This is a genomic window from Pseudomonas sp. NPDC089752 (assembly GCF_044748725.1).
Taxonomy (GTDB): Bacteria; Pseudomonadota; Gammaproteobacteria; order Pseudomonadales; family Pseudomonadaceae; genus Aquipseudomonas.
In genome coordinates this window covers 1-56339 of sequence record NZ_JBIVGP010000013.1, presented here as the reverse complement: position 1 = coordinate 56339, position 56339 = coordinate 1, and the positions used below count along the sequence as shown (strand labels likewise).

Here is a 56339-nt window from a genome sequence, read left to right as displayed (position 1 = left end):
GTGCTGGGTATGGCCCTGCTGCTGGTGTTCACCAACGCGCTCACTGCCTGGCTGACGCTGGCGTCCTTGCTCGGCTATGCAGTGCTCTACACCGGCTATCTCAAGCGTGCGACACCACAGAACATCGTCATCGGCGGCCTGGCTGGCGCGGCCCCGCCGCTGCTTGGCTGGGTGGCGGTGAGCGGCCACATCAGCGCCGAACCCCTGCTGCTGGTGCTGATCATCTTCGCCTGGACCCCGCCGCACTTCTGGGCTTTGGCCATCCACCGCAAAGAGGAATACGCCAAGGCCGATATTCCGATGCTGCCGGTGACCCACGGCGAGCGCTACACCAAGCTGCACATCCTGCTCTACACCCTGATTTTGCTGGCGGTCACCTTGCTGCCCTATGCCATCCACATGAGCGGCCCGCTGTACCTGGCCTGCGGCCTCGCCCTGGGCCTGCGCTTCCTGCAATGGGCCTGGGTGTTGTACCGTGGCAGCCGGCCGCACGCGGCGATCGGCACGTTCAAGTACTCTATCGGCTACTTGTTCGCGCTGTTCATCGCGTTGCTCGTTGACCACTACTTGTTGCTGAACCTATGACCCGAACCCAGAAAACCGTCTTCATCCTCGTCGCCCTGGTCGCGTTGATCATGGGCCTGACCGTCAACAAAGTGCTTAACGGCCGTGACCAGCTCAACCCGACCGAGCTGATCGACGCCGGCATCATCCTGCTGCCGCAGAGCCGTACGGTGGCGGACGTGACCATGACCAACCAGGATGGCCAGCCGGTGCAGCTGGATGACCTGAAAGGCAAATGGTCGCTGCTGTTCTTCGGCTACACCTACTGCCCGGACATCTGCCCGACCACCCTGGCCCAGTTGCGCCAGGTCAAGAGCGAGCTGCCCAAGGACGCCGTGGACCGGCTGCAGGTGGTGCTGGTGAGTGTGGACCCGAACCGCGACACGCCGAACCAGCTCAAGCAGTACCTGGGCTATTTCGACAAGGATTTCGTGGGCGTGGCGGGGTCGATCGAGGATACCCAGAAACTGGCGAATGCCTTGAGCATCCCGTTCATTCCGGCGGATACCAGCAAGCCTGGGTATACCGTGGATCACAGCGGCAACCTGGCCATCGTCGGGCCGGATGGGCGTCAGCGCGGGTTCATTCGGGCGCCGTTCAACAACCAGAAGCTGGTGGCTCAGTTGCCGGGGCTGGTCAAGCGGGATTGATTGGGCTTTAAAAGCTTCGCGGGGCAAGCCCGCTCCCACAATGGTCCTGCAATCACCGGCCACTGTGGGAGCGGGCTTGCCCCGCGAAGAATTCAGCTCGATCTAAAAGCTTAGAACGCCGGTACTACAGCACCTTTGTACTTCTCGGTAATGAACTGCTTCACCTCAGGCGAATGCAACGCCGCGGCCAGCTTCTTCATATCTTCCGAGTCCTTGTTGTCCGGGCGGGCAACCAGGATGTTCACATACGGCGAGTCGCTGCCTTCAATGGCCAGCGCATCCTTCTCAGGATTCAGCTTGGCTTCCAGCGCGTAGTTAGTGTTGATCAGGGCCGCATCGACCTGAGTCAGCACGCGCGGGATGGTGGCTGCTTCCAGCTCACGGAACTTCACGTTCTTCGGGTTCTCGACAACATCCTTCACGGTCGACAGGATGTTCTTGTTGTCCTTGAGCTTGATCACGCCTGCCTTGTCCAGCAGCAACAGGGCACGGCCGCCGTTGGTGGCGTCGTTGGGGATGACCACGGTGGCGCCGGATGGCAGCTCGTCGAGCTTCTTGTGCTTGGTGGAGTACACGCCCAGCGGCTCGATGTGCACGCCGGCAACGCTGACCAGGTTGGTGCCCTTGGCCTTGTTGAACTCATCCAGGTACGGCTGGTGCTGGAAGAAGTTGGCGTCCAGACGCTTCTCGGCGACCTGCACGTTAGGCTGGATGTAGTCGGTGAACTCTTTCACCTTGAGCGTCACGCCCTCTTTCTCCAACTGCGGTTTGACGAAGTTGAGAATCTCGGCGTGCGGCACCGGGGTGGCGGCGACGGTCAGGTCACCGGCGTGGGCCGAAAAGGCCGCGACGGCGGCAGCAACAGCAAGCAGCTTCTTCATTGATCACTCCTTGTGAGGGCCGCGACGGCCCCCGAACGGGTCGGCTGAGCCGACCCCATTGGGGTTACTTACGGGAAAAATGCACGACCAGTTTGTCGCCCACGCTTTGCAGGACTTGAACCAGCACCAGCAACAGCACCACGGTGACTACCATCACATCGGTCTGGAATCGCTGGTAACCGAAGCGAATCGCCAAGTCGCCCAGGCCGCCCGCGCCGACCACACCGGCCATGGCGGTGTACGACACCAGGGTGATCGCGGTGACGGTGATGGCGGCGAAGATGCCCGGACGGGCCTCCGGCAGCAGCGCGTTGGTGATGATCTGGCGGGTGGTGGCGCCCATCGACTGGGTGGCCTCGATGATGCCGCGGTCCACTTCCCGCAGGGCGGTTTCCACCAGGCGCGCGAAGAACGGGGTGGCACCCACCACCAGCGGCGGGATGGCGCCAGCGACGCCCAGCGAGGTGCCGGTGATCAGCACGGTGATCGGGATCATCACGATCAGCAGGATGATGAACGGCAACGAGCGCAGGATGTTGACGATCAGCGACAGCAGCGCATACACGCCCTTCTGCTCGAACATCTGCCGCGGGCCGCAGAGGAACAGCAGCACGCCCAGCGGCAGACCCAGGAGCACGGTGAAGAACAGCGAGCCGAACAGCATGATCATGGTGTCGATGGTGGCCAGCCAGATTTCGGCCCAGTCGACGTTGGCGAAGAAATTCAGGGCGTCCATCAACGCAGTACCTCCATATGTACGTCAGCTGCCTTGAAGCGGGCGAACGCCGCTTCCATGTCACCGCCGATCAGGGCGAGGGTGAGCTGGCCATAGGGGACATCCTTGATGCGGTCGATGCGCCCGGCGAGGATGCTGTAGTCCACTCCGGTTTCGCGGGCCACGGTGCCCAGCAGCGGCGCGTAGGTGGCGTCGCCCTGGAAGGTCAGGCGCACGATGCGGCCCGGTACGTGGGCGAAGTCGTCGCGTTGCTCGCCTTCGTCGACCTGCTCGTCTTCCTGGACGAAGCGCTTGGTGGTCGGGTGCTGCGGGTGCAGGAACACCTCGGCCACCGAGCCTTGCTCGACGATCAGCCCGGCATCCATCACTGCCACGCGGTCGCAGACCCGGCGGATCACGTCCATCTCGTGGGTGATCAGCACGATGGTCAGCTTCAGCTCACGGTTGATCTCGGCCAGCAGTTGCAGCACCGACGCCGTGGTCTGCGGGTCGAGGGCGCTGGTGGCCTCGTCGCACAGCAGAATCTTCGGGTTGGTGGACAGGGCGCGGGCGATGCCGACGCGCTGCTTCTGGCCGCCCGACAACTGCGCCGGGTACTTTTTCGCGTGGTCTTGCAGGCCGACGCGGGCCAAAAGCTCGGTGACGCGTTTGTCGATCTGGCTGCGCGACAGCTCGCCGGCCAGGGTCAGCGGCAGGGCGACGTTGTCGGCGACGGTCTTGGAGGCCAGCAGGTTGAAGTGCTGGAAGATCATCCCGACCTGCTGGCGGAAACCGCGCAGCTGGGTGGCGTTGAACGCGGTGACGTCTTCGCCGTCGACGATGATCGTGCCGCCGGACGGCTCTTCCAGGCGGTTGATCAGGCGCAGCATGGTGCTTTTGCCGGCGCCGGAATGGCCGATCAGGCCGAACACCTGGCCGGCTTCGATGGTCAGGCTGGTCGGGTTCAGGGCGGGGATTTCCCTACCGGCGACGCGGTAGGTCTTGTGGACATGTTGGAACTCGATCACGTAGCGAACCTTGTGGGGCGCATGGAAATTGGGGTCAGCGGTAGGCTGGGGTGGCGCATTTTAGCCTTTTCCCATAGTTGTTCTTAGCATTTATTTCGTAATGGACCAATCCATCCGGCATAACGCGACAACTGGTAATCCTGATTGAACGCTCATCGAAGCCCTCCAGTCACTACAAGAACAAGCCCGAATGGGCACGCCTGAAGACTGATGAGGAGAGCCGAGATGCCCAGCAAAAAAACGGATGCGCCGAAGCAGAGCGAACTCGCCGGTACCGCAACCCCTGATCGTGCCAACACCAACACCAAGTTGCAGAGCCTCGAGAATGTGCGTAGCGATGCCACCGGCCAGGCGCTTCGGACCAATCAGGGCGTGCGCATAGCTGATAACCAGAACACCCTCAAGGCAGGTGATCGCGGGCCTTCGTTGCTCGAAGATTTCATCATGCGCGAGAAGATCACCCACTTCGACCATGAACGCATCCCTGAACGTATCGTCCATGCCCGCGGCACCGGGGCCCACGGCTTCTTTCAGAGTTACGGCAACCATGCCGAGTTGACCAAGGCCGGATTCCTGCAGGATCCGCAGAAGATCACCCCAGTGTTCGTGCGGTTTTCCACGGTTCAGGGGCCTCGGGGCTCGGGCGACACCGTTCGTGATGTGCGCGGGTTTGCCGTCAAGTTCTATACCGATGAAGGCAATTTCGACCTGGTTGGCAACAACATGCCCGTGTTTTTCATTCAGGACGCGATCAAGTTTCCCGACTTCGTCCACGCGGTGAAGCCAGAGCCTCACAACGAGATACCTACGGGTGGCTCAGCCCATGACACTTTCTGGGACTTCGTTTCGCTGGTGCCGGAATCGGCGCACATGGTCATGTGGGCCATGTCCGACCGCGCCATCCCCCGCAGCCTGCGCATGATGGAAGGTTTCGGCGTGCATACCTTCCGCCTGATCAATGCTGAAGGTGTGGCGAGCTTCGTCAAGTTCCACTGGAAGCCGAAGCAGGGCGTTCACTCGTTGCTGTGGGACGAGGCGCAAAAGCTGGCAGGCAAGGACACCGACTTCCAGCGCCGGGACCTGTGGGAAGCCATCGAGACCGGTGATTATCCTGAATGGGAACTGGGCGTGCAGATCGTCGCCGAGGCCGATGAGCACAAATTCGACTTCGACCTGCTTGACCCTACCAAGATCATCCCCGAAGAACTGGTGCCGGTCACCCCGCTGGGCAAGATGGTGCTCAATCGCAACCCCGACAACTTCTTTGCCGAGGTCGAGCAGGTCGCCTTCTGCCCCGGGCATATCGTGCCGGGCATCGACTTCACCAATGATCCATTGCTGCAGGGCCGACTGTTCTCCTACACCGACACCCAGCTCAGCCGCCTGGGCGGGCCCAACTTCCACCAGATTCCAATCAACCGCCCAGTCGCGCCCAACCACAACAACCAGCGCGATGCCTTGCATCAGCATGTGGTGCACAAGGGGCGTGCTTCCTACGAGCCGAACTCCATCGATGGCGGCTGGCCGAAAGAAACCCCGCCTGCCGCGCAGGATGGCGGCTTCGAGAGTTATCAGGAGCGTATCGATGCCCACAAGATCCGCCAGCGCAGCGAATCGTTCGGTGACCACTTCTCGCAAGCGCGGTTGTTTTTCCAGAGCATGAGCCCGAACGAGCAGCAGCACATCATCAAGGCTTACAGCTTTGAACTGGGCAAAGTGGAGCGTGAAGCGATTCGCGCGCGCGAGGTCAACGAAATCCTCGCCAATATCGACCTCAAGCTGGCCGCCGCAGTGGCCGCCAATCTCGGCCTGCCTGCGCCGAAGGCCGGTACGGTCAAGGTCAAGGGTAGCCAGCTGGCGCAGTCGCCGGCCCTGAGCCAGATGAACCATCCGGGCGTGGTCGGTATCAAGGGGCGCAAGATAGCCGTGCTGCTGGCTGACGGGGTGGATGGGGGCAGCGTGGACCGGCTGGTCAAGGCCCTGGAAGCACACAGCGCCCGCATTCTGCTGCTTGGGCCCACTTCAGCTCCGGTGAAAACGGCAGATGGAAAGCAGCTGCCAGTGGATGCGTCGATGGAGGGCATGCCTTCTATCATGTTCGACGGGGTGTTGGTGCCGGCGGGCAAGGCTGCACTGGATGCCCTGGGCGCCAGTGGGCTGGCCAAGCACTTCCTGCTGGAAGCCTACAAACACCTCAAGGCCATAGGGTTTGCGAAGGAAGGCAAGGCATTGGTTGATGGGTTGGGGCTGAAGGAAGATAAAGGCTTGCTGCTGGGGGATGACCAGAAAACCATGGATGCCTTTGTCAAAGCAGTCGAAGGGCATCGGGTTTGGGAGCGGGAGGCGGCTGCGGAAGCGGTGCCTGCCTGATAGGGCCTCTTCGCGGGGCAAGCCCGCTCCCACAGGTTTTATGCAACGCCACCAAACCTGTGGGAGCGGGCTTGCCCCGCGAAAGGCTCACCGCTGATGTGGGACCAATACCACCTGCGCCGGCAACTTGCGCTGAATCTCATGCTTCTGTTTCAGCTCAAAGCCGCTGTCGAGCTTGTGAACGCGCTTCTGCAGCAAATTCTTCAACCAAGGCGCATCCTCGGTGCGCGGCACCTGGAACACCACCTCGCACTGATAATTCACCACATCCTTGGCAATCTCATCGAGTTGACGGCGCATGGCCGCGATATCCGTGGTCTTCAGCGCGATCACCGTGCTTGGCGCCGTCGGATCGATCACCCGTGCCTGCGGCTTGGCCGCAGCAGCCTTCAATGCAGCCTCGGCTTTCTCCAGCTCAGCTTTGCGCGCCTGGCTAACCGCATCCCCGCCGGTCACCGCCGGTGCCTGGGGCATCAGTGCACGGGCGCGTGCCAAGGCGGTTGCGGCAGCATTCACATCGCCCTTCTGCAGGACGATCTGGCTGCGCTTGAGATAGGCCTCGGCCAACTGCCGCTGGTATTGCTCCACGCGCGCATCACCAGGCGCTTGCGCCTGCAAGGCAGCGAGCTGGTCCTCGGCGGTGGCCAATTCATTGGTAGTGATACTTTGCTGCAGCTGCTGCCAGGCATCGGCTTGCGCAGGTGCACTGGCCTGCTCGACCGGCGCGCTGGAACACGCGGCCAGGAACAGGGAAAACGCGGCAACAAGCAGATAACGGGATGCGAACGGCTTCATTCCTGCGACTCTCTATTTGCGCAAAAAGCGAGCAAGTCTACACCCAGGTGCGCACGCTCGAAAACAAGTCTTACAGACCATTTACCCATGAAAAGGTTGCAGGGTGTGCCGTGGCACACCCCGGTTTTCAGCGTTTAGGCAGGGCCAGGCTCAGCAAGAATAGCACCGCCGCGCAGACCACGATCGATGGGCCGGCCGGGGTGTCCTTGAACCATGACATGGCCAGGCCGCCACAGACGGCGGTGACCCCAAGCAGGCTGGCGCCCAACGCCATCTGCTCGGGCGAGCGTGCGTGACGCTGCGCCGCAGCGGCCGGAATGATCAGCAAGGAGGTGATCAGCAGTACCCCGACGATCTTCATGGCCACGGCGATCACCACGGCAATCAGCAGCATCAGCGCCAGGCGCAGGCCGGCCACTGGCAAGCCTTCAACCATGGCCAGCTCCTCGTGCACGGTCACCGCCAGCAATGGGCGCCACAAAGCCGCAAGCAGCAGCAGGACCAGCGCGCTGCCGCCGAGGATCCAGGCCAGATCGGTGGTGCTGATGGCCAGCAGGTCGCCGAACAGGTAGGCCATCAGGTCGATGCGCACGTCGTGCATGAAGCTCAGCACCACCAGGCCCAGCGACAGGGTACTCGGGGCGAGGATGCCGAGCAGCGTGTCCGAGGCCAGCGGCTGGCGCTGTTGCAGGGTCACCAGCAGGATTGCCAGCAGCAGGCAGCCCACGGTAACTGCCAGCGCCGGGCTGACGTCCAGCACGAAGCCCATGGCCACGCCCAGCAGCGCGGCGTGCGACAGCGTGTCGCCAAAGTAGGCCATGCGCCGCCACACCACGAAGGAGCCGAGCGGGCCCGCCACCAGCGCCAGGGAAAGACCCGCGAGCAGGGCGTAGAGAAGAAAATCAGCCATGCTTGCAGTGGTCTCCGTGAACATGGGTGCCAGGGGCGACCACCGAGCCATGCAGGTCGTGGCTGTGGTCGTGATGGTGGTGGTAGACGGCCAGGCTCGGTGCGTTCTGGCCGAACAGCTCGACGAACGCCGGGTCGTTGCTGACTTGCTCGGGGTGGCCGGAGCAGCAGACGTGGCGGTTCAGGCAGACCACCTGGTCGGTGGCGCTCATCACCAGGTGCAGGTCGTGCGAGACCATCAGCACGCCGCAGCCATGGCGGTCGCGCAGGCGGGTGATGAGGTTGTACAGCTCGGTCTGGCCGACCACGTCGACGCCTTGCACCGGCTCGTCCAACACCAGCAGCTGCGGCTCGCGCAGCAGCGCCCGGGCCAGCAGCACGCGCTGCATCTCGCCGCCGGAAATGGTCTGGATCGGGCTGTCGATGACCTGTTCGGCGCCGACCTCCTGCAGTGCCGACAAGGCTGCCGCGCGGTCTACGCCGGGCACCAGACGCAGAAAACGCAGCACCGACAGCGGCAGCGTGGCATCCACCTGGATCTTTTGCGGCATGTAGCCGATGCGCAGCTTCGGCTTGCGCCAGACCGTGCCACGGTGCGGCTTGAGCAGCCCGAGCACGGCGCGCACCAGGGTGGTTTTACCGGCGCCGTTGGGGCCGATGAGGGTGACGATCTGGCCTGGGGCCACCGACAGGTCGATGCTGTCGAGCACCGCCTCGCCGCCAAAGGTGACGCCGACCTGTTCCAGGCGGATCAATGCATCGCTCATGCCGCGCCTCGGCAGTTGGCGCACAGGCCGACGATTTCCACTGTTTGCGTTTCGACGCTGAAGCCCACGGTCTTGGCGCTGGCGACGATCGCGTCGCTGATGCTGTCCTGCTCCAGCTCGATGGCCACGTGGCATTCGCGGCAGATCAGGAACTGGCCCTGATGCACATGCTCCGGGTGGCTGCAGCCGATGAAGGCGTTGAGCGAGGCGATGCGGTGCACCAGGCCGTTTTCCAGGAGGAAATCCAGCGCCCGATAAACGGTCGGCGGTGCAGCGCGGCGGCCATCCTGTTCGCTGAGCACGGCCAGGATGTCGTAGGCGCCCAGCGGCTTGTGGCTTTGCCACACCAGCTCCAGCACGCGCTTGCGCAGCGCGGTCAGGCGCAGGCCCTGGCGGGTGCACAGCACCTCGGCCTCGGCCAGGGCGCTGTGCACGCAATGGGAATGATCGTGGGGACGGTGAGCCAGCGGCGTGATGGACATGGGCAGCGACGGTTCTGGATGGAGACGTTATTATGTTACCTGTTTCTGACGACCCGAGTATTCACCGTGTCCCGATTCCTTGTGCTTTTTGTCGCTTTCATCGCCTGTTCGGCGCAGGCCGACGTGCGTGTGCTGACCAGTATCAAACCGCTGCAGCAGATTGCCGCCGCCGTGCAGGACGGGGTCGGCAGCCCTGAAGTGCTGCTGCCGCCCGGCGCTTCGCCGCACCATTACGCCCTGCGCCCGTCCGATGTGCGCCGCGTCGGCGATGCCGACCTGCTGTACTGGATTGGCCCGGACATGGAGAACTTCCTGCCCCGGGTGCTGGGTAGTCGCAGCAAGCCAACGGTGGCCGTGCAGTCGCTGGAGGGCATGCAATTGCGCCACTTCGGCGAGGACAGCCACTCCCACGAAGGTGACGACCACGACGATCACGACCATGATCATCGACCCGGCAGCCTGGACGCGCACTTGTGGTTGTCGTCGGTTAACGCGCGGGTCATCGCGGCGAAAATGGCGGCGGACCTGGCGGCGGCGGACCCTGCCAATGCATCGCGCTACCAGCGCAATCTGAAGGCCTTCACCGAACGCCTCGATGGCCTGGATGCACGTATCAAGGCGCGAGTCGCGGCTATTGCCGACAAGCCGTATTTCGTGTTCCACGAAGCGTTCGATTACTTCGAGTCGGCTTATGGGCTGAAGCATACCGGCGTGTTCAGTGTGGCGGCCGAAGTGCAGCCGGGGGCGCAGCATGTCGCGGCGATGCGCAAGCGGCTGCAGGAAGTGGGCAAGACCTGTGTGTTCAGTGAGCCGCCGATCAGGCCGCGTTTGGCTGAAACGCTGACGGCGGGGTTGCCGGTGCGGTTGGCGGAGCTGGATGCCTTGGGTGGCACCGATCCTGTGGATGCCAAGGGGTATGAGCGGTTGCTGGATAAGCTGGGCAATGATCTGGTGGGGTGTCTGGAGCAGCTCTAGTGTCTGCATCGGCCTCTTCGCGGGGCAAGCCCGCTCCCACAGAGTGCGCTGAACCCTGTGGGAGCGGGCTTGCCCCGCGAAGAGGTCGCCGCAATCTACAAGGCGAACGGCAGGTGCAAAGCCACCTGCTGGCGCTGCGCCAAGCGCACCTCGAACTCGCTCGGGTCATGGATCATCACGTCCATCCCGGCAAACGATTCGGCCGCGATCAACCGCGACAGCCAGAACCGCACGCACCCTACCCGCAACATTTCCGGCCACAGCTCGGCCTCGGCGGCGGTGAACGGCCGCAGCGCCGCGTAGGCCGCCAGCAGTGCCTGGGCGCGGGGCACATCGATCGCGCCGTGTTCGTCCAGGCACCAGTCGTTCACGGTGATGGCGATGTCATACAGCATCGGCCCCGAGCAGGCGTTGTAGAAATCGATCACGCCAGTCAGGTGTGTACCTTCGAACATCACGTTGTCACGGAACAGGTCGGCATGCAGGTTGGCCCGTGGCAAAGCCAGGATCTGCGCCTTGTGCGCGGTGATCTCGGCCAGCGCCGGCTGCAGCAGCGCGGCCTGTTCGACGCTCAGGCGCGGCATCAGCTCGGCGCCGGACGCCAGCATCCAGTCCAGGCCGCGGTCGGTCTTGCGCTCGATGACTTTGTCGCGAGTGGCCAGGTGGATGTGCGCCAGCAGTTCGCCAACCTGGGCGCAGTGCTGGTTGTTCGGCGCCTTGATGTGCTTGCCCGACAGCCGCGGCTGCAGCAGCGCCGGCTTGCCGCACAGCTCGCGCAGGCCATTGCCGTCGCGGTCGCGGATGGCGTACGGCACCGGCATGTCGGCATCGTGCAAGGTGTCGAGCAGCTCGATGAAGAACGGCATGTCCTCGCTGGGCCCGCGCTCGATCAGCGTCAGCACGAACTCCCCCTGTTCGAGGCTGACGAAGAAGTTGCTGTTCTCGGTGCCGGCGGCGATGCCCTGGAAGTCGAGCAGACGGCCCAGCTGATAGGGCGCCAGAAAGGTTTCCAGCTCAGGCCGGGTCACGGGGGTGAAGACTGACATGATGAAAAAATGCCCATACGGGCACTTCCGCCGGGAAGTGCCGGGTTGATGTGAACGGTGCGCGTCAGATTACCACTCGAAGATCTTCCAGGACGGGATCAACATGTCCGGTTGGTCGGAACGAATGAAATTGCCATCGGAGCCATCGGCGCGTACCAGAAAATAAGGCTTGCCGTTTTTCGGCGTGATCTTGATCGCATACAGGAAGCCGTTCTGCCGGTATTCCTGGATGGTTTTATCGCCTTCCGTGCGAATGGTCACCTCGGGATCTGCCGAGGGGGCGTCTTCCGCCGCCAGGGTGACGACAGGCATGGTTGCCAACAGGCCGAGCAGTAACAGGCGATTGAGTGTACGCATGATAACCTTGTCCCTTTGTCGTCATTGATCCGGCTATTCTAGCTCCGGACCCGCCGAAAAGGTTGATTCTGCTCATGAGCCAAGCGCCCCTCGTCCTGGTGGACGGTTCCTCCTACCTCTACCGCGCCTTCCACGCGCTGCCGCCGCTGACCACCTCCAAGGGCATGCCCACCGGCGCGGTCAAGGGTGTGCTGAACATGCTCAAGAGCCTGCGCAAGCAATACCCCGACAGCCTGTTCGCGGTGGTTTTCGACGCCAAGGGCGGCACCTTCCGCGATGCGATGTTCGCCGAATACAAGGCCAACCGCCCGAGCATGCCCGATGACCTGCGGGTGCAGGTCGAGCCGCTGCATGCCAGCGTCAAGGCGCTGGGCTACCCGCTGCTGTGCGTCGAGGGCGTCGAGGCCGATGACGTGATCGGCACCCTGGCCCGCAGTAGCGCGGCCCAAGGCCGGTCGGTGATCATCTCGACCGGTGACAAGGACATGGCGCAGCTGGTGGACGGTCACGTCACCCTGGTCAACACCATGACCGGCAGTGTGCTGGACGTGGCCGGCGTACACGAGAAGTTCGGCGTCGGCCCGGAACACATCATCGACTTCCTCGCCCTGATGGGCGACAAGGTCGACAACATCCCTGGCGTGCCGGGGGTAGGTGAAAAAACCGCAGTCGGCCTGTTGACCGGCATCGGCGGTGGGCTAAGCGACCTGTACGCCAACCTCGACAAGGTGCCGACGCTGGCCATCCGTGGCGCCAAGACGTTGCCTGCCAAACTCGAAGAGCACCGCGATGCGGCGTTCATGTCCTACGAGCTGGCAACCATCAAGTGCGACGTGCCGCTGGACGTCGAAGTCGAGGCACTGGTGTGCGGCGAGCCGGACCGCGAGGCGCTGCTGGCGCTGTACACCGAGATGGAATTCAAGAGCTGGATCGCCGATGTGCAGCGTGACGCAGCCAGATCCGGCGCAGAAGTTGCGCCGGTTGACGAGCCTGTGGATAAGGTCGAGCCAAAATACGAGACCATTCTCGACCAGGCGCGCTTCGACGCCTGGCTGGAGAAGCTGCGCCAGGCACCGCTGTTCGCCTTCGACACCGAGACCACCAGCCTGGATGCGCAGAAGGCGCAGCTGGTTGGCCTGTCGTTCGCAGTCGAACCGCATGAAGCGGCCTATGTGCCGCTGGCCCACGATTATGAAGGTGCGCCCGCTCAGCTGGACCGTGAAGCCGTGCTCCTGGCCTTGAAACCGCTGCTGGAAGACCCGGCCAAGGCCAAGGTCGGGCAGAATGCCAAGTACGACATCAATATCCTCGCCAATGGCACGCCGGCCATCCACATGCAGGGCGTGGCCTTCGACACCATGCTCGAGTCGTACGTGCTCAACTCCACCGCCACCCGTCACGACATGGACAGCCTGGCGCAGAAGTACCTCGACCATGCCACCATCTCGTTCGAAGACATCGCCGGCAAAGGCGCCAAGCAGCTGACCTTCAACCAGATCCACCTGGACAAGGCCGGCCCTTACGCCGCCGAAGATGCCGACATCACCTTGCGCCTGCACCAGGCGTTGCAGGCGCGCCTGGCCAAGACCCCGAGCGTGCAGCCGGTGCTGATGGACATCGAGATGCCGCTGGTGCCGGTGCTGGCCAGGATCGAGCGCCAGGGTGCGCTGGTCGATGCCGCCTTGCTGCAGGTGCAGAGTGGTGAGCTGGGCGTGAAGATGGCCGAACTGGAAAAGCGCGCCTACGAGCTGGCCGGCGAAGAATTCAACCTCGGCTCGCCCAAGCAGCTGGGCGCTATTCTTTACGACAAGCTGGGCATGCCAGTGCTGAGCAAGACCGCCAAAGGCCAGCCGTCCACTGCCGAAGCCGTGCTCGACGATTTGGCCCTGCAGGGCTATCCGCTGCCCGAAGTACTGATGCAGTACCGCAGCCTGAGCAAGCTCAAGAGCACCTATACCGACAAACTGCCTGGCCAGATCAACCCCCGCACCGGGCGCATCCACACCTCTTACCAGCAGGCCGTGGCGGCCACCGGGCGTTTGTCGTCGAGCGATCCGAACCTGCAGAACATCCCGATTCGCACTGCCGAGGGCCGGCGCATTCGCCAGGCCTTCGTCGCCAGCCCAGGCTACAAGTTGCTGGCGGCGGACTATTCGCAGATCGAACTGCGCATCATGGCTCATCTGGCCAAGGACGAAGGGCTGCTGCATGCCTTCCGCAACGACCTGGACGTGCACCGCGCCACGGCGGCGGAAGTGTTCGGCGTGGCCCTGGAAGCGGTCACCACCGACCAGCGTCGCAGCGCCAAGGCCATCAACTTCGGCTTGATCTACGGCATGAGCGCGTTCGGCCTGGCCAAGCAGATCGGCGTCGACCGCAAGCAGTCCCAGGACTACATCGACCGCTATTTCGCCCGCTACCCTGGCGTGCTGGCCTACATGGAACGCACTCGCGCCCAGGCCGCCGAGCAAGGTTTCGTCGAAACGCTGTTCGGCCGCCGTCTGTACCTGCCGGACATCAATGCCAAGAACCCGGCCCTGCGCAAAGGCGCCGAACGCACGGCGATCAACGCGCCGATGCAGGGCACCGCCGCCGACATCATCAAGCGGGCGATGGTCAGCGTCGACAACTGGCTGAGCGCGAGCGGGCTGGATGCTCGGGTGATCCTGCAGGTGCACGATGAACTGGTGCTGGAAGTGCGCGAAGACTTGCTGGAGCAGGTGAAAGATGAAATTCGTGGGCACATGAGCAGCGCCGCGCAACTGGATGTGCCGCTGCTGGTCGAAGTAGGTGTTGGTTCGAATTGGGATGAAGCTCACTGATTGAGCTGAGAAACCTGTTTAGGATCCGGGTTGTAGTGATGCGGACCCTGGCATGGCTCGATGCCATTAGTTCCGAGGTTTCATGAAACTATCGCAAATAGTTTTGAGGGCGTCGGAACTAAACCGGTGAAACGGAACTCAGAGTAACTGAATGGCTGGTGAAGCCTTTCGATGCTCCTATGTTGTGTTAAGTGTTGGCAGATACCTGGACCCCGCCCTAGCGGTCCAGACTTGAACCCCGAACTTCCCCCTCCCCATACGAAGTCCGGGGTTTTTTTTGCCCGGAATTTGACCCTGGGCCTGCAGGCAAGCCCAGGGGTATGGGTCAGCCTTTACTCAGCAGGCTTGTCTTCCAGTTCCATCCAGCCCGCCAGCACGCGGTAGGCCTCTTCCAGCCCTTGGCGTTTAGGCGCCGAGAACAGCTGAATGGTCGCAGCGTCGCCCCAGCCTTTGCGAATTTCCGACTGCACCTTGAGCAAGGTGTTCTTGCCCGCGCCGTGGGTCAGCTTGTCGGCCTTGGTCAGCAGGATGTGCATGGGCATGCGACTGGCTTTGGCCCAGTCGAGCATCATCTTGTCGAAGTCGGTCATCGGGTGGCGCACATCCATCATCAGGATCACGCCGCGCAGGCACTCACGGCCGCCCAGGTAGGCCTCCAGGTGCTTTTGCCAGTGTTGCTTGAGCGGGATCGGGACTTTTGCATAACCGTAGCCCGGCAGGTCGACCAAACGCCGTTCATCGTCCAGACTGAAGAAATTCAACAGCTGGGTGCGCCCTGGAGTTTTCGAGGTACGCGCCAGGCTGGCATGAGTCAGGGTGTTGAGGGCGCTGGATTTGCCGGCGTTGGAACGGCCGGCGAAGGCCACCTCGTAACCCTGGTCGTCCGGGCATTGTTCGACCTTGGCAGCGCTGAGGGCGAATGTGGCTTTCTGGCAGAGGCCGAGGATGGGGTTCTTGACTTGCATGGGATATCCGATGTGGGTGTTGCCAAAGCCTAGGCCAGGCGGTGTCGTTTCCGTTTGGTTGGCGGAAGTATATAATGCCCCAGTTTTTGTGTGCCCATTCTCCCAGCGAAGGAGAGCGGGCATGGGGTGCCGAACTATAGCTTGCGCATCAGAACGCAGCGCGTCCCCCAACCCTGTCAGGTCGTTTCGCATGGCGAAATGGCTGCTAGCTGTCGGTATGTTCCTGCCGTTTTTCAGCGCACAGGCTACACAGGATCCCGAGGCGTTGTACAACCGCACGTGTGCGGCCTGTCACGCCGGGCAGTTGCCGCAGGCACCCAAGCGGGGTGATCGGGCAGCTTGGGAGCCAAGGCTGGCGCAAGGCATGGAGGTACTCATGGCGCATGTTACACAGGGTTTCAAGGCTATGCCGCCGCGTGGATTGTGCATGGACTGCAGTGCCGAGGACTACCGTTTGGTCATCCTTTGGATGAGCGGCAGTCCCGATACATAACATTTCACCCTTAGCCGTGTTGGATTAGCTGATGAACAAACTAGTCGTGAGTCTGCTGTTGACCCTGGGTGTCGCAGGTGCGGCCACTGCTGCGGAGCCCATCAAAGGCGATGCCGCCGCCGGCCAGGCCAAGACCGCCGTCTGTGGTGCCTGCCACAACCCCGACGGCAATAGCCTGGCGCCGAACTTCCCGAAGCTGGCCGGCCAGGGCCAGCGCTATCTGTTGAAACAACTGCACGAAATCAAGGACGGCAAGCGTGTCGTGCTGGAAATGACCGGCATGCTGACCGCCTTCAATGACCAGGATCTGGCCGATATCGCGGCCTATTTCCATAGCCAGAAAGGCAGCGTGGGCGCCGCCGATCCCAAGCTGGTCGAACGCGGCCGGGCATTGTTCAACGGCGGTGACGTGGAGAAAGGCCTGCCCGCTTGTACCGGCTGCCACTCGCCCAATGGCGCAGGTCTCGCGCTGGCCGGCTTCCCGCACCTGGGGGGGCAGCATTCGCAGTACGTGACCAAGCAGCTCACCGATTTCCGTGAAGGCAACCGCACCAACGATGGTGACGCGATGACCATGCGCACGATCGCCGGCAAGCTCAGCAACCACGACATCGAAGCCTTGGCCAGCTACATCCAGGGCCTGCATTAACATTCGGTTAATGCAGCAACGCTAATGATGAAAGGGCGGCGCGGACCGCCCTTTTTTCTGTCCGCTGCCGTTACACTACAGAACTCGGGCCCTTCTCGACCTGTCTCAATACAGGTCGGTGTCGAGGCGACCAATGATTGCTCAGGAGTAAAGCATGCGTAAACTGATTCTCAGCGCTGCGCTGGTCGCCGCCAGCGTGTTCGGTATGGCCGCCGTTCAGGCCGCAGAGCCTGCCACGGCTGGCAAGGAATACCTCGAGCTGAGTAACCCTGTTCCGGTATCCGTTCCCGGCAAGATCGAAGTGGTCGAGTTGTTCTGGTACGGCTGCCCACACTGCTATCACTTCGAGCCAGTGATCAACCCATGGGTTGAGAAATTGCCGAAGGACGTCAACTTCAAGCGCGTGCCCGCCATGTTCGGCGGCCCATGGGATGCCCACGGCCAGATGTTCCTCACCCTCGAAGCCATGGGTGTCGAACACAAGGTTCATGCGGCAGTGTTCGATGCCATCCAGAACCAGCGCAAGCGCCTGACCGACCCTCAGGACATGGCTGACTTCCTCGCCACCCAGGGTGTCGACAAGGACAAGTTCCTCGCCACCTTCAACTCGTTCGCCATCAAGGGCCAGGTCAACCAGGCCAAGGAGCTGGCCAAGAAGTATGAAATCACCGGCGTGCCGAGCATGGTCGTCAACGGCAAGTACCGCTTCGACCTGGGCACCGCTCAAGGTCCGGAAGGCGTGCTGAATGTCGCCGACCAGCTGATCGAGAAGGAGCGCGCCGCTAAGTAAGCGGCGCATCCCATGCCCCGCTTCAGAACCACGCGTGGCATTGGCCTGCACCAGCCGCAGGTCAACGAGCATCATCTGCAGGCCAACGGCCTGCCGGAAGATGGTCGCCTGCGGTTGCTCAGCTTCAATATCCAGGTCGGCATCAGTACCGAGCGCTACCGGCACTACCTGACCCGCAGCTGGCAGCATCTGCTGCCCCACACCGGGCGTGCCGGTAACCTGCAGAAGATCGGCGACCTGCTCAACGACTTCGACCTTGTGGCTCTGCAGGAAGCCGACGGCGGCAGCCTGCGCTCAGGCTTCGTCAATCAAGTCGAGCACTTGGCCCAGCTGGGGGGCTTCCCCTACTGGTACCAGCAGCTCAACCGCAACCTCGGGCGTTTCGCCCAGCACAGCAATGGCGTGCTCAGCCGCCTCAAGCCGCACCTCCTTGAAGATCACCCGCTCCCCGGCCCTTCCGGTCGTGGTGCGATTCTGGTGCGATTCGGCGAGGGCGACGATGCGCTGATCGTGGTCATGATGCATCTGGCACTGGGCGCCAAGACCCGCGCCCGTCAGCTGGCCTACATCCGCGAGCTGATTGGTGGCTACCGCCATCAGGTGCTGATGGGCGACATGAACACCCATGCCAACGACCTGCTCGACCACTCTCCCCTGCGCGATCTGGGGCTGATCGCCCCCCAGGTCGAAGCCACCTTCCCCAGCTGGCGCCCGCAGCGCTGCCTGGACCATATCCTGCTCAGCCCCAGCCTGACCCTGGAACGGGTCGAGGTGTTGGCACAGCCGATTTCCGACCATCTCCCGGTCGCCGTAGAGATCCGATTGCCTGATGCATTGACTGTGGATACGCTGCCGGTCTTGAGTTAGATCAGTAAGCGCACGCTTGGCCCTCAAGTGTCCGGGCCGTGCGCCGACAGCGTTCATTACAGCCCAATAAACAGATGCATCACCCGTCGCGGATCCAGGCATGACCGAAGAAGCCGAGCGCTGGAAAGAAAAATACCTCAAAAGCATCGAGCAGCAGGAAAAGCTCGAAAGACGCTGGGAAGCGCGCCTCGACTTGCTGCGCCGAGGCCTGGTGCGCAGTAGCCTGGCCGCTGAAGGCAGCGACAAGGCTGTGGATGCGTGCATGAAGGAAATGCGCGACGTCATCCGCAGCGACAGCATGGACGCAGGCCTCGCCGGGCTGATCCCGCGGCTTGAAAAGGCCGTGCTGGACTCCGAGCAGCGCCGCGAAACGCGCATGAATCAGGTCAGTGACGCGCTGACTGCGCTGGTCACTCAGCTGCAAGGCTTGCCGCTGCCCGGCGAAGTTTCGCGACCTTTGAAGAAACTGGCGAAAAAACTCGATGGCGGGGTCAGCCAGTCACGCGAGCTGCCGCCGCTGCTGGGTGAGCTCAGCGGTTTGCAGGGCCGTGCGCTGTCATCGTTGAGCAAGCCGGACGAACACGCCAAACCCGGTATTCTGCAGCGGTTGTTCGGCCATCGTGACAACGAACCTCAGGCTGACACCGACGCCCCTCCTGCACCTTTACTTATTGTTCCCCCGGCTGAGCCGCAGGCTCTGCAGGAAGGTCCCGTGCTGGTGGATTTGCCGCCACGGGATGTCGACGAGCTGCGTCCATTGGCAGAGCCTGTAGCTTCACAGCCTGAGCAAGAGGTGCCGGAGCCCCTTACAGTCGATCCAGCGCTAGAAGTCGAACCCGAGCCGCCAGCACAAGAGGCCGAAGCACTCGAGACGGCATCGACAACTGCCGAGCCGCCATTGGCTGAAACCTTCGGCGAGGATGGCCCCTATGCCCTCCCTGACGCCGTCGAACCCCCTTATAGCCAGGTTGCCGCGCACATCGAGCAAACCCTGATCGGTCTGCTCGACGACCTCAGCCTGCCAGAGCGGCACAAGGCCCAAGCCCTGGAAATGCGCGAGCGGGTGGCGCGCGGGCTGAACTGGTATGAGCTGATCCCGGTCCTCGACGACCTGGCCGTGCTCATGCTGGCCATCACCGACAGCGGCCAGCACGAATTCGAGACCTACCTGCAGCAGCTCAACGAACGCCTGGACAGCTTCCAGAGCCACTTGCACGAAGCCAGCGCCGGCCATGCTGACAACAGCACCGCGGCCCGCGAACTGGACAGCCAGCTGCGTGAACAGGTCGATGGGCTGCAAAGCAGCGTGCAGGGCGCAGCCGACGTCGACAGCCTCAAGCACATCCTGGAAAACCGCCTGGAAGGCTTGCTGGGCACGATGGACGAACACCAGCACGAGCGTGATCGTCGCGAGCAGGAGCTTGCCGGGCGCCTGCAAGGGTTGGCAGAGCGCGTAGCCAGCATGGAACAAGAGGCCCTGGGTTATCGCGAGCATTTGGAAGAGCAACGCCAGAAGGCGTTGATCGACCCGCTCACTGGCCTGCCCAATCGGGCAGCATGGGCCGAGCAGGTCGAACGCGAACTGCTCGACTGGCAGGAACAGGGTGGCCACTTGGCGATGGCCATACTCGACCTGGACCATTTCAAGCGCATCAACGACAGCTACGGGCACCTGGCCGGCGACAAGGTGCTGAAGATCGTTGCCGACCAACTGCGCAAGCGCCTGCGGGCGCGTGACTTCATCGCCCGGTTTGGTGGTGAGGAGTTCGTTCTCTTGTTGCCACAGACGTCATCTGCGGCAGCTTCCCAGGTCGCCGAGGTGCTGCGCGCGGCCATCGAAGCCTGCCCCTTCCACTTCAAGGGTGAGCGCGTGGTGATAACCGCCTCCATCGGCCTGAGCACGTTCCGCTCGGGCGAGCGCGGCGATCAGGTACTCAAGCGAGCCGATGCTGCGCTGTATCGCGCCAAGGACCACGGCCGCAACTGTGTGGAACTGGCCTAACTATGTACCACACCCCTGAATGACAAGAGGCCGAGACTGGCAGCCAGGCTGTTGAGCCCTCAGCAGCCCTGCCATCGAGCCACTGATTCAGGAGTTGAAAATGAAGAAATGGGTATTGCCACTGATGATCGGCCTGACGTTCCAGGCCAGTGCCATGGCCAAGGAAGTCTTGTGGACTGCGCATATCAGCGCTGACGGCGAGATCCTGCGCGCCTCGCCGAACTGGATCGAAAAAGTGAAGCACACGGCACAAGACAACTACTTCAGCCAATACAAGGTGCTGGTCAACAAGGACGTCGTCGATCAGAACCCCGGATTCTGCTCGGCCTCGGCCATTGACGGCAGCACCGAGCAACGCCTGATGCACGGTCAAGCCCGGGTCATTGGCGTGCCAACCGTCGACGGTGGCGTCACGGTCAATACGCAGCTGGTCGATGTCAACGGGCCCAGCGGAAACAATTCGATGGAATTTCTTTTGATGTGTACGCGCTGAGTCGTTGCCAAAACCGGCTCGCCTGAAAGGGGCTCGTTATACTGTCGCCATCCCGGCTATTTCACCTCGACGTGTCCCTTTCGATGAAAACTTTATTCACAGCGCTGTTACTGCTGACCCTCACGGGTTGTTCCACTGGCCTGCGCATTGACCGCAGCCATCCCTCGGCCAACCAGGACGAACGTATCCAGTTCGTCGTCCTGCACTATACCAACGCCTCCCTGGAACGCTCCCTGGCGCTGCTCACCCATGGCGAGGTCAGCAGCCATTACCTGATTGGCGACGGCCCGGCCACGGTCTATCAATTGGTCGATGAAAGCCGCCGTGCCTGGCATGCCGGTGACAGCCAATGGCAAGGGCGTACCTGGCTGAACTCCAGCTCCATTGGTATCGAGATCGTCAACCCAGGCTTCGATACCACGCCCAGTGGTCGTGTCTGGTACCCGTACAGTGAAGCGCAAATTCAGTCCTTGATCGCGTTGCTCAAGGATATCGTCAAACGCAACAACATCGACCCGCGCCACATCATCGGCCATAGCGACATCGCGCCGCTGCGCAAACTCGACCCGGGGCCATTGTTCCCCTGGAAGCGCCTGGCTGACGCTGGGCTGGGGATTTGGCCAGAAGCCAATGCCGTCGCGCGCCAGCAAGCTTACTTCGAGGTCAACCCGCCCACCATCGGCTGGTATCAGCAGGAACTGGCACGTTTCGGCTACGCCATCGAGCAAACCGGCCAACTGGATGTTGCCACCCGTCATGTGATCGCAGCGTTCCAGATGCGTTTCCGGCCACAACGCTTTGACGGTACGCCCGATGCGCAGACGGCGGCCATGCTCCAGGTGCTTAACCGTATGCGCTGATGTTCGCCGAGTTCACTCGCTCCGCCAAACGGGCAGGCCAATCCGCTCTTCAGTTGCTATACCTTGTAGATCAACTGGATGCTGCCCATGTCGGCTTTGATAACCGCACTGCGCCAATTTTTTTACCGCCCCTGGATGCTGGCTTCATTGGCAGCGTTGGCCAGCGCCGCCGTGTTGCTGACCGCCAGCATCGGCATTGCCCTGCACCAGATGAAGCAGGGCGAGAGTGCGCAGATGAACGCCCAGGGCGAGCGCTTCCTGGACCGCCTGGAGCAGGTGTTCGGCCAGTTACGGGAGGGGGTTGATGATTTACAGTCACAGCCGCTGCGCGGTTGCAGCCCGGCCATGCTTTCGTTGTTGCAGCAGGTGGGTCTGGGCTCACGCTTCATTTATGAAGCGGCCTATGTCGACGCCAACGTCGCCTGCTCCAACCGGGGAGGTGCGAGGGCATTCGTGCCGACCCGCGCGCCGGATATCCAGGGGCCGACCTACAGCTATTGGCTGAATACCACCACCGAACCGAATGAGAATCTGGCCGCGCTGATGCTCGCTCGCGGCAACTTTCTGGTTTCTACCTCGCGTGGGCATCTGACCGACGTGGTCGATCTACCGCCGGGTGGCAGCCTGCTGGTGGTGCTGGACAACGGTACCCGGGCGATCCCGGTACTAGGACCGCCGCAGACCTGGCCACCGGCCAATAACTGGTCACCTTCCAGCTCCACTTTCCTGTACGAACTGCGTGATCGGCTGGTTTACCGCATGCCCACCAAGTCGCCGGACTACCAGCTGGTACTGATCGCCCCGCGCGCCAGCCTGCCGTTGCGCATGAACGGTATGCTCTGGCTGTTGTTCCCCGGGAGCGTGCTGGCGGCCTGCTGCATCGGCTGGCTGGTGCTGCAGCTGATTCTGCAGCGCCGCTCGATGAGCTCGGAGCTGCAGAACGCCCTGCGCCGAGGCGAACTGCAGGTGCTCTACCAACCGATCATGGAATTGGACAGCCGACGCTGCGTGGGTGCCGAAGCACTGGTGCGCTGGCGACGGCCGGATGGCACGCTGACCAGCCCGGATCTGTTCATTCCGCTGGCGGAAAACACCGGGCAGATTCGCCAGATTACCGATTTTGTCTTGCAGCGCGTATTGGAGCAGTTGGGTCAGCTGCTGCGTTCGCACCGCAACCTGTATATCTCCGTGAACCTGGCCGCCTGCGATGTGATGGTCCCGCGGATTGGCCGGGTGGCGGCTCGATTACTGGCGTTGCACCGGGTCGCGGCCAGCCAGATCGCCTTTGAGGTGACCGAGCGCGGTCTGATCGATGTCGTGGTGGCCCGCGACAATCTGCAGGCCCTGCGTTCAGTGGGGCATCAGGTGCTGATCGACGACTTTGGCACTGGCTATTGCAGCCTGGCTTATCTGCAGACCCTGCCGGTGGATTGCCTGAAGATCGACAAGGCCTTCATCGACGCGTTGGGCCACGACGCCGCCAGCAGCGGCGTGGCGCCACACATCATCCGCATGGCCCACGACCTGCATCTGCGGGTGATTGCGGAGGGTATCGAATGCGAGGCCCAGGCGGTGCTGCTCAATAGCGAAGGGGTCAATTACGGCCAGGGCTGGCTATTCGCCCATCCCCTCAATGCCCGCCAGTTCGTCGAGCTGGTGACGCGCGGGCGCCAGGTGCGGCGCCAGCGCATCGATGACGAGCCTTGATTGGCAGTGGGAGCGGCTTCAGCCGCGAACACCGGCAAAGCCGGTGCCATCCACCGCGTCGTTTGCTTCGCGGCTAAAGCCGCTCCCACTGTGTATGCGGCGCTCTGCGCGGCGGTCAAGTCGCAGCATGGATGCAGCGGACCCCTGGTAGGAGCGGCTTCAGCCGCGATCACCGGCAAAGCCGGTGCCATCCACCGCGTCGTTTGATTCGCGGCTAAAGCCGCTCCCACTGTGTATGCGGCGCTCTGCGCGGCGGTCAAGTCGCAGCATGGATGCAGCGGACCCTTGGTAGGAGCGGCTTCAGCCGCGAACACCGGCGAGGCCGGTGCCATACACCGCGTCGTTTGTTTCGCGGCTAAAGCCGCTCCTACAGGGACCCATACAGTTCAAGAAATCGATCAGACCGGCAAGGCCATGTAGAACTGCGTTCCCTCCCCCGGCCGGGAGAACACGCCCATCCGGCCACCATGCAGTTGCACGATTTCCTTGCACAACGCCAAGCCGAGTCCGGCGCCGCCTTTCTTGCGCCCAACCTGAACGAAGGGTTCGAAAATTCGCCCCTGCTGGCCATAGGCAATGCCTTCGCCATTGTCCTCGACACTGACGATCACCCGTTCCGCATGGCGCCGCGCGTGCAGGCGGATGCGCCCGCCGCTGGCGGTGTGGCGTATGGCGTTGTGCAGCAGGTTGTCGAGCACGCGGTCGAGCTGGGCGATATCGGCCTGGATCCGCGGCAGCGGCGGCTCCAGCGCCTTGATCAGCTCGATCTGCTTGTTTGCGGCCTGTTCGCCAAATCGCACCTGGGCTCGTTCCAGCAGTTCATCGATGGCGCAGGGTGCGAGGTCGAGCTTCTGCAGGCCACTCTGGTAGCGCGAGAAGTTGAGCAAATCGTTGATCAACTGGGTCAGGCGCTGCATTTCTTCGCCGATGGTTTCCAGCAGGTCGTTCTCTCGCGTCTCGACCGGAAACTTCACGCGTTCGCGCAACAGGCCGAAGGCCATGTGCATCCCGGTGACCGGCGTACGCAGTTCGTGCGAAGCGCGCAACACGAATTCGCTGCGCACGCGTTCGAAGGCGCGCTGCTCGGTCACATCATGCAGCACCATCACCGCACCCAGAATCGGCCCTTGCGGGTGGCTGACCGGGGTCAGGCTATAGGTCAGCAGGCGCGACTCTTCATCGACCTCGATGCTCAAGTCGTCGGGTGGGCGGTCCAGGTTGCCGCCTCGCAGTACCTGGCGCAGCTGTTGTTCCAGCTCGGGGCGCTGCAAGGCTTCGGCAAGGCCGCTGCCGACGCGACTGTTGCTCCAGCCAAGCTGACGCTGGGCAACAGGGTTGAGGTGTTCGAGGTGCCCTTGGCGGTCGATGATCAGCAGGCCATCGTCGATGCTGTCGAGTACTGCTTGCAGGCGTTGCTGGCCTGCGAGCAATTCATCGACGTTGGTGGCCTGATGTTTGCGCAGGGCGTCGGCCATCAGCCCGAAGCGGCGGGTGAGCTGGTTGAGCTCGACGGCCTGGGTCACCGGCAGGGTGACATCGAAGTCGCCTTTGCCGAGTTGATCCGCAGCCTTGGCCAGGGCCTCGATGGGGTGCCCGAAGCGCCGGGCGATGTTGTGTGCGGTGATGAACCCGAGAACCAGCACCACCAGGCCCATCAGGCCCAGCAGGCCGCTGACCAGCAAGGCGCGGTCGCGGGTTCGCTCTTCACTACGGGTGATGTGGTCGAGGGCTTGTTTGTGCGCGTCGATCAAGTCGGTGCGAACTTGATTGAAGGCCGCCCCCAGCGGCTGGTCGACGCCCAGGCTGCGGGCCGGTGCCGAGCTGTCACGGTAGGCCTGCAGAAAGGTCTGGTAGTTGCTGCTGGCCTTGCTGAAACCGCTGCGCTCGCCACCGCGCTCCAGGCCTTGATTAAGCTCGGTCTGGAAATTGTCCTGCAGCGTTTTCAGGTTTCCGGGCGCGGTCTCTTCGTCGAGCATCAGGGTCAGCTGTTCGCCGAGGTTCTGCCGCAGCTTGAGGCCGATTTCCAGGGCGTGGGTGGTCTCACGTACCGACTGTTGCTGCACGGTGGCCATCTGCAGCACGCTGAACAGACCTAGCATCAAGCCCAGCAGGGCGACTGTGACCAGCGCCGAGATGCTGAGAAAAAGCCGCGTGCGCAGCTTCATTTGCCATTTCATAAGTTGTACTGCTTACGCTTGCGATACAGGGTCGAGGCATCGATGCCCAGGGTCTTGGCAGCTTGGTCGAGGGTGTCGCTGGCCGCCAGCACGGCGCCGATATGCGCGCGCTCCAGTTCATCCAGGCTCAGTGCCGCGCCCACTCGAGGTGCGTTGCCGGCAGGTTGCTCGCCCATGCCCAGGTGGCTGACCTCCACGCGTTCCTGCGGGCAGATGATGCTCGCGCGCTCGACCACGTTGCGCAACTCGCGGATGTTGCCCGGCCAGCGGTAGTTGAGCAGCGCCGTGCGGGCTTCTTCGCTGAAGCCTCGGGCCGGACGCGAGTACTCCTTGACGAAGCGGGCCAGAAAACGGTCGGCCAGGGTCAGGATGTCTTCACTGCGCTCGCGCAACGGCGGCAGGTGCAGGGTGATGACGTTGAGGCGGTACAGCAGGTCTTCCCGGAAACGGCTTTCACGGACCATTTCTTCCAGGTTGAGGTTGGTTGCGGCGAGGATGCGCACGTCGGCGCGGCGGGTCACCGGGTCGCCGACCCGCTCGTACTCTTTATCCTGGATGAAGCGCAGCAGCTTGGGCTGCAAGGCCAGGGGGAAGTCGCCGATTTCGTCGAGGAACAGCGTACCGCCATCGGCCTGGCTGACGCGCCCCAAGGTGCTCTCGCTAGCGCCGGTGAAGGCGCCGCGGGTGTGGCCGAACAGCTCGCTTTCCATCAGTTCGGCGTTCAGCGACGGGCAGTTGATGGTCACGCAAGCTTTGCGCGCGCGCTTGCTCCAGCTGTGAATGGCGCGGGCCAGTTCGCCTTTACCCGTGCCCGATTCCCCGAGGATGAGGATGTTGGCGTCAGTGGTGGCCACCTGCCGTGCGGTCTCCAGCACCACCATCATCGCCGGGCTGTGCGAGTCGAGGCCGTCCTTGGGCTTGCGGACTTCACCTTCCAGCGCTTCCAGTCGCGCCGACAACTGGCGCACCTCAAGCTGTTTGGAAGTGGCCAGGCGCAGCTGGTCGGGGCTGCAGGGCTTTACCAGGTAGTCGGCGGCGCCGGCCTGGATGGCATCGACCGCCGTATCGATCGCCGAATGCGCGGTGACGATGACCACGCGCATCCATGGGGCTTGAATACGCATCTGGGCCAATACATCCAGGCCGTTGTCCTCGCCCAGGCGCAAGTCGAGGAAGCACAGGTCGAACACCTGGCGCTGCAACAAGGCTTCCGCCTGCGCGGCACTGTTGGCCGTAGCGACGCTATAGCCTTCATCTTCGAGGCAGTAACGGAAGGTGCGCAGGATCGCGGACTCGTCATCCACCAGCAGAATGCGGCCTTGGTTGTCCTGGGCTGATTCCATTTGCTGCGCTCCTTAGGATAGATCTTCAATTAGTGTGGGAAAAATCGGGCAAGTTGCATGGTCAATTCTGAAGGATTCTGTCCTTTGCATGCTAGCCAATGGCCAATTTTTGCCCGACCCCCTGATTTCTCGATGATTTTGTTAGAGCAGTGGGGTGGCACATTGGTTGCGACTATTTTCAGATTTTGCCTACAAAAGGAGTGCTGTCATGCCCTTTTCCATTCAAACAGCTGTATTGACCTTCAGCCTGCTGTCCGTTTGCGCACCTGCATTGGCCGATCAGGTACAGGACGCACGCCTGGAAGGGTCACTGCAAACGGCGTTGGCGCTCAACCGCATGCTCAATCCGTTTCGTATCGAGGTCGTGGTCAAGGAGCAGCGGGCACGCCTGAGCGGCGAAGTGGAGAACGAGGTCGAGCGGCAGTTGGCCGAGCATGTGGCCCAGGCCACCCGAGGCATCGAACAGGTCGACAATCAGCTGCGGGTCAATCCTGGCCTGGTCGAGCGCCCGCTTGAACTGCGCGCCTACGCCCAACGCCTGGAGGATGCCACGCTGGCTTCGGTCATCCGTGCGCGATTGCTGTGGAGCCGCACCACCGAAAAGGCATCCATCGAGGTGCAGAGCAGTGAAGGCGTGGTGACCCTGCGCGGCAAGGTGGACAGCGCCGAGGCCAAGGAACTTGCAGGTGTCGTGGCGCGCACCACCGAGGGCGTGCACCTGGTCAACAACCTGGTCAGCCTGGACACCGCCGCCATGGCCAAGGCCCGGGAGAACCCAGTGGGTGCCCCGACAGGGCCGCAGCCCAGTGACAGCTGGGTGGTCGACAAGATTCAGAACAGCTACCGCTTCAGCCGTAACCTTGATGGCTTGAACATCAAGGTTGCCAGTACCGAGGGCATGGTGCGGCTGTCAGGAGAAGTGGTCAGCAGCGAGCAGAAAACCATCGCGGTGGAGATCGCGCGGCAAATCATCGGGGTACGGGGTGTGGACGCCGACTTGCTGAAAGTGGCGACGAAGGTCGAAGGATGATTCGTGCATTTCGCACGACGTCCAAGGGGGCATCGTGCAGGATACGTCCTCACCCGACTGTGCGTTATTGCTTAACTCATTGATTTATAAGGATTTTATCTTGCGTTAAAAGCTGGCATGCAGGCTGCAATTACCTGTTCAGGTTTGAATAGAAAAATTACAGCAGGAGAAGCCGGCATGAACCGCCCATCCGTCAACCGCTCGCAAGCTGCCGCACTGCCCCTGCGCTCGTTCCTGTTGCTTGGAATGGCGCTGCTGCTGACTTTGGCCGCCGGCCTCTTTTATCACAGCTTGCAGACCGCGCGACTGGCCGAGCAGGTTGCAGCGCAGACCGCGCTGCTGACGCAGATTCAGGCGACCCGTGCCAATACATTGGTCAGGGCAGCGGAACCTCTGCCCTCGGCCAATACCTCTCCGGCCACCGTTGAAAACGTCGTACCTCAGCAACGCTGGGTGTTCTAGACGCTGCTGTATGACACCGACCGGATCGATTTCGAAAAAGAAAGGAGAAGCATCATGCTGAGTTGGGCTATCACTTTCCTCATCATCGCCATCATTGCCGCCGTACTGGGCTTCGGTGGTATCGCTGGCGCCGCTACGGGTATCGCGAAGATCCTGTTCATTGTCTTCCTGGTCCTGTTCGTCGCTTCCTTCTTCTTTGGACGTGGTCGAGGTTGAAGATGAGCAGGAAGCTTTGCAAAGCCATCGCTGCCGGCCTGCTGTTGGCCGGTAGTGCGGCAGCAATGGCGGCCAATGACGGCCAGGTCCGAGTCGATCAACTGCTCGGCTCGGACCCTGAGTACCGGGAAACATGGCAGGACGCGATCAAAGGCGAGGAACGTCTTCCCGACTGGGTGATCAATCTGACGGGCAGCTCCCAGGAGCAGATGTCGGCGGTAACCGAAGATGGGGATAGATACCTGGTCGGTCCACTGTGCGAGTCCCAGGGCAACTGCACCTACAAGCGTCTGATCGTGGCATTCAGCTGGGACAAGGATGACGCTTACGGGATGCTCGTGGAAGTGCCTGAAGGGTTGCCGAGCGACAAGTCGCCAACCCGTCACGCCCAGTATCGCTGGCTCGGTGAGCCGGATGATGGCATGAAGGCCATGCTGCAGGAGCAACTCAAGCGCGACCCCAAGTGGTATTGAGGGTTACGGACAGATGGTCGCGCACTGTCATTTAATAGAAGCGGAACCTTTCTATATTTCTCGCTTCTATGATGCGCCGCCCCGAGGAGGGGTGGCACATGACCAAGGGGCCGGGCTGTTCTGATTGTTGCAGGATCGGAGTGGCCTAGGGGTACAGGGAGTGCCCCCAGGATTGGGCCGGGTCAGGAAAGGCAGAATCGGAAGTTTCAGGTCAGGGGTGTGATTTCCTACAGCAACCAGGCCTGGCTTCCGAGGTGCCATCTTCTCTTTATCTCCCCACCTTTCAAGAAAAATCGCTCGAGACACATTTTGTCTCGACCGTACATCAACTTTTTTTCGTCCCGCCCGAAGCTGGTACAAGTGGCATTTCAGCCATTCGGATTGTCGAACAAGCCATTCGCAGACACTTCTGAGTACGGCCAAATCTGCCTAAAACTGGCGCTTTGGACTTGTTCGGGTTTCCGAACGTTATAAATCAATGACTTGCGGTTGCCCCAATTTGATGCAGATAAGTATGCAGTTTCGGCATGGGGTATACGCTTCCGGCATTAGATTTCATCCTGTGCCATCGCAATAGTTGCCGCCTTTTCGCTGGCCCGAGCGCCCTGTCGCTCGCTCGCGGTGTCCTTACATGAGGTCTCCGGACGGAAGCCCAAAGCTCCCCGTGACGTTGCCAACGGCTCTGTTACGCGCTTTTCCGGTCGGTGCCCGTGACCACTAGAACAAAGGGTAAAGACATGAAGAAGGCAAAACTGAGCCTCGCCTGGCAGATCGTCATCGGTCTGGTCCTGGGCGTTGCAATCGGCGCGCTACTGAACCATTTCAGTGCGGAGAAGGCCTGGTGGATCAGTAACGTCCTCCAACCCGCCGGTGACATCTTCATTCGCCTGATCAAGATGATCGTCGTCCCGATCGTGATTTCGTCGCTGATCGTGGGCATCGCCGGGGTAGGCGACGCGAAGAAACTGGGCAGCATTGGCCTGAAGACCATCATCTACTTCGAGGTGGTGACCACCATCGCCATCGTCGTCGGCCTGGTGTTGGCCAACCTGTTCCACCCGGGTGCCGGCATCGACATGAGTACCCTGGGTACCGTCGACATCTCCAAGTACCAGGCGACTGCCGCAGAGGTTCAGCATGAGCACGCGTTCATCGAGACCCTGCTCAACCTGATCCCGTCGAACATCTTCGCAGCGCTGATGCGCGGTGAAATGCTGCCGATCATCTTCTTCTCGGTGCTGTTCGGCCTGGGCCTGTCGAGCCTGCAGGCCGACCTGCGCGAGCCGCTGGTGCGTACCTTCCAGGGCGTGTCGGAGACCATGTTCAAGGTCACCCACATGATCATGAACTACGCCCCGATCGGCGTGTTCGCCCTGATCGCGGTGACCGTCGCCAACTTCGGCTTCAGCTCGCTGCTGCCGCTGGCCAAGCTGGTACTGCTGGTGTACTTCGCCATCGCCTTCTTCGCCTTCATGGTGCTGGGCCTGGTGGCGCGCCTGTTCGGCTTCTCGGTGATCAAGATCATGCGCATCATGAAAGATGAGCTGATCCTCGCCTACTCCACCTCCAGCTCCGAAACCGTGCTGCCGCGCGTGATCGAGAAGATGGAAAAGTACGGTGCGCCGAAGTCGATCTGCTCGTTCGTGGTGCCGACCGGCTACTCGTTCAACCTCGACGGCTCGACCCTGTACCAGAGCATCGCGGCGATCTTCATCGCCCAGCTGTACGGCATCGACCTGTCCTGGAGCCAGCAGCTGCTGCTGGTACTGACCCTGATGGTCACCTCCAAGGGTATTGCCGGTGTACCGGGCGTATCGTTCGTGGTGCTGCTGGCAACCCTGGGCAGCGTAGGCATCCCGCTGGAAGGCCTGGCCTTCATCGCCGGTGTCGACCGCATCATGGACATGGCGCGTACCGCCCTGAACGTGATCGGCAACGCCCTGGCAGCGCTGGTGATCGCGCGTTGGGAAGGCATGTACGACGCTGCCAAAGGCGAGAAGTACTACGCCTCGCTGATGGCGGACAAGAAGCAAGCGGCCGTGGTTGGCGAAACCGCCAAGCGCTGAGCCTGACCTGCTGAACAAAAAACCCCGACTCGTCGGGGTTTTTTGTTGTCTGTGACATGGCTCTGGCTTTTCGCTGACCTCTGTGGGAGCGGGCTTGCCCGCGAACACCGGCGAAGCCGGTGCCATCTACCGAGGTGCTTGCTTCGCGGGCAAGCCCGCTCCCACAGAGTCTTGCGTCAGCCCTGGGTCTCCAGCCAACCTTCTCGATACGCTATCATTCGGGCATTTTTCACGGGGGTATACGCGGATGCTCAACGGCCTTTGGCTCGGCTTTTTCCTGGTGGCGGCCGTTTCCGCCCTGGCCCAATGGCTGATCGGTGGCAACGCCGGCATCTTCGCCGCGATGGTCGAGAGCATCTTCGCCATGGCCAAGCTGTCGGTGGAGGTGATGATCCTGCTGTTCGGCACCCTGACGCTGTGGCTGGGCTTTCTCAAGATCGCTGAAAAGGCCGGCATCGTCGAATGGCTGGCCAAGGTCCTCGGCCCGCTGTTCGCCCGGCTGATGCCGGAAGTGCCGCCCGGCCACCCGGCGCTGGGGCTGATCACCATGAACTTCGCCGCCAATGGCCTGGGTCTGGACAATGCCGCCACGCCCATCGGCCTGAAGGCCATGCGCGCGCTGCAGGAACTCAACCCCAGCAGCACCACGGCGAGCAATGCGCAGATCCTGTTTCTGGTGCTCAACGCCTCATCACTGACGCTGCTGCCAGTGACCATCTTCATGTACCGAGCCCAGCAAGGCGCCACCGACCCGACCCTGGTGTTCCTGCCAATCCTTCTTGCCACCAGCGCCTCGACCCTGGTCGGCCTGCTGTCGGTGGCGGTGATGCAGCGCCTGCGGTTGTGGGACCCGGTGGTGCTCGCCTACATGATCCCCGGCGCGCTGCTGCTCGGTGGCTTCATGGCCTTCCTCGGCACCCTGTCGGCCGCTGCGCTGGCCAGCCTGTCATCGATACTCGGCAACCTCACGCTGTTCGGCGTGATCATGTTGTTCCTGGTGATCGGCGCATTGAAGCGGGTGAAGGTGTACGAGGCCTTTGTCGAAGGTGCCAAGGAAGGTTTCGACGTGGCCAAGAGCCTGTTGCCCTACCTGGTGGCGATGCTGGTGGCCGTGGGTGTGCTGCGTGCTTCCGGCGCCCTGGAGCTGGCGTTGGACGGCATTCGCCATGCGGTGAACTGGCTGGGCATGGATACCCGCTTCGTCGAGGGCCTGCCGACCGCGCTGGTCAAACCATTCTCCGGCAGTGCGGCGCGGGCCATGCTGATCGAGACCATGCAGACCCATGGCGTGGACAGCTTCCCGGCGCTGGTCGCTGCCACCGTGCAGGGCAGCACCGAGACTACCTTCTACGTGCTGGCGGTTTACTTTGGCGCTGTCGGCATACAGCGTGTGCGTCACGCCGTTGGCTGCGCCCTGTTGGCCGAGCTGTCCGGCGTGATCGCGGCGATTCTGGTCTGCTACTGGTTCTTCGCCTGAGCCTGAGCGCTCTGCGCCACGGTCCAGTTCACCACCTGCCCGGCCAGTTGATCGCTGGCCGCGCCAAAACCGGCAACCACGGCTGATACCTGTGTATCGGTCAACGGCTGGCGCACCTCGAAGCGCTTGCTGGCGAGAATGCGCTGGCTGCGCCCTTGGACAAGCCGCGCGTCATAGCGGATCAGCACTTCCACGGCGCCGCCAGCGCGATACTCACTCTGGAACGCCTGCAGCTCGCCCGCCAGCTCATAGTCGGCCTGCAGGTTGCTGTCGTCGGCGCTCAGGCGTTGCACGCGGCCGTCACGCTGGAAACCATCGAGCAGGCGGTTGCGCACCAGCAGCGGCACCGGGTCGCTCCAGCGCGCGCCTTGGTAGCTGCTGAGCACATTTCCCTGGGGGATCACGGCGATGCGCGGCCCGGCCAGGGTCTCGCTGGCCAGGGGCTTGTTCAGGCGCAGCGACCAGTCCACCGGCGTGGCGCTGTGGCTGGCCTGGTTGACCGGCAGGCGGTAGATATCCACAGGCTCGCTCTGCGGCAGGATCGAGCAGGCGCCGGTCAGGCTCAGCGCGGCCGCCAGGGCCAGCAGGCGCAGCGAGGGTTTCATGGCTGGAACTCCTTGTTGTTGTCGCGGCCGAGCAGGTAGCCGCTCGGGTCGGCCTCCAGGCGCCGGGAGATACCCTTGAGTGAATTGAGCGTTTCGCGCAGCTCGCGGATGGCCGGGGTCAGCTGATTGAGGCCTTGCGCGCCGTCGTCGATGGACTGGCGATTGTCGTTGAGCAGGCTGTTGATGGTCGCCGCGCTGTCGGCCAGCGACTGCATGGCCTGCTCGGCGCTGCCGATGGCCTGCTTGCCCTGGGTGCCGAGCAGGCCGTTGGCGTTACGCATCAATGCCTGGGTTTCGGCCAAGGTGGCGTTGGCCTGCTTGCCGACCTGGGCCAGCTGCTCGATGGCATCGGAGATACCGCCCTTCTTGCTGGCGAACGCCCCGGTAGTCTGCTCCAGGTTGGCCAGGGTGTTGCTCAGCCGGTCGATATTGCTGGTCGAGAACATCTGGTTGGCGTTGTGCAGCAGCAGGTTGATGTTGGTCACCAGGTCGCTGCTGTCATTGAGCAGCTGCGAGATCGGCGACGGTGAGGCGATGATCACCGGCAGCTTGCCGTCCTTGCCCTTGAGCTCTGGGCTTTGCGGGGTGCCGCCGCTGAGCTGGATGAACGAGTTGCCGGTGACGCCGGCCAGGGTCAGCTTGGCCTGGGTGTCTTCTTTGACCGGCGTGTCGCCGCTCAGACGCACCCGGGCCAACACCCGGCGTGGGTCCTTGGGGTCCAGGCGCAGGGTGGAGACGTCACCCACCTTGATGCCGTTGTATTGCACCGGGCTGCCGCGCGACAGGCCCGAGACGGCTTCGTTGAAGACCACTTCGTAATCCTTGAAGGCATCGTCGACGCTGGACTTGGTCAGCCACAGGCCGAACAGCATGGCGCCGACCACCACCAGCACGGTGACCAGGCCGATGAGAACGTGATGAGCTCGGGTTTCCATTGTTCAGCGCTCCTGCCCGGCACGGGTGGCGGCGTGCTCGGCCGCCCGCCCGCGTGGGCCATGAAAGTATTCGTGGATCCACGGGTCGTCTGTCTGTTCGACTTCGGCCAGGGGGCCGGCCACCAGCACCTTCTTCTGCGACAGCACGGCAATGCGGTCGGTGATGGTGTACAGAGTGTCCAGGTCGTGGGTGATGAGGAACACGCTCAGGCCGAGGGCATCGCGCAGAGTGAGGATCAATTGGTCGAAGGCTGCGGCGCCGATCGGGTCGAGGCCGGCGGTGGGCTCGTCGAGGAACAGGATGTCCGGGTCCAGGGCCAGCGCACGGGCCAGCGCCGCGCGCTTGATCATGCCGCCGGACAGCGACGAGGGGTATTTGTCGGCGGCGGAAATCGGCAGCCCGGCCAGGGCCAGCTTTACCCCGGCCAGGTGCTCGGCATCGGCACGTGAAAGCCCCGCATGCTCGATCAACGGCAGTGCGACGTTCTCGGTAACGGTCAGCGACGAGAACAGGGCGCCCTTCTGGAACAGCACGCCGAAGCGCCGCTCGACCAGCGAGCGCTGTTCTTCGCGCAGGCCTGCCAGGTCCTCGCCGAACACCTTGATCTGCCCTTCGTTCGGCCGCCGCAGGCCGATGATGCTGCGCAGCAGTACCGACTTGCCGCTGCCGGACCCACCGACCACGGCGAGGATTTCGCCGCGGTACAGCTCGAGGTCGAGATTCTCGTGCACGCTCTGGCTGCCGAAGCGGTTGCAGATACCGCGCGCCTCTATCACCGCTTCCCGGCCACTCACCAGCCCATCTCCATGCAGAACAGCGCCGCCACCGCATCCAGCACGATGACCACGAAGATCGACTGGACCACACTGGAAGTGGTGTGGGCGCCGACCGATTCGGCGCTGCCGCTGACCTTGAAGCCTTCCAGGCAACCGATGGCGGCGATCAGGAAGGCGAAGAACGGGGCCTTGGCCAGGCCGACGATGAAGTGCTGCACGCCAATGTCGCTTTGCAGCAGCGAGAGGAACATGGCTGGTGAGATATCCAGGCTCAGCGCGCACACCACCGCGCCGCCGACGATGCCGCAGATCATCGCGACGAACGTCAGCAGCGGCAGCGAAATCAGCAGCGCCAGCACTCTTGGCACCACCAGCAGTTCGATCGGATTCAGCCCCAGGGTGCGGATCGCGTCGATTTCTTCGTTGGCCTTCATCGAGCCGATCTGCGCGGTGAAAGCGCTGGCCGTGCGGCCGGCCATGAGAATTGCGGTCAGCAGCACGGCGAATTCACGCAAGAACGAGAACGCCACCAGGTCGACGGTGAACACCGTCGCGCCGAAGTCGGCCAGCACCGTGGCACCAAGGAAGGCCACCACCGCGCCCACCAGAAACGTCAGCAGCGCCACGATCGGTGCGGCGTCCAGGCCGGTCTGTTCGATGTGCGAGACCACCGGCGTGACCCGCCAGCGGTGCGGTTGCAGGGCACGGCGCAGCAGGGTTTCCAGGATCAGGCCGACGAAGCCGAGCAGCTGCAGGGTATCTCGCCACAGAGTATTGACGGCACGGCCAATGCGTTCGAGCAGCAGGAGCAGCACATGGCGCTCGGGTTCCTTGACCGGGATGCAGTAGTCCTGCACCGAGCAGTAGACGTTCTTGAGCAAGGCGCGGCTGGCATCGGGCAAGTCATTGGTGCAATGCGACAGGCGCTCGGTGCCGAGCAACTCGGCCAGCAACGAAGCGCCGGCGGTGTCGAGGCGGCCCAGTTGGCTGAGGTCGGCCACCGCGTCGGCGCCGTACTGCATGCGCAGGCGCTCACTGTCGCGCTTGAGGCTGGCGTAGTGCAGCAGGGTCCAGTCACCGGCAATGCGCAGGCAGGCCGGTTGGCTGCTGGTGTCCAGGGTGGCGCTGGGCGTGGTCATAGGCTCCATGCATCTGACTGGCGTAGAGGCTGATCATAGCGCAGCAGGCATGCAGCGGTTTGTTGAAAATGTGCTGTCCCTGTGGGAGTGGCGGTGCGGCGATCCGACTTGCCCCGCGAAGCAGGCACCGCGCTGGATGGCACGGGCTTCGCCCGTGTTCGCGGGACAAGCCCGCTCCCACAGGGATCGCATGCCGCCTGAGGCATTTCGCCGGTAGGAGCGGATTCATCCGCGAAGCAGGCACCGCGGTATATGGCACGGGCTACGCCCGTGTTCGCGGCTAAAGCCGCTCCCACAGCTTAATCCGCGCAGCTTTTTAAGTTTTGTGGAAGACAGTTGCTCCCTCAGAGCATGCAGCGCCTCATTTCGCGACCGCGTCATCCACCACCTTGAAGCGCAGCACACCGATCACCTGGCCATCCTCGGTCAACACCCGCACCTGCCATTTGCCCACCGGGTTCGGCGGGAAGTTCTGCTTGTGGGTCCAGGCGCGGTAGCCTTCCTTGCGCCCGCCATGGATATCCAGGGCAATGCGGTCGACTTCCTTCCCGTCCTTCTGCCACACGTGGTAGATGCGCTCGTTGAGGCCGCGCGGTGCATTGATCGCGGTATAGGCATACAGGCCGCTGCTGCGGATGCGGCTGGCGGCGATCTCGTCCAGCGAGTCGCCGGGCTGGCGGTTGATCACTTCGGTGCTGACCGCCACCTCGGTCATCCACAGGGTCGCTGGCGGCACCCAGGAGCGCAGCAACCAACCGCCGCCGCCGACGGCCAGGGTCACCAGAACCAAGGCCACACCCCGGCGCCAAGTGTTGATCGGGAAACTGCTGGCAAGGCTTGGGAACGACAACACCATGGCGGCGATCAGCGCCAGCTTGAAGCTTTGCGCGGTGGTCAGGTGGAGAATGATCGGCAGTGCGGTCAGCAAGGCGGCGAACAACGTCAGGGTATGCAGCGCCAGGAACAGCCAACGCCGAGGGGCCAGCCATTTGTAATACAGAGGGTCGACGATAGAAACCAGGCCGGCGCCCGCCAGCAGGCCAGTGAACACCAGTTGGCCGCTGTTCCAGGTGGTGGTGATGAAAAAGAACGGGAGGACGAAGAACAGGCTTTCCTGGTGGATCATCTGCGTCGCGTAACGCAGCAGCGGTTGTGGGATCTCGCGCTTGAATGTGCGGGCGAACAGGCCGGTGAGGGTGTTCTCGAACATCAGCCAGACCCAGCTGATCAGCATGAGGACGGCGACCCAACTGGCCAGGCTGGCCTGGCGGTCGACCAGGATGAAGCTGCCGATTCCGGAGAGAAAACCGCCGAGCGCGATGACGCCGGGGTAGCGTTTGAGCAGCTCGATGATGCGCTGGACGATGTGGGGGATTGGGGGCATTAGGTCTGCAACAGAGTGGTGGGGTGACTGTGCCGGCCCTTTCGCGGGGCAAGCCCGCTCCCACAGGATTTATGTTGATCACACAATCTGTGGGAGCGGGCTTGTCCCGCGAAAGGGCCGGTACTGACGAAGGATACCGCCGAATCACCGCTCCCGTGTAGCACCGCTGGGCCGCTCTGGTGGGTGACGGCGCCGTATCAGCAACCCTGCAGCCAGTACCACACCAGCTAGCAATGCAATCAGCCCATACAGCTCGTCATACCCCAGCAATGGCTTCTCGATCCGCAGATACCCCTCGTCCTTGAGCAATTCCTTCAATGCATCGTTGGCCTGCTCCAGGCTGACCTGGCGTAGCTGCCGCGTCGGGCTGGCAAAGCGCCCATTGTTGTAGTCGTTCAGCGCCCCCCAGTAATAGTCGGCCAACGCGCTGTTGCCCTGGGTGCTCCAGCTCTCCTTGGCAACGGCGGCGTCCTTGATGCGGGCGAAGGTATCGGCATCGAGGCCTTCCTTGCGCAGGTGGTCGAACAGCTGTTGCATCACCTTGACTGCCTTGTCGATGTCGTCGCGCTCAAGGTCGGCGTTCATGCTCAGCATGCCGCTGTCGCCAAAGCTTTCACGCTGCACCGAGGGGCCGTAGGACAGGCCGTTGCGCAACCGCAACTGGTCGTACAAGGCCCAGTCCAGGTAGCGCGAAAGCAGGTCGAGGGTCGGCTGGTGATCGTTGTCCAGTACCGGTTCGATGAACAGCCAGTGCAGTTTGACGCTGTCGCCCAGTACCCCGCGAGTCAGGTCGCGGCGTTGCTCGGCCTGTTGGCTGATGCTGTCGAGGTTGCGCCGTTCCTCCGGCTCGGTGGCGGGCAGCTCGCCAAAGGTACGGTCCAGGTAGGCCGGCAGCAGGCGGTCGAGGCCGCCGACCACGATCAGGGTCATGTTGTTGGCGGCATACCAGCGATCACGCAGGGCCTGCACCTGCTCCAGAGTCATGTCGTCGAGGTTGGAGCGCTCCGGGCATTTCAGGCCGAGCTCGGTCGCCAGCTGAGCGCTGGCCGGATGGCCGATGTCCTGGCGGTCGAGCCAGCGTTGCAAGTGGCCGTAATGGCCGCCATCTTCGCGTTCGATGATGCGTTTGGCGGTGGCCAGCGCCTTGGCGTCGATACGGGTATCGCGGATCACCGCCAGCAGCAGGTCGAGGACTTTGCGCTGATTGCGCGCCGGGGCTTCGATGACGAAGGTAGTGTCGGCGCTGCTGGTGTACGCATTCCATTCGCCGCCCAGGGCCTGCAGACGTTCTTCCAGGCCGCCCTCGCCGGTTTCGTCGATGCCGCTGAACAGCAAATGTTCGAGCAAGTGCGGCAGCTCTTTCTGCTCGCAGTCGAAATCGTCCAGGCCCACCCCGACGACCAGGCGGATCGCCACGTGGTCACGTTCATAGCCGGATTTGAGGATCACCTGCAGGCCATTGGGCAACAGGTAGCCTTCGACCCGCGAGCGATCCAGGGCGTGGGAGGTCAGGCTGCAGATCAGCAGGCAAACGAATGTCAGGCAACGCATGGGCGAGCTTGGGTCTCCAGGTGTGCGAGATCAGGGCTGGCGGGCTTCATCCGGTACCGTATCGAGCATCAGCCCGCCGGTGTCCGTGCCGCCCAGTACCACATAGGCACTGCTGCAGAACAAAGAGTTCAACCGCTTCATGTCGGCGATCAGCTCCAAGTGTAGCGAACTCGTTTCGATACTTTGCACTACCTTGCGCTGCAAACGGCTGACGTGGGCGTGGGCCAGGCGCCGTTCCTGCGCGCGGAAACGGCGTTTTTCGCGTAGGAGCAAGTGTGCGCTCTCAGGGTCGGCGCTGAGGAACACCGACAGGCCCAGGCGCAGGTTGGACAGCAACTGCTCCTGCAGGCCGGTGAGCTCCTCCAGGCCGACCTGGGAAAACTCCCGGCGCTGGCTGGTCTTCTGCTGCTGCACCTTGCGCAGCATGCGTTCGATCAGGTCGCCGGCCAGCTTGAGGTTGATCGCCAACTCGATGATTTCGGCCCAGCGTCGGTTCTCCTGATCGCTCAGGTCTTCCCGCGCCATCTGCGCCAGGTACAGCTTGATCGCGTTGTAGAGCGCTTCGGCGTCCTCGCTCAGGGCGCGGACTTGCTGGGGCAAAGCGGTCTGGGTGCCGCGCAGGGCATTGAGCATGGCTTCGAGCAGGCTGTCGACGATGTCGCCCAGGCGCAGGGTTTCGCGGGCGGCGTTGGCCAGGGCCAGGCTTGGCGTGGTAAGTGCCGAGGGGTCGAGGTGGCGCGCGCGCACCTGGCCGTTGCCGTTTTCGCGCTCGGGCAGCAGGCTGTTGCACAGCCGGCCCATGAGTTTGACCGTGGGCAGCATGATCAGGCAGCGCAGGGTGTTATAGAGCAGGTGGAAGCCGATCACCAGTTCCTGCGGGCTGAAGCTCAGCGAGTCCATCCACTCGACCAGCGGGTGCAGCACGGGAATGATCAGCAGCAGGCCGATCAGCTTGTACAGCAGGCTGCCCAATGCCACGCGCCGCCCGGCAGCGTTCTGCATGCTGGTGCTGATGAATGCCAGAAGCCCGCTGCCGATGTTGGCGCCGACCACCAGGCCGATGGCCACCGGCAGGCTGATCACTTCAGCGCCGGCCAGGGTGGCGGTGAGCAACACCGCCGCCAGGCTGGAATAGGAAACCATGGCGAACAATGCGCCAACCAAGGCATCGAGCAGGATGTCGCCAGTCAGTGAGGCGAACAGCACTTTTACACCCTGGGCATGGGTGATCGGCGTGGCGGCCTGCACGATCAGCTCCAGCGCCAGGATGATCAGGCCCAGGCCGATACCGACGCGGCCCAGCTGGCCAGCGCGTGTCTGCTTGCGTGACAGAAAGAAGATCACCCCGAGAAACAGCAGCAGCGGCGACAGCCACGACAGGTCGAGGGTCAGCACCCTGGCCATCAGCGCGGTACCCACGTCGGCGCCGAGCATGATCGCCAGCGCCGGGGTCATGGCCATCAGGCCCTGGCCGACGAATGAAGTGACCAGCATGGCGGTGGCGTTGCTGCTCTGTACCACGGCGGTGACCACGATGCCGGCAATGAACGCCAGCGGCCGGCGGTTCATGTTCTGGCTGAGGACCCGGCGCAGGTTGGAGCCGAACACCCGCAGGATGCCGGTACGGACGATGTGCGTGCCCCACACCAGCAATGCCACGGCGGAGAGCAGGTTGAGCAGGGTCAACATGGTGTAGCCCCCCTTTCTAATTCTGGGCTTCAGCAGCGAAGCCAATGGGTGAAGCGGCAAGCCTGGCCCGGGGGTGGGTGTTTTTAATCCAGTGCTTACTCAAGCTGTAGTTGTTTTGCGCAGCTCATGCCAGCTTGGCATGCCTGGCGGGCGTTTGAAACAAACTTGTCATGAAACCCTGGCCATGAAAAAGGGCCCCGAAGGGCCCTCTCGCTGCGCTCCAGGTACTTACTGACCCGGAATGTCCTTGCGCAGTTTCACCGGGTCGTGTTCCTTGCCGTCCTTGCGCGCCATGGCGGTGCGCATGCGGATGTTGATGGCCTCGACCGCCAGCGAGAACGCCATGGCGAAGTAGACGTAGCCCTTCGGCACGTGCACATCGAACGATTCGGCGATCAGCACGGTACCTACGACGATCAGGAACGAAAGCGCAAGCATCTTCAGCGAAGGGTGCTTGTCGATGAAGTTGCTGATGGCCCCGGCGCAGAGCATCATCACCAGCACCGCGACGACGATCGCGGCGATCATCACCGGCACGTGCGAGACCATGCCCACCGCGGTGATCACCGAGTCCAGGGAGAACACGATGTCGATGATGGCGATCTGGATGATGGTGTAGAAGAACTTGCCGCCCGCGCCTTTCGGCTCATCGGGATTCTCGTCTTCACCTTCCAGGCCGTGGTAGATCTCCTGCGAGCTTTTCCACAGCAAGAACAGGCCACCGAAGAACAGGATCAGATCGCGACCCGAGATGCCCTGGCCGAAAACCACGAACAGGTCAGCGGTAAGGCGCATGACCCAGGTGATCGACAGCAGCAGCATGATGCGGGTGACCATGGCCAGGGCCAGGCCGAAGATCCGGGTGCGCGGCTGCATGTGCTTGGGCATGCGGCTGACCAGAATCGAGATCATGATGATGTTGTCGATGCCGAGCACGATCTCAAGCGCGGTGAGGGTGAAAAAGGCAACCCAGATTTCCGGGCTGGTCAGCCATTCCATGTGTCTTCCTTCGAACGGTAATGGCAAAGCGCCCAAGTATGGGCGCTTCGCGTTTGCGGTGGTGCGTGTTTATTAAAGACTACTGAACAACGGGAAAATGCCCATCAGCAATGCGGCGGCCATTATGCACATGCACACCAGTACTGCCCACTTGAGGGTGAAGCGCTGGTGGTCGCCGAATTCGATGCCGGCCAATGCCACCAGCAGGTAGGTGGAGGGTACCAGCGGGCTCAGCAGGTGAACCGGCTGCCCGACGATCGACGCCCGGGCCATTTCCACCGGGCTGATGCCGTAGTGGCTGGCGGCCTCCGCCAGCACCGGCAGCACGCCGTAGTAGAAGGCATCGTTGGACATGAAGAAGGTGAACGGCATGCTCACGATCGCGGTAATTACCGCAAGGTATGGCCCCAGTGCTTCAGGAATGACCGCCAGCAGGCTCTTGGACATGGCTTCGACCATGCCGGTGCCCGACAGGATGCCGGTGAAGATACCGGCGGCGAAGATCAACCCGGTCACGGCCAGCACGCTGCCGGCATGGGCGGCGATACGGTCCTTTTGCTGCTGCAGGCACGGGTAGTTGACGATCATGGCGATACTGAAGGCGATCATGAACAGCACTGGCAGTGGCAGCAAGCCGGCGATCAGCGCAACCATCAGCACGGCGGTTAGCGCACCGTTGAACCACAGCAGTTTTGGGCGGCGCGCTTCGGGGAACTGCGACACGCTGATTTCGCTGTGGTCGATGTCATCGGTCGGCAGGTGCAGCTCGCCCAGGCGGGCACGTTCACGTTTGCCGTACATGTAGGCGATGGCCAGGATCGCCAGCACGCCGAAGACCATGGCCGGGATCATCGGCACGAAAATGTCCGACGGGTCCACGTGCAGGGCGCTGGCGGCACGGGCAGTCGGCCCGCCCCACGGGGTCATGTTCATCACCCCGCCGGCGAGGATGATCAGGCCGGCCATGATTCGCGGGCTCATGCCCAGGCGGCTGTACAGCGGCAGCATGGCAGCGCAGCAGATCATGTAGGTAGTGGCGCCGTCACCGTCGAGCGATACCACCAGGGCCAGCACGGCGGTGCCGACCGAGACTTTCAACGGGTCGCCCTTGACCAGTTTGAGGATCTTGCGCACGGCCGGGTCGAACAGGCCGGAGTCGATCATCAGGGCGAAGTACAGGATGGCGAACATCAGCATCACGCCGGTCGGCGCGAGCTTGCTGATGCCTTGAAGCATCATTGGGCCGATCTCGGCGGAAAAACCACCGAACAGGGCGAACAGGATCGGTACCAGGATCAGTGCGATCAAGGCCGACAGGCGCTTGGTCATGATCAGGTACATGAAGGTGATGACCATGGCAAAGCCGAGGAAGGTCAGCATGGCAATACTCCAGGCGTGGCGCGGCGAAAGGAACGGCGATTCGGGCGGGTCAGCGCGTCGGGCGCTGCGCAAGGAGCAAACGGAGGGGGACTGCAAAAAGGCGGGCACAGGAATACATCAGAATCACCATTGTTGTTGTTGATTGGGCCGGGCGCGGAAATTCCGGGTGCCCTGGCTGACCGGTCTTGTGCCGGTGGTGGAGGCTATCCTAGGGGGGTTAGCTTTCAGCCAGCTTTCGCCGGGAGATGGGCGACGGGAGGTAGGTGATGCAGGATGTAACCGAAGGAGGCTGCCATTGCGGCGCCTTGCGCTATCGCTTGAAGGGCGAATTGACGGATGTGGCCCATTGTCATTGCTCGATCTGTCGGCGGGTCAGCGGCGGGCTGGTGGTGACCTGGCTTACCCTGCCCCGCCGGGACTTCAAGTGGCTCGCGGGCAGGCCGCAGTGCTATGTGGCGCCGGCCAGCTGCAAACGATACTTCTGTGGGGAGTGTGGGGCGCATGTGGCGTTGGTGACCGAGCACAGCCCGGACAGCATCGATGTGACGGTGGCGACGTTGGATCATCCGGAGCGGGTGCGGGCGCGGCGGCATATCTGGACGAGCAGCCGGTTGCCCTGGCTGCATCTGGATGAGGGTTTGCCTGGGGAGGCGGAGGAGAAACCATAGTTTTGTGCTGGTTCTGCTGGCCTCTCGCGGCTGAAGCCGCTCCTACAGCCGCGAAGAGGCCAGTGCAGACACTAGGGTAGCTGCAGGCCCCCCGCAGCCTTGTGCAGCGCCCGCAGATGCTCCCCGATCTGCTTCACATTCGCCTCCACCGCAGCAATTTCCTTGGCCCGGGAAGGCTCCAGCAGCGCCCTCACCTCTTTATCCAGATCAGTGCTCAAACGCAGCAACTGCGCCTGCCGCTCACTGCTGACCTTCTCCAGGTGCTCACGTTCTTCCGGCTGCGGCAGCCCATAGCCCTTGGCCTCCAACAGCTCCGCCGGGCGGCTGAGGAAGCCGCTGTTGGCGAGCATCTGCTTCAGTGTCTGGTCGGCCTTGCTGACACTGCCGTCATTCAGTGCGGCCGCATTCAGGTAGCGCTGCTTCACTTCGTCCTGGGCCAGCAGTAACTGGCGGCGCAGGCTGGCTTGCTCGAGCAGCAGCAAGGCGGCGCTGGTGCGCAGGTCTGCCTGTGCGAACCAGCTGCGGCGCTGCTCGGCATCCAGGGCCAGCCAGTCCTCTACCTTGTCCTGCTTGACCGGCAGCTGTTTCCTGAGCACATCGAACATCGCTTGATAGCGCTCGCGATAGGAATCGAACCGATACCCCAGGCGCAGGGCCTCGCGTGGGTCATCGAGCACGCTGGTATCCGCCAGCCCCCTGCCCGCCAGCACCTCCAGCAAGCCGATGGGCATGATGCTGTCGAGGTCGTTGATGCGTGGGTTGGCGGTGCCGCTGCGCAGCAGTTTCAAAGACTCCACTGCGCAGTTGTTGGACAGGAACCAGTAGTCGCCGTCATACGTCCAGTGCATCTCGGCGGCCTGGCGTACCAGGTTTTCGATCTCGTTGCGGTTTAGCTTCAGCGGCACCGACGCCAGGCTGCGCAATTCGGTCTTGGTGTACTCGTCGATCACCTGGGCCAGCGGCAGCACGAACAGCCGTGATGGGTAGGCGCCGACCAGGCCATCCCAGCTGGACAACTGCACGTCGTTGACGAAAGCGCGGTACGACAGCACCAGGTGCTGGTCGAGGTCCAGGCGGCAGTCTGGACCGCGTGGGCGGCCAGGCTTGCAGATCACCAGACGCAGCATGCTGTGGCCCCAGCGGCTGACCAGATTCTGGTTGGCCTCGGCCAGCAGGAAGTCCACCTCGTAGACCCGCTCCGGGTCGATATCGCCCAAGGGCTGACGGGCGAAGTCGCTGCCGGCATTGAGGAATGGCAGGCCCTTGGCGCAGGCTTGCTGCGTTGGCGCCCAGCCAAAGTGTTCACGCAGGTACTGGTTCAACGCCGGTCGGCGGCAGCCATAACTCGGGTCGAGGAGGAAGTACTCCATGTTGACCGCGAGGTATTCCTTGGGGCTGCTCAACTCGTAGCTGTCGGGGCTACGGACGAACTGGCCGTTGTGCTGTTCACGCTCGCCGCGGCGGCCGACGTATTGCGGCCAGCCGGCCAGGTCAAGAAAACGCGGGTCGTCGCTCAAGGTGAAGCGGCGTTCTGCCTGGCCGCGGCATTCCTCCCGCTGGCCAATTTTGCCTACCGTGCCTTGCTGGCGCTTGCAGCGGGCGATTAGCGAGCGCTCGGCGCTGGGCCAGCGCCGAGCCCGGTCGTAAATATGGGTGAGTTCGTGAAGGACAGTAGCCAGCAGCTCTTCGCGCACGGTGCCATGGGGCCGGTCGGTGAGTTGCTTCGCGGCGCTGCCGTCAGCCAGGCTGGGCAACAGGCGACGATTGAGCTCCAGGGTCGAGACCAAGGACGCCTGGCCATAGGCATCGGCCGGCATGGTGTCGCTCCAGCTGACCGCCACCCGCCGGTCCAGCTGTTGCTTGAAGCGCGGCGGGAGCTTAGCCATAGCCTCGTCCAGCAGCGCTTGCGAAGCTTGGGCCTGTTGCGGGGTGAGGCCTGGTGCCTGCAGATCGAGCTGCAGGTCGGCCAGAGCGGGCGTACCGAGCAGCGTCAGGGCGCAGCCGAGCAGCCAGGCACGCACGCGATTCACAGCGCCAGGATAGCTTCGGCCAGCACCTGGTCGCTGGCGCTGCGCGCTTCAGGCACGCGCTCGCGCAGGGTATCGAAGGCAGCCTCCAGCTGAGCGCCGCGGATATCTCCGTTGCTGGCGACGAAACTGGCGGCATCGTCATGGGCTTCACGCACAACCTTGGAGTCGCGGATCGAGGTAGTGGTGTCAGAGGTGAAATCGATCGAGCGGCCAAAGGCGCGCACGATGATGTTGCTGGTGGCCACCAGAGTCTGTGCCTGGGCCAGGTCGGCCAGCAGTAACATGCCGAGGGTAGCGGCGATCAGCGGTTTACGCATGGAGCATCTCCGGAACATACAGGGAGTCGAAAGTGATCATTGGACGAGAATCGCCTCTGCCAGTTCAAGGTCGCCGACAGGGTGATAAGCACAGTTGTGGCGCAGCGCATCGAGCGCCGCTTCCAGGCGCGCGCCACGGATCAGGCCGTGACTGGCAACAAAGGCTGCGGCATCGTCGCGGGCCTGCCTGACCAGCTTGCGGTCGAAAGGCGCGGTCGTGACCTGGCTGGTGACATAGCCGGTGATGACCAGCCCTTGCGTGGTGGTGTCCATGGCATGGGCACTGCCCATGACGGCTACGCAGAACAACAACGGCAACAGATAACGCATGGGCTTCTTAAACAGGAACAGGACGGCAAAGGCTAGCCCGCAAGTGCCGGCCAGAGCCAGCGCTTGCGTATTACAGCTTGTGAATCAGAGCGCCAGGATAGCCTGCGCCAGTTGAGCATCGCTGGCTTGCAGCGCCGGCATGCTCGAACGGATGTGCAGGAAGGCGCTTTCCAGCTTGGCCCCGTGGATGGCGCCTTGGCTACCAACGTAGGTGGCGGCGTCGTCGCGGGCGGCCTGCACGATCTTGTCGTCGCGGAACGACGAAGACAGGTCGGAGGTGGCGTCAGTGGTGGCGGCAACGGCACGGACTACGGCATCGGTCGTGACGACGAAACTGCTGGCGTTGGCGGCGCCGGTCAGGCCGAGCAGCAGGGCTGCGCCAATCAGGTGCTTAAGGGACATGGTCGTGGACTCCTGGGGAGGGATCTGTGGATCTGCTTATCGGACGCTCACGGGGTTCGTCACGGTACCTTTGAACAACTGGTTTCTACCAGACTGTTGAGTCAAGCGTATCACGCGGCGGTATTTCTGGATGTTAATGAACAGTGCGCAAGCAAACTGTTATGGCCGATATTTATATCAATAAAACTGTACCGTTCGCTGCTGCAAAGGCTCTGGCCCCAGACTCAGCCAATAAAAAACCCGCTGCAGTCGCCTGCAGCGGGTTTGGGGAATTCGCGGTGCCGGCCGCAGCCGGCGAACCGGGGCTTAGCGCCAGAACGGCTTGCTCAGCTCTTCGTAACGCTGCGATTCGCTGATACCGGCGTCAGCCAGCAGGCGGGCATCCAGGCGAGCCAATTGACGGCGGCTGGCCATGCGACGCTGCCACAGCAGCAGGGTAGAGAGGGCGCGCAGTGGCAGCGAAGCGTTGGACTGCTGGGCGTTGTTTTCGAACACGAGACCGGAACTGAGGGTACGTTCCATGATGTTTCATCCTTCCGCTTATGGCGGGATTAGGTAGTGGTTTAACTGATGCCAATGATCCTCCTCTGTTGTCCAGAACAGTAGATACAGTTCAGTGGTAATGAGATGAGCCAGTTAACTGTTTAAACCGACTGTTGCACTCGAAACTGGCGTAACTGTACTGGTCTGCACCAGGATGGTGCTATTTTGACTGAAGGAGACTAGGGAAGGCGCTTGGGGTCGGCTAATAAGCGGTACAGTAGTACAGTTTATTCAGCTTACAAGCAAAATGTGTGCTGGCTGCGGTGTTGCGACTGTTGCGGACTGTGTGAGAACAGGCCTGAGCAGCTTATTGGAGGAGCTGCTCAGGCTGACATTGCATCAGCTGGCGAGCATGCGCCCGCTTTCTTCCAGGTTTTCGTGCCAGCTCAACGCCTCACGCAGGATATGCGGCGTATGGCCGCCACGCTGGCAGGCGCGTTCGAAGTAGTCGTTCAGCGCTGCCCGGTAATCCGGGTGCACACAGTTGTCGATGATCGCCCGGGCGCGCTCGCGCGGCGCCAGGCCACGCAGGTCCGCCAGACCCTGCTCGGTCACCAGGATATCCACGTCATGCTCGGTGTGGTCGACATGGCTGACCATCGGCACAACGCTGGAAATCGCACCGCCCTTGGCGATCGACTTGGTCACGAACACCGCCAGGTGAGCGTTGCGGGCGAAGTCGCCGGAGCCACCGATGCCGTTCATCATCCGCGTAGCGCAGACGTGCGTGGAGTTGACGTTGCCGTAGATGTCGAACTCCAGCGCCGTGTTGATGCCGATGATGCCCAGGCGGCGGACGACTTCAGGATGGTTGGAGATCTCCTGCGGGCGCAACACCAGCTTGTCCTTGTAGCGCTCCAGGTTGCCGAACACATCGGCATTGCGGCGGCTCGACAGGGTGATCGAGCTGCCGGAGGCGAAGCTCAGCTTGCCAGCGTCGATCAGGTCGAAGGTCGAATCCTGCAGCACTTCGGAGTACATGGTCAGGTCTTCGAACGGCGACTCGATCAGGCCGCACATTACCGCGTTGGCGATGCTGCCGATGCCGGCCTGCAGCGGGCCGAGCTTGTTGGTCATGCGGCCGGCTGCCACTTCGCTCTTGAGGAAGTTGATCAGGTGGTCGGCGATGCCTTGGGTTTCGTCATCCGGCGGCAGCACGGTGGATGGCGAGTCAGGCTGGTCGCTGATGACGATACCGACGATCTTGGCCGGGTCGATGGCGATTGCGCTGCTGCCGATGCGGTCATCGACCTTCACCAGCGGGATCGGCGTGCGGGTCGGGCGGTAGGTCGGGATATAGATGTCGTGCAAGCCTTCGAGGTTGGCATTGTGCGACAGGTTGATCTCGACGATCACGTGCTTGGCAAAGATGGCGAAGCTGGCCGAGTTGCCCACCGATGTGGTTGGCACGATGTGGCCTTCTTCGGTGATGGCTACCGCCTCGATCACGGCGATGTCCGGCAGTTTCAGCTGCTTGTTGCGCAGTTGCTCGACGGTTTCCGACAGGTGCTGGTCGATGAACATCACTTGGCCGTCGTTGATGGCCTTGCGCAGGGTGCTGTCGACCTGGAATGGCATGCGGCGGGCCAGCACGCCGGCCTCGGTCAGCTGCTTGTCGAGGTCGTTACCCAGGCTGGCGCCGGTCATCAGGCTGATTTTCAGTGGCGATTGCTTGGCGCGTTCGGCCAGGGCATGCGGCACAGCCTTGGCTTCGCCGGCGCGGGTGAAGCCGCTCATGCCGACGGTCATGCCGTCCTCGATCAGGCCAGCGGCGTCAGCCGCACTCATTACCTTGCTGTGCAGGGAGGACAAGCGGATACGATCACGGTACATGGATTGTTATCTCAGGCTACTGAAGCTACTGCAGCGCAGTCTAGAGATTTACCCCGGCGCCGTCCCGCGACCATGGTCGTATGAGAAGCGCGGAAATACAGCCGTTGATCTGGATCAGTAAAATGCAAAAGCCCTGGGAGAAATCTCGCCAGGGCTTTCTATATATCGCACTGTTAGATGCGAAAAGGCTTACTCGACAGCTTTGACCATATCCTCGATGACCTTCTTCGCGTCACCGAACACCATCATGGTCTTGTCCAGGTAGAACAGTTCGTTGTCCAGGCCGGCATAGCCGCTGGCCATGGAGCGCTTGTTGACGATGATGGTCTTGGCCTTGAAGGCTTCGAGAATAGGCATGCCGGCGATTGGCGACTTCGGATCGTTCTTCGCCGCCGGGTTGACCACGTCGTTGGCGCCCAGCACCAGTACCACGTCGGCCTGGCCGAACTCGGCGTTGATGTCTTCCATCTCGAACACCTGGTCGTAAGGCACTTCGGCCTCGGCCAGCAGTACGTTCATATGCCCGGGCATGCGCCCCGCCACCGGGTGGATCGCGTATTTCACGGTCACGCCGTTGTGGGTCAGCTTTTCGGTCAGTTCCTTGAGCGCGTGCTGGGCACGTGCCACCGCCAGGCCGTAGCCCGGGACGATGATCACGCTGTCGGCGTTGCTCAGCAGGAAGGTCGCGTCGTCGGCCGAACCGGACTTCACCGGGCGCTGTTCTTTCGAGCCTTGTGCCGCGCCGGCATCGGCATCGCCGCCGAAGCCGCCGAGGATGACGTTGAAGAACGAGCGGTTCATCGCCTTGCACATGATGTAGGAGAGGATCGCACCGCTGGAGCCCACCAGGGAGCCGGCGATGATCAGCATCGAGTTGTTCAGCGAGAAGCCGATACCCGCCGCTGCCCAGCCCGAGTAGCTGTTGAGCATCGACACCACCACCGGCATGTCGGCGCCCCCGATCGGGATGATGATCAGCACGCCCATGATGAAGGCCAGGACCAGCATCAGGGTGAAGGCGCTGTAATGGCCGGTGAAGGTGAACAGCAGGCCCAGGGCGATGGTGGTCAGACCCAGGATCAGGTTCAACTTGTGCTGGCCGGCGAACTGTACCGGTGCGCCTTGGAACAGGCGGAACTTGTACTTGCCCGACAGCTTGCCGAAGGCGATCACGGAACCGGAGAAGGTGATCGCACCGATGGCCGCGCCAAGGAACAGCTCCAGGCGGTTACCGGTGGGGATTGGGTCGCTGATAGCTGCGACAATGCCCATCGACTGCGGCTCGAGCACCGCGGCGATGGCGATGAACACCGCAGCCAGGCCGATCATGCTGTGCATGAAGGCGACCAGTTCCGGCATCTTGGTCATCTCGACGCGCTTGGCCATGATCGAGCCAGCGGTACCGCCGACCAACAGGCCGACGATCACGTAGCCGATGCCGGCGGTAGCGATCTCGGCGCCGAGCTTATAAATGAGGCCAACCGTGGTGAGGATCGCGATCCCCATGCCGATCATGCCGTACAGGTTGCCGCGCCGCGAGGTGGTCGGGTGCGACAGGCCCTTGAGCGCCTGGATGAAGCAGATCGAGGCGACAAGGTAGAGGAGCGTTACCAGATTCATGCTCATGCTTACTTCTGCGCCTCGTTCTTGGTTTTCTTCTTGAACATTTCAAGCATGCGGCGAGTGACCAGGAAGCCACCGAACACGTTGACCGCAGCCAAGGCCACCGCCAGAGTGCCCATCAGTTTGCCGGCCGGGGTCACGGTCAGGGCGGCAGCCAGCATGGCGCCGACGATGACGATCGCCGAGATCGCGTTGGTGACCGCCATCAACGGCGTGTGCAGTGCCGGGGTGACGTTCCACACCACGTGGTAGCCGACATAGATGGCCAGCACGAAGATGATCAGGTTGTAGATGCCATGGGAAATCAGCATGTCTTCCATTGTCGTGCTCCTTAGCCGTTCTTGCGCACGACCTGGCCGTCGCGGCACATCAGGCACGCGGCGACGATGTCGTCTTCGAGGTTGATGACCAGTGCGCCGTCCTTGTCGAACAGCAGCTTCATGAAGTCCAGCAAGTTACGTGCATACAGCGCCGAGGCATCGGCACCCACCTGCGCGGGCAGGTTGGTCGGGCCGACGATGGTCACCCCGTTTTCCATCACCACCTGGTCGGCGACGGTCAGCGGGCAGTTGCCGCCTTGGGCTGCCGCCAGGTCGATGACCACCGAGCCCGGCTTCATCTGCGCCACGGTTTCGGCGCTGAGCAGGGTCGGTGCCTTGCGGCCGGGGATCAGCGCGGTGGTGATGACGATGTCTGCCTGCTTGGCGCGCTCGTGCACGGCCTGGGCCTGGCGTTGCATCCAGCTGGCCGGCATCGGCCGCGCATAACCGCCAACGCCTTCTGCGCACTCGCGCTCCTCGTCGGTCTCGTAGGGCACATCAAGGAACTTGGCGCCGAGCGATTCGATCTGCTCCTTCACCGCCGGACGCACGTCCGACGCCTCGATCACCGCACCCAGGCGCTTGGCCGTGGCGATGGCCTGCAGGCCGGCAACACCTGCACCCAGTACAAGCACGCGCGCGGCTTTGACGGTACCGGCGGCGGTCATCAGCATGGGCATGAAGCGTGGGTAGTGATGGGCTGCCAGCAGCACCGCCTTGTAGCCGGCGATGTTGGCCTGGGACGACAGCACGTCGAGGCTCTGGGCCCGCGAGGTGCGCGGCGCGGCTTCGAGGGCGAATGCGGTGATACCGCGCTCAGCCATCTTGCCGATCAGTTCACTGTTGAAGGGGTTGAGCATACCGACCAGCAGGCTGCCGCTGTTGATCAGGGCCAGCTCCTGGTCGTTGGGGCCTACCACCTTGAGAACCAACTGAGCGCCGTAGGCATCGGCCGCACTTCCGAGGGAAGCACCCACGGCCTCATAGGCACTGTCCGGAATGCTGGCATTGAGCCCTGCCCCCCGTTGGACGGTGACCTGATGGCCCTGGCCAATCAGTTTCTTGATGGTTTCGGGCGTCGCAGCGACCCTTGTCTCACCGGTCTGCGTCTCGAGAGGAACACCAATGTGCACGACTATTTCTCCTGCGGTGACCTTTTTGTCTTTATAGAAGCCGGCGCACTTCGTTGGTGCGCAGGGTTGGCTGTTAAGCGCCAAGCCCGCCATATCCTGGGCGGGCCGAGCATTTTGCAGACGAACCCAGGGGCCTTCAACCGGTTATGGAGCGAAACGAACTAGAAACTACAAGTCAGCCTGTGACCGTATGTCGCAAGTGTTCGGCTGCAGCCCGTCAAACATGGGCTATTGGCAGATTAGGGGATATTTTGAAATTTTTTGCGATGATTTCGCGGATTGGCTGATAAAGGTCGTAAATACCCCTGAAATCCGCGTGGTTGATGGCTTTGAGCGGGTTTTACATGTCACCCCTACAGTTTTCCTACAAGCGACAAAAAGATATATCTGTAGGTGTTCAAAATAATTGACTACGGGGTCAGAAAGCATCTTCTCTGTGTACTTCAAGGTAACGGCGTGCCTGTTCCAGTAGCCAGTCGCGGAATGCCCTGAGTGATGCCGACTCGACCTTGCGCTCCGGGATCATCAGATAGTAGGCCTTGTCACTGGTAAGCGCGTATCTGTTAGCGACCACCAATCGGCCTTCCTCCAGTTCCCGCTGGATCAGGAACGGCGGAATCAGCGCGACGCCCATCTCATGCATGGCGGCCTGGGCGAGCATGGAGAATAGTTCGTAGCGTGGGCCTGTCATGTCGGCGGCGACGTTCATGCCCAGGCCGTTGAACCACTGGCGCCATGCGTAGGGTCGCGTGGTTTGCTGCAACAGCGGCAGGCTGGCGATGCGCTGCGCATCGAGCATGCCCTGCCCGTGCAGCAAGGCTGGGCTGCATACCGGGAGCGGGTTTTCTCCCATCAGACGGTGGGATTGCGTGCCGGACCAGTCGGCATCACCGAAATAGATGGCAGCGTCGAACGGGGTGTCGGCAAACAGGAATGGCCGTGTGCGGTTCGTAAGGTTGACGGTGACGTCGGGATGGCGCTGCTGGAAGTCCTTTAGCCGCGGGAGCAACCATTGAGTGCCGAAGGTCGGTACTACCGCGAGCTCGATCACATTGGCGCCCTGCTGACGCATCACCGACAGGGTATCCCGCTCTACCGCATCCAACTGCGTGGCGACTTGGCGGCTATAGGACAAGCCGGCCTCAGTCAGCTTCACGCCGCGACGCGAGCGGCGGAACAGTTCCACATTGAGAAAGGCTTCAAGACCGCCGATCTGGCGACAGACGGCGCCTTGGGTCAGGGCAAGTTCCTGGGCGGCCTTGGTAAAGCTCTCGTGGCGCGCTGCGGCTTCGAAGCAGACCAGAGCGGTGGTGCTGGGTATTTTGCGGCGCATGTACGGCAACCTCACTCATCAAGCTTGCGGCATGGGGTTTTGCTGAATCACGGAGTGATAAATTAGCACTAATACGTGCGCAATCCTCGTTTGTCCTCGCTGCTGATCAGGCCTAGGATCAATGGCACAAGACCGCTCCCCTATTTCGAGGATTTCGCTCATGGCTGGTAAAGCAAGCTTCAACTGGATCGACCCGCTGCTGCTGGATCAGCAGCTCACTGAAGAAGAGCGCATGGTGCGTGACAGCGCTTATCAGTTCGCCCAGGACAAGCTCGCGCCACGCGTGCTCGAAGCCTTCCGTCATGAGCAGACCGACCCGGCGATTTTCCGTGAAATGGGTGAAGTCGGCCTGCTGGGTGCGACCATTCCTGAGGCATACGGCGGCAGCGGCCTGAACTACGTGTGCTACGGCCTGATTGCCCGGGAAGTGGAGCGCATCGACTCTGGCTACCGTTCGATGATGAGTGTGCAGTCTTCATTGGTGATGGTGCCGATCAATGAGTTCGGCACCGAAGCGCAGAAACAGAAATATCTGCCAAAGCTTGCCAGCGGCGAGTGGATCGGCTGCTTTGGTCTGACCGAACCCAACCACGGCTCCGACCCAGGCTCGATGATCACTCGCGCCCGTAAGGTCGATGGTGGCTATCGCCTGAGTGGTAGCAAGATGTGGATCACCAACAGCCCGATCGCCGATGTGTTCGTGGTCTGGGCCAAGGATGACGCGGGTGATATTCGTGGCTTCGTGCTGGAAAAAGGCTGGCAGGGTCTCAGCGCCCCGGCGATCCATGGCAAGGTCGGCCTGCGCGCTTCCATCACCGGCGAGATCGTCATGGACAACGTGTTCGTACCGGAAGAGAACATCTTCCCGGATGTCCGTGGCCTCAAAGGCCCGTTTACCTGCCTTAACTCAGCCCGCTATGGCATCTCCTGGGGCGCGCTGGGTGCGGCGGAAGCCTGCTGGCATACCGCTCGCCAGTACACTCTGGACCGCCAGCAGTTCGGCCGCCCACTTGCCGCCAATCAGCTGATCCAGAAAAAGCTGGCCGACATGCAGACGGAGATCACCCTGGCTCTCCAAGGGTGCCTGCGGTTGGGTCGCATGAAGGACGAAGGCACCGCCGCGGTGGAAATCACTTCGATCATGAAGCGCAACTCCTGCGGCAAGGCACTGGACATCGCGCGTATGGCCCGTGACATGCTCGGCGGCAACGGGATTTCCGACGAGTTCGGCGTGGCGCGTCACCTGGTCAACCTTGAAGTGGTCAATACCTATGAAGGGACCCACGACGTACACGCGCTGATCCTGGGGCGTGCGCAAACCGGCATCCAGGCCTTCTATTAATAAGGAGCTGGCCCATGGGCGCGCTATCTCATCTGCGGGTGCTGGATCTTTCCCGAGTGCTGGCGGGGCCTTGGTCTGGCCAGATCCTGGCTGACCTGGGGGCCGACGTGATCAAGGTCGAGCGTCCGGGTAGCGGCGACGACACGCGTGCCTGGGGGCCACCTTTCCTCAAGAATGCACAGGGCGAGAACACCGGCGAGGCGGCGTACTACTTGTCGGCCAACCGCAACAAGCGCTCGGTGACCATCGATTTCACGCAGCCCGAGGGGCAGCGCTTGGTGCGCGAGCTTGCGGCCAAGTCGGATATCGTCATCGAAAATTTCAAGGTTGGCGGGTTGGCGGCCTATGGCCTGGATTACGCAAGCCTGAAGGCGCTCAACCCCAAGCTCATCTATTGCTCGATCACCGGCTTCGGGCAGACTGGCCCCTATGCAAAGCGGGCTGGCTATGACTTCATGATCCAGGGGTTGGGCGGGCTGATGAGCTTGACCGGCCGCCCGGATGGTGAGGATGGTGCCGGACCGGTGAAAGTGGGCGTTGCGCTGACCGACATTCTGACCGGGCTGTACTCGACGGTTGCCGTCCTGGCCGCCCTCGCCCACCGCGATCAGGCTGGTGTTGGCCAGCATATCGATATGGCATTGCTGGATGTGCAGGTGGCCTGTCTGGCCAACCAGGCGATGAACTATCTGACCACGGGTAACTCGCCACGGCGGCTGGGTAACGCCCATCCTAATATCGTGCCTTATCAGGATTTTCCGACGGCGGATGGCGACTTCATCCTTACCGTGGGCAATGATGGCCAGTTCCGCAAGTTCGCCGAAGTGGCAGGGCAGCCGCAATGGGCGGATGACCCGCGCTTTGCCACCAACAAACTGCGGGTGGCCAACAGGACCGAGCTGATCCCGCTGATTCGCCAGGCTACGGTGTTCAAGACTACGGCTGAGTGGGTGAGCCAGTTGGAGGCTGCTGGCGTGCCCTGTGGGCCGATCAACGACCTGGCGCAGATGTTCCAGGATCCGCAGGTGCTTGCGCGCGGCTTGGCGGTGAGCATTGCGCATCCTTTGGCGGGGAGCGTACCGCAGGTGGCAAGCCCTATCCGGTTATCGGAGACGCCCGTTGAATATCGGCGCGCGCCACCACTGCTTGGCGAGCATACGGCAGCAGTCTTGAGTGACATGCTGGGGCTGGATGCTGATGCGCTGGAGCATTTGCGAACAGCTGGCGTGATCTGAAGCTATATAAAGGTGGTGATAAGCTGGGAGGCCGCAGGCCTCCCTGCTTTGCTTTTCAGCGATATTAAGGTTTCTTGAAATTAAGCCTTGACGCACTTTCGAATCCCCTTATAATGCGCCCCACTTCCAGCGACATCGGAACAACAAACTCCTTGAGATTCAATGAGTTAGATGATCCAGGCGATGCTGAAAGGGCTACGATCGAATGATCGCAAGCGGTTGAAATGGTGGTTGACAGCGCTTCCAAACGCTGTAGAATTCGCCTCCCGCTACGAGAGATCGCAGCGAGCCAAGTGTTTGAAGCTAAACGAGTTTCTCGCAAAAAACTTCAAAATAAACG

At 62.3% G+C, this 56339-nt stretch carries 52 protein-coding genes and 1 pseudogene (1 of these 53 running past the window's edge); 22 read left to right on the top strand and 31 right to left on the bottom strand.

The features are described from left to right. Both cyoE and ACIPZF_RS20640 read left to right on the top strand, forming a co-directional pair. Positions 1 to 585: the 3' portion of a heme o synthase gene (gene cyoE / locus ACIPZF_RS20645; RefSeq protein ID WP_400802583.1), read on the top strand. 309 nt of this gene lie to the left of the window's left edge; only the last 585 of its 894 coding nucleotides appear in the window; its start codon lies off the left edge, out of view; it ends in the stop codon at positions 583 to 585. Then, positions 582 to 1214, top strand: coding sequence for an SCO family protein (locus ACIPZF_RS20640; RefSeq protein WP_400802581.1), 633 nt, complete (start codon positions 582 to 584; stop codon positions 1212 to 1214). Before cyoE ends, ACIPZF_RS20640 begins: the two co-directional genes overlap by 4 nt. A gap of 110 nt (positions 1215 to 1324) precedes the next feature. Here the strand turns inward: ACIPZF_RS20640 and ACIPZF_RS20635 are convergent, their stop codons facing one another. From ACIPZF_RS20635 to ACIPZF_RS20625, 3 genes are all read right to left on the bottom strand, one after another. Further along, positions 1325 to 2095 (bottom strand): MetQ/NlpA family ABC transporter substrate-binding protein, encoded by a 771-nt coding sequence (locus ACIPZF_RS20635; protein WP_400802580.1) that lies wholly within the window; start codon positions 2093 to 2095, stop codon positions 1325 to 1327. Positions 2096 to 2159: 64 nt separating this feature from the next. Beyond that, complete coding sequence (locus ACIPZF_RS20630; RefSeq protein WP_054902207.1) at positions 2160 to 2831, bottom strand: methionine ABC transporter permease; 672 nt, start codon at positions 2829 to 2831, stop codon at positions 2160 to 2162. After that, the gene (locus ACIPZF_RS20625) at positions 2831 to 3838 is read right to left on the bottom strand and encodes a methionine ABC transporter ATP-binding protein (RefSeq protein ID WP_400802578.1); all 1008 of its coding nucleotides are present in this window, start codon (positions 3836 to 3838) and stop codon (positions 2831 to 2833) included. The genes ACIPZF_RS20630 and ACIPZF_RS20625 overlap by 1 nt, the downstream gene beginning before the upstream one ends. Before the next feature lie 225 nt (positions 3839 to 4063). On the opposite strand from ACIPZF_RS20625, the gene katE reads away from it, so the two are divergent. Beyond that, positions 4064 to 6208, top strand: coding sequence for a catalase HPII (katE, locus tag ACIPZF_RS20620; protein ID WP_400802576.1), 2145 nt, complete (start codon positions 4064 to 4066; stop codon positions 6206 to 6208). Positions 6209 to 6295: 87 nt separating this feature from the next. Here katE and ACIPZF_RS20615 read toward each other — a convergent pair whose 3' ends face one another. The 4 genes from ACIPZF_RS20615 to zur all read right to left on the bottom strand — a co-directional run bounded on the left by ACIPZF_RS20615 (position 6296) and on the right by zur (position 9161). Beyond that, positions 6296 to 7003, bottom strand: a complete 708-nt coding sequence (locus ACIPZF_RS20615) for a PA5502 family lipoprotein (RefSeq protein ID WP_400802575.1) — start codon at positions 7001 to 7003, stop codon at positions 6296 to 6298. Between the two features lie 127 nt (positions 7004 to 7130). Continuing rightward, complete coding sequence (gene znuB, locus ACIPZF_RS20610; protein WP_400802573.1) at positions 7131 to 7913, bottom strand: zinc ABC transporter permease subunit ZnuB; 783 nt, start codon at positions 7911 to 7913, stop codon at positions 7131 to 7133. Next, complete coding sequence (gene znuC / locus ACIPZF_RS20605; RefSeq protein ID WP_400802572.1) at positions 7906 to 8679, bottom strand: zinc ABC transporter ATP-binding protein ZnuC; 774 nt, start codon at positions 8677 to 8679, stop codon at positions 7906 to 7908. The genes znuB and znuC overlap by 8 nt, the downstream gene beginning before the upstream one ends. Further along, positions 8676 to 9161 (bottom strand): zinc uptake transcriptional repressor Zur, encoded by a 486-nt coding sequence (zur, locus tag ACIPZF_RS20600; RefSeq protein ID WP_400802570.1) that lies wholly within the window; start codon positions 9159 to 9161, stop codon positions 8676 to 8678. The genes znuC and zur overlap by 4 nt, the downstream gene beginning before the upstream one ends. Before the next feature lie 18 nt (positions 9162 to 9179). Here zur and ACIPZF_RS20595 point away from each other — a divergent pair, with 18 nt between their 5' ends. After that, the gene (locus ACIPZF_RS20595; protein ID WP_400802569.1) at positions 9180 to 10136 is read left to right on the top strand and encodes a zinc ABC transporter substrate-binding protein; all 957 of its coding nucleotides are present in this window, start codon (positions 9180 to 9182) and stop codon (positions 10134 to 10136) included. A 95-nt stretch (positions 10137 to 10231) separates the two neighbouring features. On the opposite strand, the gene ACIPZF_RS20590 is transcribed toward ACIPZF_RS20595, so the two are convergent. Further along, a complete protein-coding gene (locus ACIPZF_RS20590; protein WP_400802567.1) occupies positions 10232 to 11182 on the bottom strand; it encodes a homoserine kinase in 951 nt (316 codons plus the stop codon). 69 nt (positions 11183 to 11251) lie between these two features. Next, complete coding sequence (locus tag ACIPZF_RS20585; RefSeq protein ID WP_015268476.1) at positions 11252 to 11539, bottom strand: DUF2782 domain-containing protein; 288 nt, start codon at positions 11537 to 11539, stop codon at positions 11252 to 11254. Positions 11540 to 11613: 74 nt separating this feature from the next. Here ACIPZF_RS20585 and polA point away from each other — a divergent pair, with 74 nt between their 5' ends. Continuing rightward, the gene (gene polA, locus ACIPZF_RS20580) at positions 11614 to 14361 is read left to right on the top strand and encodes a DNA polymerase I (RefSeq protein WP_400802565.1); all 2748 of its coding nucleotides are present in this window, start codon (positions 11614 to 11616) and stop codon (positions 14359 to 14361) included. 332 nt (positions 14362 to 14693) lie between these two features. Here polA and yihA read toward each other — a convergent pair whose 3' ends face one another. Continuing rightward, complete coding sequence (gene yihA, locus ACIPZF_RS20575; RefSeq protein ID WP_400802564.1) at positions 14694 to 15326, bottom strand: ribosome biogenesis GTP-binding protein YihA/YsxC; 633 nt, start codon at positions 15324 to 15326, stop codon at positions 14694 to 14696. Between the two features lie 190 nt (positions 15327 to 15516). Here yihA and ACIPZF_RS20570 point away from each other — a divergent pair, with 190 nt between their 5' ends. The 8 genes and pseudogenes from ACIPZF_RS20570 to ACIPZF_RS20535 all read left to right on the top strand — a co-directional run bounded on the left by ACIPZF_RS20570 (position 15517) and on the right by ACIPZF_RS20535 (position 23187). After that, positions 15517 to 15819 (top strand): c-type cytochrome, encoded by a 303-nt coding sequence (locus tag ACIPZF_RS20570; protein ID WP_400802562.1) that lies wholly within the window; start codon positions 15517 to 15519, stop codon positions 15817 to 15819. A gap of 31 nt (positions 15820 to 15850) precedes the next feature. Then, on the top strand, positions 15851 to 16468 hold the full coding sequence (locus ACIPZF_RS20565; RefSeq protein ID WP_400802561.1) for a c-type cytochrome: 618 nt from the start codon (positions 15851 to 15853) through the stop codon (positions 16466 to 16468). A 154-nt stretch (positions 16469 to 16622) separates the two neighbouring features. After that, positions 16623 to 17258 carry a thiol:disulfide interchange protein DsbA gene (gene dsbA, locus ACIPZF_RS20560; RefSeq protein ID WP_400802560.1) on the top strand — a complete coding sequence of 212 codons (636 nt, stop codon included), beginning with the start codon at positions 16623 to 16625 and terminating at the stop codon, positions 17256 to 17258. 7 nt (positions 17259 to 17265) lie between these two features. Beyond that, positions 17266 to 18125 (top strand): annotated as a pseudogene (locus ACIPZF_RS20555) (endonuclease/exonuclease/phosphatase family protein). 100 nt (positions 18126 to 18225) lie between these two features. Then, the gene (locus ACIPZF_RS20550) at positions 18226 to 20127 is read left to right on the top strand and encodes a diguanylate cyclase (RefSeq protein ID WP_400802558.1); all 1902 of its coding nucleotides are present in this window, start codon (positions 18226 to 18228) and stop codon (positions 20125 to 20127) included. A 100-nt stretch (positions 20128 to 20227) separates the two neighbouring features. Further along, positions 20228 to 20620 (top strand): hypothetical protein, encoded by a 393-nt coding sequence (locus ACIPZF_RS20545; RefSeq protein ID WP_400802556.1) that lies wholly within the window; start codon positions 20228 to 20230, stop codon positions 20618 to 20620. Positions 20621 to 20703: 83 nt separating this feature from the next. Further along, entirely contained in the window at positions 20704 to 21480 is a 777-nt protein-coding gene (locus ACIPZF_RS20540) for an N-acetylmuramoyl-L-alanine amidase (protein ID WP_400802555.1), read from the top strand. Between the two features lie 87 nt (positions 21481 to 21567). Next, entirely contained in the window at positions 21568 to 23187 is a 1620-nt protein-coding gene (locus ACIPZF_RS20535) for an EAL domain-containing protein (RefSeq protein ID WP_400802553.1), read from the top strand. Between the two features lie 398 nt (positions 23188 to 23585). On the opposite strand, the gene ACIPZF_RS20530 is transcribed toward ACIPZF_RS20535, so the two are convergent. Together ACIPZF_RS20530 and algB are read right to left on the bottom strand one after the other, a co-directional pair. Then, positions 23586 to 25364 (bottom strand): KinB sensor domain-containing domain, encoded by a 1779-nt coding sequence (locus ACIPZF_RS20530; RefSeq protein ID WP_400802551.1) that lies wholly within the window; start codon positions 25362 to 25364, stop codon positions 23586 to 23588. After that, positions 25361 to 26707 (bottom strand): sigma-54-dependent response regulator transcription factor AlgB, encoded by a 1347-nt coding sequence (algB, locus tag ACIPZF_RS20525; RefSeq protein ID WP_400802549.1) that lies wholly within the window; start codon positions 26705 to 26707, stop codon positions 25361 to 25363. The genes ACIPZF_RS20530 and algB overlap by 4 nt, the downstream gene beginning before the upstream one ends. 208 nt (positions 26708 to 26915) lie before the next feature. On the opposite strand from algB, the gene ACIPZF_RS20520 reads away from it, so the two are divergent. The 6 genes from ACIPZF_RS20520 (at position 26916) to ACIPZF_RS20495 (ending at position 32431) form a co-directional block, all read left to right on the top strand. Continuing rightward, positions 26916 to 27737, top strand: a complete 822-nt coding sequence (locus ACIPZF_RS20520; RefSeq protein WP_400802547.1) for a BON domain-containing protein — start codon at positions 26916 to 26918, stop codon at positions 27735 to 27737. Between the two features lie 177 nt (positions 27738 to 27914). Beyond that, positions 27915 to 28199 (top strand): hypothetical protein, encoded by a 285-nt coding sequence (locus ACIPZF_RS20515; protein ID WP_400802545.1) that lies wholly within the window; start codon positions 27915 to 27917, stop codon positions 28197 to 28199. A gap of 54 nt (positions 28200 to 28253) precedes the next feature. Next, positions 28254 to 28415 carry a DUF1328 domain-containing protein gene (locus tag ACIPZF_RS20510; protein WP_008092060.1) on the top strand — a complete coding sequence of 54 codons (162 nt, stop codon included), beginning with the start codon at positions 28254 to 28256 and terminating at the stop codon, positions 28413 to 28415. A gap of 2 nt (positions 28416 to 28417) precedes the next feature. Beyond that, on the top strand, positions 28418 to 28888 hold the full coding sequence (locus ACIPZF_RS20505; RefSeq protein WP_400802544.1) for an inhibitor of vertebrate lysozyme family protein: 471 nt from the start codon (positions 28418 to 28420) through the stop codon (positions 28886 to 28888). A 737-nt stretch (positions 28889 to 29625) separates the two neighbouring features. After that, complete coding sequence (gene gltP, locus ACIPZF_RS20500; protein ID WP_400802542.1) at positions 29626 to 30954, top strand: glutamate/aspartate:proton symporter GltP; 1329 nt, start codon at positions 29626 to 29628, stop codon at positions 30952 to 30954. Positions 30955 to 31201: 247 nt separating this feature from the next. Next, the gene (locus ACIPZF_RS20495) at positions 31202 to 32431 is read left to right on the top strand and encodes a nucleoside recognition domain-containing protein (protein ID WP_400802540.1); all 1230 of its coding nucleotides are present in this window, start codon (positions 31202 to 31204) and stop codon (positions 32429 to 32431) included. Here the strand turns inward: ACIPZF_RS20495 and ACIPZF_RS20490 are convergent. From ACIPZF_RS20490 to ACIPZF_RS20450, 9 genes are all read right to left on the bottom strand, one after another. Then, positions 32413 to 33036, bottom strand: a complete 624-nt coding sequence (locus ACIPZF_RS20490) for an ABC-type transport auxiliary lipoprotein family protein (RefSeq protein ID WP_400802538.1) — start codon at positions 33034 to 33036, stop codon at positions 32413 to 32415. The genes ACIPZF_RS20495 and ACIPZF_RS20490 overlap by 19 nt on opposite strands. Continuing rightward, positions 33033 to 33971 (bottom strand): MlaD family protein, encoded by a 939-nt coding sequence (locus ACIPZF_RS20485; protein ID WP_400802537.1) that lies wholly within the window; start codon positions 33969 to 33971, stop codon positions 33033 to 33035. Before ACIPZF_RS20485 ends, ACIPZF_RS20490 begins: the two co-directional genes overlap by 4 nt. 3 nt (positions 33972 to 33974) lie before the next feature. Then, the gene (locus tag ACIPZF_RS20480; protein WP_400802535.1) at positions 33975 to 34766 is read right to left on the bottom strand and encodes an ABC transporter ATP-binding protein; all 792 of its coding nucleotides are present in this window, start codon (positions 34764 to 34766) and stop codon (positions 33975 to 33977) included. After that, positions 34763 to 35896, bottom strand: a complete 1134-nt coding sequence (locus ACIPZF_RS20475) for an ABC transporter permease (RefSeq protein WP_400802534.1) — start codon at positions 35894 to 35896, stop codon at positions 34763 to 34765. Before ACIPZF_RS20475 ends, ACIPZF_RS20480 begins: the two co-directional genes overlap by 4 nt. 352 nt (positions 35897 to 36248) lie before the next feature. Further along, positions 36249 to 37271 carry a DUF5924 family protein gene (locus ACIPZF_RS20470; protein WP_400802532.1) on the bottom strand — a complete coding sequence of 341 codons (1023 nt, stop codon included), beginning with the start codon at positions 37269 to 37271 and terminating at the stop codon, positions 36249 to 36251. Between the two features lie 144 nt (positions 37272 to 37415). Beyond that, entirely contained in the window at positions 37416 to 38822 is a 1407-nt protein-coding gene (locus tag ACIPZF_RS20465) for a M16 family metallopeptidase (protein ID WP_400802530.1), read from the bottom strand. A gap of 30 nt (positions 38823 to 38852) precedes the next feature. Beyond that, positions 38853 to 40511, bottom strand: a complete 1659-nt coding sequence (locus ACIPZF_RS20460) for a Na/Pi cotransporter family protein (protein ID WP_400802528.1) — start codon at positions 40509 to 40511, stop codon at positions 38853 to 38855. Positions 40512 to 40739: 228 nt separating this feature from the next. Next, positions 40740 to 41510, bottom strand: coding sequence for a TerC family protein (locus ACIPZF_RS20455; RefSeq protein ID WP_400802526.1), 771 nt, complete (start codon positions 41508 to 41510; stop codon positions 40740 to 40742). A 72-nt stretch (positions 41511 to 41582) separates the two neighbouring features. Beyond that, a complete protein-coding gene (locus tag ACIPZF_RS20450) occupies positions 41583 to 42890 on the bottom strand; it encodes a CitMHS family transporter (RefSeq protein WP_400802525.1) in 1308 nt (435 codons plus the stop codon). Positions 42891 to 43156: 266 nt separating this feature from the next. On the opposite strand from ACIPZF_RS20450, the gene ACIPZF_RS20445 reads away from it, so the two are divergent. Continuing rightward, a complete protein-coding gene (locus ACIPZF_RS20445; RefSeq protein WP_400802523.1) occupies positions 43157 to 43558 on the top strand; it encodes a GFA family protein in 402 nt (133 codons plus the stop codon). A 71-nt stretch (positions 43559 to 43629) separates the two neighbouring features. Here the strand turns inward: ACIPZF_RS20445 and ACIPZF_RS20440 are convergent, their stop codons facing one another. The 10 genes from ACIPZF_RS20440 to ACIPZF_RS20395 all read right to left on the bottom strand — a co-directional run bounded on the left by ACIPZF_RS20440 (position 43630) and on the right by ACIPZF_RS20395 (position 53422). After that, positions 43630 to 45588, bottom strand: a complete 1959-nt coding sequence (locus ACIPZF_RS20440; RefSeq protein WP_400802521.1) for a DUF4105 domain-containing protein — start codon at positions 45586 to 45588, stop codon at positions 43630 to 43632. Continuing rightward, complete coding sequence (locus ACIPZF_RS20435; RefSeq protein WP_400802519.1) at positions 45585 to 45905, bottom strand: DUF2388 domain-containing protein; 321 nt, start codon at positions 45903 to 45905, stop codon at positions 45585 to 45587. The genes ACIPZF_RS20440 and ACIPZF_RS20435 overlap by 4 nt, the downstream gene beginning before the upstream one ends. A gap of 36 nt (positions 45906 to 45941) precedes the next feature. Further along, positions 45942 to 46235, bottom strand: a complete 294-nt coding sequence (locus ACIPZF_RS20430; protein ID WP_400802518.1) for a DUF2388 domain-containing protein — start codon at positions 46233 to 46235, stop codon at positions 45942 to 45944. A gap of 84 nt (positions 46236 to 46319) precedes the next feature. Beyond that, a complete protein-coding gene (locus ACIPZF_RS20425; RefSeq protein WP_400802517.1) occupies positions 46320 to 46637 on the bottom strand; it encodes a DUF2388 domain-containing protein in 318 nt (105 codons plus the stop codon). 306 nt (positions 46638 to 46943) lie between these two features. Beyond that, entirely contained in the window at positions 46944 to 47159 is a 216-nt protein-coding gene (locus tag ACIPZF_RS20420) for a DUF1127 domain-containing protein (RefSeq protein ID WP_023378057.1), read from the bottom strand. A 360-nt stretch (positions 47160 to 47519) separates the two neighbouring features. Further along, positions 47520 to 49013: an acetyl-CoA hydrolase/transferase family protein gene (locus ACIPZF_RS20415; RefSeq protein WP_400802516.1), complete on the bottom strand. Its 1494-nt coding sequence runs from the start codon at positions 49011 to 49013 to the stop codon at positions 47520 to 47522. A gap of 189 nt (positions 49014 to 49202) precedes the next feature. Further along, positions 49203 to 50639, bottom strand: a complete 1437-nt coding sequence (locus tag ACIPZF_RS20410) for an NAD(P)(+) transhydrogenase (Re/Si-specific) subunit beta (protein WP_400802514.1) — start codon at positions 50637 to 50639, stop codon at positions 49203 to 49205. A gap of 2 nt (positions 50640 to 50641) precedes the next feature. Then, the gene (locus ACIPZF_RS20405) at positions 50642 to 50956 is read right to left on the bottom strand and encodes an NAD(P) transhydrogenase subunit alpha (RefSeq protein ID WP_003256966.1); all 315 of its coding nucleotides are present in this window, start codon (positions 50954 to 50956) and stop codon (positions 50642 to 50644) included. Positions 50957 to 50967: 11 nt separating this feature from the next. Next, positions 50968 to 52089 (bottom strand): Re/Si-specific NAD(P)(+) transhydrogenase subunit alpha, encoded by a 1122-nt coding sequence (locus ACIPZF_RS20400; RefSeq protein ID WP_400802512.1) that lies wholly within the window; start codon positions 52087 to 52089, stop codon positions 50968 to 50970. Positions 52090 to 52507: 418 nt separating this feature from the next. Next, the gene (locus ACIPZF_RS20395; protein WP_400802511.1) at positions 52508 to 53422 is read right to left on the bottom strand and encodes a LysR family transcriptional regulator; all 915 of its coding nucleotides are present in this window, start codon (positions 53420 to 53422) and stop codon (positions 52508 to 52510) included. Between the two features lie 160 nt (positions 53423 to 53582). Between ACIPZF_RS20395 and ACIPZF_RS20390 the strand changes: the two genes are divergently transcribed. Then, a complete protein-coding gene (locus tag ACIPZF_RS20390; protein ID WP_400802509.1) occupies positions 53583 to 54764 on the top strand; it encodes an acyl-CoA dehydrogenase in 1182 nt (393 codons plus the stop codon). A gap of 14 nt (positions 54765 to 54778) precedes the next feature. Next, a complete protein-coding gene (locus tag ACIPZF_RS20385; protein ID WP_400802507.1) occupies positions 54779 to 55999 on the top strand; it encodes a CaiB/BaiF CoA transferase family protein in 1221 nt (406 codons plus the stop codon). Positions 56000 to 56339: the final 340 nt, after the last annotated feature.

Coding starts and splice junctions, on each gene's coding strand:
- ACIPZF_RS20640 (WP_400802581.1), top strand. CDS start 582: ATGACCCGAACCCAGAAAACCGTCTTCATCCTCGTCGCCCTGGTCGCG.
- ACIPZF_RS20635 (WP_400802580.1), bottom strand. CDS start 2,095: ATGAAGAAGCTGCTTGCTGTTGCTGCCGCCGTCGCGGCCTTTTCGGCC.
- ACIPZF_RS20630 (WP_054902207.1), bottom strand. CDS start 2,831: ATGGACGCCCTGAATTTCTTCGCCAACGTCGACTGGGCCGAAATCTGG.
- katE (WP_400802576.1), top strand. CDS start 4,064: ATGCCCAGCAAAAAAACGGATGCGCCGAAGCAGAGCGAACTCGCCGGT.
- ACIPZF_RS20615 (WP_400802575.1), bottom strand. CDS start 7,003: ATGAAGCCGTTCGCATCCCGTTATCTGCTTGTTGCCGCGTTTTCCCTG.
- znuB (WP_400802573.1), bottom strand. CDS start 7,913: ATGGCTGATTTTCTTCTCTACGCCCTGCTCGCGGGTCTTTCCCTGGCG.
- znuC (WP_400802572.1), bottom strand. CDS start 8,679: ATGAGCGATGCATTGATCCGCCTGGAACAGGTCGGCGTCACCTTTGGC.
- zur (WP_400802570.1), bottom strand. CDS start 9,161: ATGTCCATCACGCCGCTGGCTCACCGTCCCCACGATCATTCCCATTGC.
- ACIPZF_RS20595 (WP_400802569.1), top strand. CDS start 9,180: ATGGAGACGTTATTATGTTACCTGTTTCTGACGACCCGAGTATTCACC.
- ACIPZF_RS20590 (WP_400802567.1), bottom strand. CDS start 11,182: ATGTCAGTCTTCACCCCCGTGACCCGGCCTGAGCTGGAAACCTTTCTG.
- ACIPZF_RS20585 (WP_015268476.1), bottom strand. CDS start 11,539: ATGCGTACACTCAATCGCCTGTTACTGCTCGGCCTGTTGGCAACCATG.
- polA (WP_400802565.1), top strand. CDS start 11,614: ATGAGCCAAGCGCCCCTCGTCCTGGTGGACGGTTCCTCCTACCTCTAC.
- yihA (WP_400802564.1), bottom strand. CDS start 15,326: ATGCAAGTCAAGAACCCCATCCTCGGCCTCTGCCAGAAAGCCACATTC.
- ACIPZF_RS20570 (WP_400802562.1), top strand. CDS start 15,517: ATGGCGAAATGGCTGCTAGCTGTCGGTATGTTCCTGCCGTTTTTCAGC.
- ACIPZF_RS20565 (WP_400802561.1), top strand. CDS start 15,851: ATGAACAAACTAGTCGTGAGTCTGCTGTTGACCCTGGGTGTCGCAGGT.
- dsbA (WP_400802560.1), top strand. CDS start 16,623: ATGCGTAAACTGATTCTCAGCGCTGCGCTGGTCGCCGCCAGCGTGTTC.
- ACIPZF_RS20550 (WP_400802558.1), top strand. CDS start 18,226: ATGACCGAAGAAGCCGAGCGCTGGAAAGAAAAATACCTCAAAAGCATC.
- ACIPZF_RS20545 (WP_400802556.1), top strand. CDS start 20,228: ATGAAGAAATGGGTATTGCCACTGATGATCGGCCTGACGTTCCAGGCC.
- ACIPZF_RS20540 (WP_400802555.1), top strand. CDS start 20,704: ATGAAAACTTTATTCACAGCGCTGTTACTGCTGACCCTCACGGGTTGT.
- ACIPZF_RS20535 (WP_400802553.1), top strand. CDS start 21,568: ATGTCGGCTTTGATAACCGCACTGCGCCAATTTTTTTACCGCCCCTGG.
- ACIPZF_RS20530 (WP_400802551.1), bottom strand. CDS start 25,364: ATGAAATGGCAAATGAAGCTGCGCACGCGGCTTTTTCTCAGCATCTCG.
- algB (WP_400802549.1), bottom strand. CDS start 26,707: ATGGAATCAGCCCAGGACAACCAAGGCCGCATTCTGCTGGTGGATGAC.
- ACIPZF_RS20520 (WP_400802547.1), top strand. CDS start 26,916: ATGCCCTTTTCCATTCAAACAGCTGTATTGACCTTCAGCCTGCTGTCC.
- ACIPZF_RS20515 (WP_400802545.1), top strand. CDS start 27,915: ATGAACCGCCCATCCGTCAACCGCTCGCAAGCTGCCGCACTGCCCCTG.
- ACIPZF_RS20510 (WP_008092060.1), top strand. CDS start 28,254: ATGCTGAGTTGGGCTATCACTTTCCTCATCATCGCCATCATTGCCGCC.
- ACIPZF_RS20505 (WP_400802544.1), top strand. CDS start 28,418: ATGAGCAGGAAGCTTTGCAAAGCCATCGCTGCCGGCCTGCTGTTGGCC.
- gltP (WP_400802542.1), top strand. CDS start 29,626: ATGAAGAAGGCAAAACTGAGCCTCGCCTGGCAGATCGTCATCGGTCTG.
- ACIPZF_RS20495 (WP_400802540.1), top strand. CDS start 31,202: ATGCTCAACGGCCTTTGGCTCGGCTTTTTCCTGGTGGCGGCCGTTTCC.
- ACIPZF_RS20490 (WP_400802538.1), bottom strand. CDS start 33,036: ATGAAACCCTCGCTGCGCCTGCTGGCCCTGGCGGCCGCGCTGAGCCTG.
- ACIPZF_RS20485 (WP_400802537.1), bottom strand. CDS start 33,971: ATGGAAACCCGAGCTCATCACGTTCTCATCGGCCTGGTCACCGTGCTG.
- ACIPZF_RS20475 (WP_400802534.1), bottom strand. CDS start 35,896: ATGGAGCCTATGACCACGCCCAGCGCCACCCTGGACACCAGCAGCCAA.
- ACIPZF_RS20470 (WP_400802532.1), bottom strand. CDS start 37,271: ATGCCCCCAATCCCCCACATCGTCCAGCGCATCATCGAGCTGCTCAAA.
- ACIPZF_RS20465 (WP_400802530.1), bottom strand. CDS start 38,822: ATGCGTTGCCTGACATTCGTTTGCCTGCTGATCTGCAGCCTGACCTCC.
- ACIPZF_RS20460 (WP_400802528.1), bottom strand. CDS start 40,511: ATGTTGACCCTGCTCAACCTGCTCTCCGCCGTGGCATTGCTGGTGTGG.
- ACIPZF_RS20455 (WP_400802526.1), bottom strand. CDS start 41,510: ATGGAATGGCTGACCAGCCCGGAAATCTGGGTTGCCTTTTTCACCCTC.
- ACIPZF_RS20450 (WP_400802525.1), bottom strand. CDS start 42,890: ATGCTGACCTTCCTCGGCTTTGCCATGGTCATCACCTTCATGTACCTG.
- ACIPZF_RS20445 (WP_400802523.1), top strand. CDS start 43,157: ATGCAGGATGTAACCGAAGGAGGCTGCCATTGCGGCGCCTTGCGCTAT.
- ACIPZF_RS20435 (WP_400802519.1), bottom strand. CDS start 45,905: ATGCGTAAACCGCTGATCGCCGCTACCCTCGGCATGTTACTGCTGGCC.
- ACIPZF_RS20430 (WP_400802518.1), bottom strand. CDS start 46,235: ATGCGTTATCTGTTGCCGTTGTTGTTCTGCGTAGCCGTCATGGGCAGT.
- ACIPZF_RS20425 (WP_400802517.1), bottom strand. CDS start 46,637: ATGTCCCTTAAGCACCTGATTGGCGCAGCCCTGCTGCTCGGCCTGACC.
- ACIPZF_RS20420 (WP_023378057.1), bottom strand. CDS start 47,159: ATGGAACGTACCCTCAGTTCCGGTCTCGTGTTCGAAAACAACGCCCAG.
- ACIPZF_RS20415 (WP_400802516.1), bottom strand. CDS start 49,013: ATGTACCGTGATCGTATCCGCTTGTCCTCCCTGCACAGCAAGGTAATG.
- ACIPZF_RS20410 (WP_400802514.1), bottom strand. CDS start 50,639: ATGAGCATGAATCTGGTAACGCTCCTCTACCTTGTCGCCTCGATCTGC.
- ACIPZF_RS20405 (WP_003256966.1), bottom strand. CDS start 50,956: ATGGAAGACATGCTGATTTCCCATGGCATCTACAACCTGATCATCTTC.
- ACIPZF_RS20395 (WP_400802511.1), bottom strand. CDS start 53,422: ATGCGCCGCAAAATACCCAGCACCACCGCTCTGGTCTGCTTCGAAGCC.
- ACIPZF_RS20390 (WP_400802509.1), top strand. CDS start 53,583: ATGGCTGGTAAAGCAAGCTTCAACTGGATCGACCCGCTGCTGCTGGAT.
- ACIPZF_RS20385 (WP_400802507.1), top strand. CDS start 54,779: ATGGGCGCGCTATCTCATCTGCGGGTGCTGGATCTTTCCCGAGTGCTG.